Below are 45,753 nucleotides of genomic sequence, written 5' to 3'. Positions count from 1 at the left end.
AATAGGTAGGGTCGGCTCAGGGGATGGGGTAGTTGGCAATCCCCTGAACTCCATGAATCCCTCACAGCTTCAAGCTGTGGGGAGCTAGAAGGGAGAATCCCCCGGTTTCTAACCGGGGGAGTGTCAACAGAACTATTTTCGGTTGGAAAGACTTAGCCATGAGTTTGATGTTTTGCGATTATGGGAGTGTTCTCTGACAGGAACTAACCTGCAAGGATTGCTCCCCTTCCAGGTTTTGAGCCAGGTCAACAACCCGGTTGAGACCCTACGAGAGGTGGTGGAAGAACTGGATGCTATTCCAAATCAGCGGGACAAGAGAGATTTAGCGGCAGCAATAGCGGTCTTGGCCGGACTAGCATTGGATCGAGGCTTGATTCAGCAAATGATGAGGTCTTTAGATATGAGGGAATCGGTCATTTACCAAGAATGGCGTGCTGAAGCTTTACGAGAAGGATTGGAAGAAGGGCGTAAAGAAGGTATTCAGCAGGGTATTCAACAGGGTATTCAACAGGGTATTCAACAGGGAGAAGCAACCTTGGTTTTGCGCATGTTGCAGAAGAAGTTGGGTGATGTACCTCCAGCATTCGAAGTACAAATTCGGACCCTGCCAGCAGAGCGACTGGAAGCCTTGGGGGAAGCGCTATTGGAGTTTAGGAGCCTAGAGGATCTGACCGCGTGGATGACCCGCTCGTAGGAGCCCCCAATAGCCCAATAGAAATTGATCTTCTCAAGGAGTCAAGATTGTGCAAGTAGAACTCTTGGCAGAACAAGCGCAAAGCTGTGCAAAACGGCTGGGGATCCGTCAATTTGATCTGTATGGGGCGCAGGTGGACGAAACCAGCGTACAGGTGGATCAAGGGGATCCCCGGCAGGTGAAAGCCTCCAACCGTTCCAGCGTGACGGTGCGGGCCTGGAATGACCAAGGACAGGTGGGAGTAACCTCCACAACCGATGTAGATGAAGCGGGTTTAGAACTGGCCTTGCAAACCGCCTTTGAAGCCAGCCATTTTGGTGTCCGGGAACATGCCCCGCAATTTAGCCCGGAAGCGACTCTACCCATCGCCCAATCCTCCAACAATAAAGCACCCCTGGCTCTGGCCAGCGACCTGCTGGAGCAATTGGTGGCCGCCGAAAAAGAATTGCTGGGATCCCATCCCGCCATTCAAGGGGTGCCCTACAACGGCTTGGCCCAGCGCCAGATTGACCGCTTCTACCTCAATAGCGAACAAGCCCTCCGGCAGGAAGGCCATACCCTGACTTCGATGTTTCTCTACAGCAAAGCGGAACAGGAGGGGCGCAAACCCCGCAGTGGAGGAGCTCTGCGGGTCAGCCGCAGCCTAGAAGAGCTGGATATTCAGGGTTGTGTCAAGGAAGCTGCCGAGAAATTGATCAGTCACCTAGACTATGAGCGGATCCCGTCCGGCAAGTACACCGTCGTCTTTTCTGGGGAAGCGTTTTTAAGTTTGTTGGGGGCATTCTCCAATGTGTTCAATGCCCAGAGCATTTTGGATAACCAAAGCCTGTCCACCCCTGAGTCCTTGGGGACCACCATTGCCTCACCCCTGTTGTCGGTGTGTGACGATGCATTGCATCCCACGAAGGTGGGGGCAATTAGTTTTGATGGGGAAGGCACCCCAACCCGCCGCGTCCCTCTGATTACCAATGGGGTGCTGACCCACTTTCTCCACAGTGCAGGTACAGCCAAACGTTTGGGAGCTAAGCCCACCGGACATGCCAATATCGGCGCTAAGGTCACGGTGGGATCCCATTACTACCATGTGTTCGCTGGATCTCCTCCGGAAAGCACCTATGACCTGGCTACTGCTGAGAATGTGGTCTGGATTGATGAACTGCAAGCCTTACACGCCGGAGTTAAACCCTTGCAAGGATCCTTTTCCTTGCCTTTCCAAGGCTGGTGGGTACGCCATGGGGAGCGCATCAGCATTGAGGCGGCCACGGTAGCCGGAGATTTTCTCCAGGTCTTGAAGTCCATTGTTTATGTGGAGCCAGAGCCACAACTGACACCGGGGGGGCTGTGCCCGCGCATTTGGGTTGATGATCTTTCCATAACCGGCCAATGAAGCTCACCCGCATCGACCTCAACAGTTGGCTCATCCAAACCCACCAGCAAACCCTCCTGCTGGATCCCTGGCTGGTGGATCCCTTGGTATTCCTGGGGCTACCCTGGTTTATCCGCATCGAGCACCGCAATCCGCCCCCGTTCACCCCGGAAACCTTACCCAAAATTGATGGCATTTTAATTAGCCAAGCCCAGCCGGATCATTGTCACCCTCCGACTCTGCAACGCTTGGATAAGACAATCCCGGTTTTGGCCTCCCCAAGTGCAGCCCCTGTGGTGCGGGGTTTGGGCTTTGCTTCCGTACAAGCTCTGGATCCCTGGCAATCGGTGCAGTGGCAAGATGTGCAGATCACGGCAGTTCCTGGTGCACCCCTAGGACCCATCCGCGAACTGGGCTACCTGCTCAAAGAAGAGAAATCCCAAACTCAGCTTTACTACGAACCGCATCTGTCCGAGCCGGATATCCGCCAACGGTTGCAGCAAGCCTTCTCTCCCATTCAAACGCTGTTAATTCCGGTCGTGGGGCAGGTTTTCCCCCTCCTAGGGGAGGTGATCATGGGGCCAGAACGGGCCTTGCAGGTGGTAGAAGCTCTGCAACCCCGGCAGGTGATCCCAACGGCAATGGGAGAGGTGGATTACTCCGGCTGGTTCGCCTCCCAAATTCGCACCCGCGGCAGCCTGGAGGAGTTCCGGCAAAGGCTGGGATCCCTGAATGCTGGGGCAGGTATCTCCATCCAATTGTGCTGCCCTGCCCCTGGGGAAACGGTGTCCTTGTCGGCGGGGGTGGAAGCATGAGTTCAGGTTCTCAAGTCCCATCCCATCCCAACCGGGATCCCGGCCCCGACCTGCTGGCGATTTTGCGGGAGGACTATGCCCGCTTTCCCGAAAATCAAACATATTCTATTTACGATCCGGAGGTGTATTTCAAGGATCCCGTAAATGAATTTCGCGGTCTGAGTCGGTATCAACAGATGATCGGCTGGATGGGGCGCTGGTTCCAAGACATTCGCCTCGACTTGCACGAGATTCAACAAACCGGCGCTCAAATCCGCACCGAATGGACCCTAAGCTGGTCGCTGCCCTTACCTTGGCATCCCCGTCTGCGGATCCCCGGCTGGACAGAATTGCACCTCAATGAAGCTGGGCTGATTGGATCCCATATTGACCATTGGCGCTGCTCCCGTTGGCAGGTTTTGGCTCAAGTGTTCCAGCCCAGGAATCCCGGCTAATCCGGTCAGGGACCCAATCCGTCTAGAACCCCAAAGCTGACAGGCGGATCCCCCTCAGTCTTCTCCTATCTTGCTGCTCAAAAGCGAAGCGAAAAGTACGGGTATTCTCGAATGTAAGCGCGCGGGATCCCTCGGCACCCTCAAGTGACCTCTCTACAATAAGAAACATCCCGCAACCCATAGCAAAGGGTGAGTGGTAGGGGGCTGGCGCTTTTGTTATCCTGTCGCATAAGTTCCCCTTTTTGCCCGATTCGGGATCCACAGGGGTAATTTGGCAGATTCTGCTCGGCACTCGACGCTGGCGAAACCCGCATCTTTCCGTGCAAGTGTTCGCGTCAACGTGGTGTGGCTGTTATTGGCAGGCTTGGAGAGAGGATATCACCCGATGTTTACTTGGCTCTGGACGAAACAGTTTTCTCGGATGAACCAGAGGCTACAGACTTTGGAAGTAGCCCGTGAGGAAAACCTTTTATCGCCTGATCTGAGTGCCCAAACTCTGCAAGTGGCCCCTGACTTCTGGGAACGGCAACATCAAGCCTTTGTCTATGTGGATAAGCAAATTCAGAAAATAAGCCGTCGCACTAAGATTTGGGGAGCAATGGCGGTGCTGGCCATTCTGGCGGATGCGGCATTGGTGGTAGCAGGTCTGACAGCGATTCAGTCTTTGCAGCAGGTACGAGCCGATCAAACCCTAACCCGCATTGCTCAACAGGCAACTGCCCCAGATCCCGTCCAGAAAGCATTTGACGATCTGGTGGCCCAACTGCCTCAGATGAGCGTAGCGGAGCGGTATCGTGCCCTAGAAGCTCTAAATGCCCTCTCGGCTCTCTCGATGGCTCACAGTGGCAGTGGGTACTACTACGGCAGTTCCGGCATGCCCTTGTATGGCGCTGCTCCCACAGCGGCAGCTACCCCTCTGGAGGCTCAACTGCAAACCATCTATCAACTGGGTCAAATGCGCTCAGTGGAGGCTGTGCCAGCTTTAGTAACCAAGCTTTCGGATAGTGAGGCCGTGGTGCGGGAAGCAGCAGCCCGTGCTCTGGGGCAAATCGGGGATCCCCGTGCCCTTGATCCGTTGCATCATCTGCTGGCCCAAGAGCCTAATGAATTGGTTCAAGATGCAGCGATTGGTTCGATCGCACAAATGCTCCGTTGAAGAGTGTTTTTGGGGAATAGCCCGTTGGTCGTGTAGGTTGTGTGTGGTTTGGGTTGAGGCATTGGGGATGAACATGGATATGACAGGCAGGCTGGGTAGGCTGCTAGGGGCAGCTTTTTTGCTTTGGGGATCCGCACAGCCCGTTTGGGCGCAGGATCCCTTTCGTAGTGGGCCGAATGCGCGGCAGATCAGCCCAGAGGTGGCGGCAGCCTTTGAAGAGTTCTTTTGCGCGGGTCGCTATAGCCAAAGCCGAGAAAAACTGGAGACTGCAAAAAAAGCCTCACCGGAAGAGCCGATGGTTTATGCCCTGTTGGCAGCACTGGCCTACCAAGAAGGGGATATGCAGGAGTTTGCCCAGTTGGCCACCCAAACTCGGCAGGTGGCAGCAGAGTTAAAGAAAACGGATCCCTTGCGTGGCAATCTCTATGAGGGCGTGGGCTATGGGTTAGAGGCAGCCAATACGGTAGTGCGGGATGGCGTGGTGATTGGCCTACCCAAGGCTCTGCCTACCCTGAATCAACTGTTTGCTTCCATTCGAGCGGCGCAGGCGGTGGATGGCAGCGATCCGGAACTGAACCTTTTGAATGGCTATATGGATCTGCTGCTCACCTACCGGGAAAAGGCTCTCAACCAATTCCAGTTGGCGGCTCCTGAGTATCTATCTTACCGTGGACAAGCCTTGGCCTACCGGGATATGCAGCGCTACGCAGAGGCCCTTGAGGCGGTGGATCGGGCGATTGCCACCTCCTGTGACAACCCGGAGCTGTACTATTTGAAGGCCCAAATTTTGGTCTCGCAAGGGGCGGATCGGGAGGCGGTACCTTTGTTTGATCAAGCCCTACAAGCCTCTGCCCAATTACCGGAGCCACTGGTGGATCAAATTCAGATGGAACGGGATCGAGCCGCCCAACGGGGGGGATTGACCGGTCAGTTGCCCGCTACGGCTACCCCATGAGCTTACGAATTAGCGGCAAACGAGAATTGCAAACCCCAGAGGGTTTGGCGACCCGGCCCACGCCTTCTCGGGTACGGCAGGCGTTGTTCAACATCTTGCAAGGGCGGGTGGAAGGCTGCCGCTGGCTGGATCTCTGCTGTGGAGCTGGAACAATAGGAGCAGAAGCCCTCTGTCAGGGGGCTGCTTTCGTGGCAGGGATCGAAATTGCTGCCCCTGCCTGCCGGATTATTCGGGCCAACTGGGCGAAAGTGGCACAGCCGGAGCAATCGTTTCAGGTGATTCAGGGGGATGCCCGTAAACTGCTCAATCGCGGATTGACATGGGATCCCTTCGACTACGTTTATTTTGCTCCCCCCTATGAGGCGGGGCTGTATGCTCCCCTGCTGCCTCTCATTCCACCCCTGCTCAAGCCGGAACAAGGGATCCTAATCGTCGAGCATCGCACTGGTTACGACCTCCCCGAACAGGTGGGATCCCTGCTGCGGTCTGACCAGCGCACCTACGGGCAAACCACTCTGGCTTTTTACCGTGACCTGACAGACTGGCTCTAGTTGGGGAAGGGGGTGCTGACGAAGCCAATTTCCAGCAACTGCTGATAGGCTTGGGTACCCAGTTCGCGGGTTGGGCCTTGGCTGCTGATCACCTGTATCAGCCGTCCCACTGCTTCTTCTGGGCGGCCCGAGGCGCGGTAGACAACGGCCAAATCGTAGGCGGCTTGATCCCGTTCTTGAGCGGCAATACGGGCGAGTTCCCGCTGTTCTTCCGAAATGCGGTTTTGGATCCCGGCGAAGGCCCGCGACAGATCCTGGTGATAGTTGGAGCGTTGGTTATAAGCATCGAACACCTGTTGTAGGAGTTCGGCAGCCCGGTCGTAGTTTTGCGCTTGCAAAGCAGCATCGGCTTCTGCAGCCAGTTGTTCGGCTCGTAAAACGCTGAGGGTGCTGCCAGGTTGCTCTAAAGCCCGGAACTGTTGTGGATTGGGAATGAGTTGTTGCCCAGAGGGAGCAGACAATTGCTGGGCGGTGGCCCAAAAGCTGGAACCGACCCCAAGCGCAAGGCCCAAAAACAGTCCAAAAAACAGACGTGTCCAGGAACGGCGCAGGAAGTCAAACCCATATCGAATCATGTGCAGGTAGTCCTCATAACCTTTTTTGACCCGTTCTAATCTACCTCACTCTCATCACCGCCATCGGGATCCCACTAGTCAGCGGAACCTAGCCCAAAACTTAACGTTTAGGGAAAGTAGAGCGGGGCTTCGCGGGGCTAGGAGGATTTGAGTCGTGGGTGATTTTACTGTGGGAGTTGCCCTGAACGGGTTCGGATCCCTTGGAGGGGGTTGCTTCCGGTAGCAATGGCAGGTTGAGGATAAGCTCGTACATACGCAGGTATTCCAGAGCGGATCGCTGCCAACTAAAATCGGTGGCCATGCCCCGCTTTTGCAGAGCTTGCCAGGTTTCCTTGTGCTGGAAAGCCTCCCAGGCCCGCGCCAGACAAGTATAAAAGTCTAGGGCTTCGTAGCGGTCAAAACAGTAACCCGTACCTATCCCTTTGCTGGGCACATGATGGCTCACGGTATCCACCAGCCCACCGGTTCGCCGCACGATCGGCACACAACCGTAGCGCATGGCGATCATCTGGCTAATGCCACAAGGCTCAAAGCGGCTGGGCATCAGAAAAGCATCCGCTCCCCCGTAGATCAATTGCGCTAACTTCGGTTGGTAACCCTGCTGATAGGACATCTTGCCAGGATGCCGCTCGGCCATTTCCCGTATCCGACCCTCATAGTAGGCTTCACCGCTACCCAGCACCACACATTGGGCATCGCTGTAGGCCAAAAAGCGATCCAGAGCTTGGATTAACAGATCAATGCCCTTTTGCTCCACCAAACGGGCTACCATCCCCAGTGTGAAGACCTCGGGATTAACCGCTAAACCCGTTTGAGTCTGTAGGGCTGCTTTGTTGACTGCCCTTCCCCGCAAATCTGAGAGGCTAAAGGTGGCTTCCAGAGCCGGATCCGTACTGGGATCCACCTTGTCCAGATCAATGCCATTCAGGATCCCCCGCAGGCGTTCCCCTTTCCAGGCCAGCAGATCCTGTAAGCCTTCACCGTGTAAAGGGGTGCGGATCTCCATCGCATAAGTGGGAGAAACGGTATTTACCTGATCAGCATAAAGGATTCCAGCGGCCATGGCGTTGTGGGCGGAAAAGTACCAAGGTATCCAGGTCATGCGTTCCAGTTGCCAGCGCCAAGGCCCTTGGTAGGCCAAGTTGTGAATGGTGAAGACCGTACCAATATCAGAGGCTTGGTGCATCCAGGCCGGGATCATGGCCGTGTGCCAATCGTGGCAGTGGATGATGTTGGGCTTCCAAGGGTAATAGGTCCAGGCGAATTCAGCGACAGCATTGGCAAAAAAGGTGAAGCGCCAAAACTCATCCTCCCCGTAATAAATACGATGGGGAGCAAAGCAATAGTGGCTCACCAGGTATAAGGGTACATCCGTGCCAGGCAGAACACTTTCATAGATCTCTGCCACCTGACCCATCACTTGTTTAGCCCAAATCGGCTCCTTGGAGCGCCGGTATTGTCCTGGTTCTTCACCAAATTGTTCCCATAGAAATCCGTAGAAGGGCATGATAATACGTACATCCTGGCCGAACCCCCGCAAAACCGAGGGCAGGGATCCCACCACATCTGCCATTCCTCCCACCTTGGCCAGTGGTGCTGCCTCAGCCGACGCGAACAAAATCCTGGCTTGAACCACAGTGACCTCCGTGTCGTTCCGGATCCCGGCCCAGCCGCTCTTAGCCGAAACCCTCCCCATCCTAAAACAGAAGGGATCCCTGCACTGGGTGAGCGGCTACCGAGCATTATTCTGAGATTGTGTTGCGATTTCTTGATATTTCGTAAGATAGAAAAACGGTGCTGCTCAGAAATCCTGGGTACTGCCGAATTGCACTTCATGCTTCATGCGTTGTTATTCCGGAGAAACTCATCTTATGACCATAGCGGTAGGACGCGTGCGTCAGGAGCGAGGATGGTTCGACATCGTCGACGACTGGCTCAAGCGCGACAGATTTGTGTTTATCGGCTGGTCCGGCCTGTTGCTGTTTCCCTGCGCCTACTTGGCCTTGGGGGGCTGGCTGACCGGCACCACCTTTGTGACCTCCTGGTACACCCACGGGTTGGCCAGTTCCTACTTGGAGGGGGCCAACTTTCTGACGGTGGCAGTTTCCACGCCTGCCGACAGCATGGGCCACAGCCTGTTGCTGTTGTGGGGCCCGGAAGCGCAAGGGGACTTCACCCGTTGGTGCCAAATCGGGGGTCTGTGGACCTTTGTGGCTTTGCACGGAGCCTTTGGCCTGATTGGCTTCATGCTGCGGCAATTTGAGATTGCCCGCTTGGTGGGGGTACGCCCCTACAACGCCATCGCCTTCAGTGCCCCGATTGCGGTGTTTGTGAGCGTGTTTTTGATGTACCCCTTGGGGCAGAGCAGCTGGTTTTTTGCCCCCAGCTTTGGGGTAGCAGGGATTTTCCGGTTTCTGCTGTTTTTCCAAGGGTTCCACAACTGGACCTTGAACCCGTTCCACATGATGGGAGTAGCGGGTGTGTTGGGAGGAGCGCTGCTGTGTGCCATTCATGGGGCGACGGTGGAGAACACCCTGTTCCGGGATGGGGAAGGAGCGAGCACCTTCCGGGCGTTTGAACCAACCCAGTCGGAAGAGACCTATTCGATGGTGACGGCGAACCGGTTTTGGAGCCAGATATTTGGGATTGCGTTTTCCAACAAGCGGTGGCTGCACTTTTTCATGTTGTTTGTGCCGGTGACGGGTCTGTGGATGGCCAGCATTGGGGTTGTGGGGTTGGCGTTGAACCTGCGGGCGTATGACTTTATCAGTCAGGAGACGCGGGCGGCGGAGGACCCTGAGTTTGAGACGTTCTACACGAAGAACATCTTGTTGAACGAGGGGATCCGGGCCTGGATGGCGCCGCAGGATCAGCCGCATGAGCGCTTTGAGTTCCCTGAAGAGGTGCTCCCCCGCGGCAATGCTCTGTAAGCTGAACCATGGTGTAAATCGTCAGTTTATTTGGGCCAAGGGGCCGCTATGCCTACGGTACTCTAACGGGAGGAGGTGCGAACGGAGCGTTCCACGAACGCCAACGCCTCTTGTCCTACGGACAAACCGTAGGGTCATAGCGGCCCTAACACTCGTCACCCAGCAGGGGGGTAATCCTCCTCGCGACAGCGGTGCGGAGCACTCTAGCCCTTTTGAAATTGAAATTTGAAATCGGTTAGGGACACCACCGTTGTTGAAGTAAACCCGCGTTCACTTTGGGGTTGGCGCAGCCTGCTGTAGGCATTGTTGCTACGCAACACTAATGCTACGCGACACGGGATTGCGGAGCATGAAAGGGCTGTAAGCACTGGATTTTTCGACGTGCCCTGTAGTTTCTGTTACCCAATTTAGGAGGTGCCGCCCTTGTCTTCTGGCAACTGAGCTGCCTCTTTGAGGGCCGACTGGATGGAATCGGCATCAGGCATGGCATGGGAGCCGCCATTTTTGCTGAGGGGAGTAAACCCTTCTAAGCTGCGGATGTAGACGTCCTGTTGTGGGAAAGGGATGCGAATACCGCGCCGTCGAAACTCCGCCTCGATCAGAAAGTTGAGCTCGCTGATCAACACAAACTGGTCTTGGGGTCGGTTGATCCACACCAGCAGTTCAAAATTCAGAGAAGAGGGGCCAAAAGACTTGAGCCACACCTGGGGTGCCGGACTACTGAGCACCCGCGAGTTTTCCTTGGCTGCGCTGAGCAGGGCTTCGGTCACCAACGCTGTATCCGACCCATAAGCCACCCCCACCGGCACATGAATGCGGCAGCGGGGATCCCGGTAACTCCAGTTCACCACCTTCGATTCGGTAAAGCGGGAGTTGGGCACGACCACAAAAATGCGATCTAACGTGCGCAACACTGTTGCTCGAGGACCAATTCGCTCCACTGTACCCAGCAAGTCATCCACCTGCACCAAATCCCCAATTTGAATCGGGCGCTCCAACAAAATGGCCAGATAACTGATGTAGTTGTTGGAGAGGTTCTGCAAGCCGAAGCCGATACCCAAACCGACTGCCCCGGCAATCACCGTGAGAGAGCTCAGGTTCAGGCCGCTGAAGGGCAAGACCAACAGGATCCCGAGCAAGGTAAGGGCGTATTTGAAGATGGCGGCTGAGGATTCTTGGGTACCCAAATCCAGCCCCAGGCGGGTGAGAAATCGCTCCTTAAGACCGACGCTGAGGTAGTGGGCACCTGTGAATACCAGGATAGAAAGGGCCATGAACACCAGCAAACTGGCGATGGAAAGGCTAGAGTTGGGCAAAGGCTGGGTCAAGACGCCAAGGGCGGTGCCGATCACGCGGCTTAGCCCCAGGTAGAAGGAGCGCTGAAAGGGTCGCAGCGCAGGCACAAGGCTGATGCCTCGATCCAAAGAAATCCCGATGATCAGCAGTGCCCCAGCAGCCCGCAAAAGCACCCCGCCAATATCAATCCAGGTATGCCAGGCTTCCCCGGCTTTGGTTTCCAATAAACTCTGCAAGCGTCCCAAGCTGCGATTGAATAGTCGCCAAAGAAAGAACCCCACCAACAGGGTGGCAATTCCCGCTAGGATCGACAGAATCAGCACCCGTGGATCCTGAGCCCGTTGCAAAGCCAGCAGATCTTCGCGGTAGTCACTAATGGCTTGTTCCAGTCGCCGCGCCCAGCTGTTGGCCACCAAACGCACTTCATTCAGGCCCACCTGGCTTAGAGATGTCCGTCGTTCGGCAGCAGCATCAGCATAGGTGACCGTGAACAGATACCGTTGCGTGGGTTCAAAGCGGCCTCTCTCCCCTAGACGCAAAACGTATTGCCCATTGGGGTCTTGGGCCACCCGTACTTCTGGCTCCGGCAGCTGACCTTCATCTAAAAAACGTTCGATCACCGCTCGAATGTTGTCGGCCCGCACATCGCTGGGATATTCTGCCGTCTGCAAGCGAAACACCGGGATGCTCCCCACCAGCAGTTCTGTGCCCTCTTGTCCGGTAAACGGGATCCCAGTTGGGCTGGGGCTAGGGGTTGGAGCAGGGGATCCCTCGGGAGTGGGAGATCCAGCCGGTGTAGGGCTGGGGTTGGTCAGAAAGAAGTTGGGATCCCGAAAATCAAGAGCTTGGGCCAAAGGGATCCCAGAGGGTGAAGCAGCGGCAACAGCAGGAATAAGCCAGAGGCAAATCCCAACCATCAACCCGACCACAAGAGCTGAAATGGCTTGTTTGATGCGAACACCCATCATGATTGGGGATCCCTGGGATGCTAGGCTGCTCTGTAAGCTCATGGTGGCATAAGCCACTCCCCATGTTTGCCAGTCTGGAAGGTATTTTAGGTGCCCTGATGGTTGCCTAACAGGCGTCGGCGCAGTTTTTTGATCTTGTCCCGCAGTTCAGCGGCTTCTTCGAATTCCAGGTTTTTGGCGGCTGTTTTCATTTTCAGTTCCAGTTGGCTAATCAGCTCCGGAATTTCCGAGAGAGGGATCTCTTCCGAGGCTTGGAAGGCTTTCTCCAAATCTTGATCGCTAAGTTTGCGGGAGATGGCCAAAAAGGACAAGATGGCATTGCTGGATTTTTTGATAATCGGCTTGGGGGTAATGTTGTTTTGGATGTTGTATTGTAATTGAATTTCCCGGCGGCGCTCGGTTTCTGCGATGGCTCGGGCCATACTACCGGTCATATTGTCGGCATACATCACCACAGTTCCCCGTACATTTCGGGCTGCTCGCCCGATCATCTGGATCAGAGATCGTTCTGCCCGCAAAAAACCTTCCTTATCCGCATCCAAAATCGCCACCAAAGACACTTCCGGCAAATCCAACCCTTCCCGCAGTAGGTTGACCCCCACCAGTACGTCAAAAGCGCCTTCCCGAAAATCTTGTAAAATCTCGATCCGCTCAATTGAGGTAATTTCAGAATGCAAATAACGGACACGGATCCCGCGCTCCTGTAGGTATTCCGTCAGATCTTCCGCCATACGTTTGGTAAGAGTGGTTACAATCACCCGTTCAGCGGGGCCACGTTGGGAGCGTTCTAAGCGTTCGTAAATTTCCCCCATCAAGTCATCCACCTGCCCGGCAGTAGGGCGTACATGCACCTCTGGATCCACTACGCCTGTGGGCCGAATCACCTGCTCTACGACTCGACCAGTACCAGGGCGGTAAAGCATCAATGGCTTGCCATTCTCAATCAGGGTTTCAAACTCAGCTTCACTTTGTTCCAGTTCCCAGTTGCCAGGAGTAGCAGAAACAAAGACACACTGATGGACTTTCGCCCAAAATTCTTCTGCCTTGAGAGGGCGATTATCCAAGGCGCTGGGCAAGCGAAACCCGTGATCCACCAGCACCTGTTTGCGGGCACGGTCGCCATTGTACATGCCGCGAATTTGGGGCACTGTCACATGTGATTCATCGAGCACCAATAGCCAATCATTCGCCTTGAAATAATCCACCAAACAGGCAGGGGGATCCCCTTCCTTACGTCCGGTCAGGTGTCGAGAATAATTTTCGATACCACTGCAATAGCCCACTTCCCGCAGCATTTCCAAGTCGTAGCGAGTACGTTGTTCCAAGCGTTGGGCTTCGAGCAGCTTGCCTTCCTTTCGGAAGCGGGCCAATTGATCTTCTAGTTCTTGCTCAATATCGATCAAAGCTTGCTCCAGTTGTTCTTCCGGTGTCACAAAGTGTCGAGCCGGATAAACCCTGAGGGCACTGAGACTGTTCAAAATTTCGCCCGTGACCGGATCAATTAAACGAATGGCATCGATCTCATCTCCAAAAAATTCGATGCGAATGACCCGATCTTCGTAGGCTGGAACAATTTCTAGCACATCTCCCTTTAGACGGAAGCGTCCTCGGGTCAACTCCAAATCATTGCGCTCGTACTGCACACTGGCCAAATCCCGCAACAGATCTCGCTGGTTGAGTTCTTGCCCTACCTTGAATGGGATGGAAGCATTGAGGTACTCTTCCGGCATTCCCAAGCCGTAGATACAACTCACAGATGCAACAACAATTACATCCCGTCGTTCAAATAAAGAGCGGGTGGCAGAGTGTCGCAACATATCAATTTCATCATTAATGGAAGAAGACTTGGCAATATAAGTATCGGTACTGGGAACGTAGGCTTCCGGTTGATAGTAGTCGTAATAGCTGATAAAGTATTCAACGGCATTATGGGGGAATAGCTCTCGCAGTTCATTACACAGTTGTGCAGCCAAGGTCTTGTTGTGGGCCATCACTAAGGTCGGTTTACCAACTTGTTGAATGGTATGGGCAATGGTGAAGGTTTTGCCGGTGCCCGTTGCCCCGAGCAGGGTTTGAAAGCGATGACCTGCACGAATAGAATCCACCAATTCGGCAATAGCCTTGGGTTGATCTCCGGTGGGTTGGTAGGGGGAAATCAGTTGAAACTCAGACATGGTTGTGTGAGGATCCCAGAGCGAATAATCAAATCTAAGCCAAGATGCTATTTTCCAAGTTTGCAGATTCTAAGGCCGCTACACATGTAGTCGTTCCACTTTGGGCCAGCTGATCTTTCGTTGGATAAAGGTATAGCCAAATTCTGCCAGCACCTCCTCCGGCTCAAAGGGGAGATCAAAGTAGCTCCTGAAGGGATAAGCCTGATCCGGCTTCAGCAAAGGAACTTTCGGCATAGGGATCCGGGCAAACCCCATCTCTCAACTGGGCTTACTCTAGCACCGGGCCTACGGAATGGGGCTGAAAGGGTCAACTTGGATCCCCCAACGCTGAAGGGATCCCGTTACGCTAGAGACATGTTCACTTCCCCGAGCGATGCAGGTACAAGACAAGCCCCTTTCTCTGCCCACCCCCATCACCGCTGAGCAGTTGGCAGAACAGATGCCCTCTGCAAAGGGTTTATTGAGCGATGAACCGGAAATGGAAAGTTCACTTCATGCTGCCCAAATGCTGTTGTTGGTGAGCATTCTAGAATGGCTTTGGCTGGGTCGAGAGGATTACTTCATCGGTTACAACCTGACGATTTATTTCAACCGAGAACAATTAAAAACCAAAGACTTCCGTGGCCCTGATTTCTTCTTGGTTAAAAATGTTGTGCAATGGCCGCGCCCTTCCTGGGTAGTGTGGGAGGAGGGCGGTCGATATCCGGATTTGATCATCGAGTTGCTGTCAGATTCCACCGCACAGACAGATAGAACAACCAAGAAAGAAATCTACCAAAATATCTTTCGGACACCCGAATATTTCTGGTTTTCCCCTGAATCGCTGGAGTTTGCCGGCTGGCGCTTACAGGGATCCCACTATCAGGAGATTCCGGCCAATGAGCAGGGTTGGCGCTGGAGCGAAGCATTGGGACTTTATCTTGGCATCCACGACCGTAAGCTCCGCTACTTTGGCCCCGAGGGCGAGTTGATCCCCACACCTGCCGAGGCAGCCCTGCAGGAGCGACAAAAATTTGTTCAGGCTCAACAACAAGCAGTACAGGCTCAACAACAAGCAGCACAGGCTCAACAACAAGCAGCACAGGCTCAACAACAAGCAGCACAGGCTCAACAACAAGCAGCACAGGCTCAACAACAAGCGGAATTGGAACGACAAAAAGCCGAACGGCTCGCTGCTCATCTGCGTTCCTTGGGAGTGGATCCTGAGACTCTGTGGTCATGAGCCCAATGCCCCACAGCTGGGATCCCGGATCCCTGACGGAAAGTCGTAACCCCGCCACCCTTGAGATTGATAACCTCAGCACCTTGGAATTGGTGCAGCGGATTAATGCCGAAGATCGCCGTGTGCCGGAAGCAGTGGCCAACCAAGCTGAGCCGATTGCCGCAGCCATTGATGCCATTGCCCAACGAATGCGGCAGGGAGGACGACTGATCTATCTCGGGGCAGGGACATCCGGTCGTTTGGGGGTTTTGGATGCTGCCGAGTGTCCCCCCACCTTTGGTACTTCACCTGGACAAGTCATTGGCCTGATCGCTGGGGGCGAAAAAGCCCTGACCCAAGCGGTGGAAGGAGCGGAGGATGACCCAGAAGCGGGTGCCCTTGCCCTACAAAATCTCGAGCTTCAAACCTGCGATAGTGTGGTAGGGATCGCCGCCAGTGGCCGTACCCCCTTTGTGTTGGGTGGGATCCAGGCGGCCAGAAAATCCGGTGCTCTGACGATTGGCTTGGCCTGTAACCATCCCTCTCCCCTCACGGAGCAAGTGGATATTGCCATCGCACCTTTGGTAGGGCCAGAGGTGATCCTGGGTTCCACGCGCATGAAGGCGGGCACAGCCCAAAAGTTGGTCTTGAACACCCTCTCCACCGGGGTGATGATTCGTCTGGGCAAAACCTACGGCAACCTGATGGTGGATCTGCAAGCCAGCAATGCCAAGCTGAAACGGCGGGCGGAACGGATGGTGGCTTTGGCCTGTGATCTCGATGCTGCTACGGCTACCCAACTGTTGCAAGCTTGTGATGGAGAGGTAAAAACGGCGATCCTGGTGGCTCTCATGGGGTGCTCTCCCCAAGAAGCGCGTCAGCATTTGCAACAAGCTCACGGCAGGATTCGTCAAGTGCTAAATTCAGCTCTACCGCAGCAACAGTGATCGGTTTGGATGACTTGTCCATGAGTGTTTGTGGCTACCTCTATACCCCCTCCCATGCTGTCTTGGAGGATCAAGGGCTGGTGTGGCTCAAAGCACAAGGGGCCGACCCGGTTCTACACGATTGGGGATCCCGAGCTTACCTGGAAGACCTGTTTCAGCGCATTAGGGCTGGGTCGGTGCAGGAGCTGCTGCTCTTGCGGTTATCGGATCTGGGGGATCGAGCGGATGAGATTCATGAGCGGCTACTCCAGATTCAACAGGCTGGGATCCAACTCAGTCTGGTCACAGAATCCGGGGTACAAACCCCCGCCGATGCCGAAACCTGGATCCCGCTGTTGGCAGAAATTCCCCATCAGTTGCAAAGCCGCCGTCTCTGCCGTAGCCAAGCCAAGAATCGATTGGCGGGTAAGCCGCCCCCTGGCCCTGCCCCCTTTGGGTACCGCCGTGAAGGGGATCGCTACGTACCGGATCGCAAGCAAGCGGGGATCGTTGAGGATTTTTTCCAGCACTTTTTGCTCTACGGATCCCTGCGACAGGCGGTGCGCTTCATCGAGGAGAAACACCACAAACGCATTTCGGTAGCCACCGGACGCAACTGGCTGCTCAACCCCGTCTACCGAGGGGATTTGGCCTACACCGACGGCACCACCCTGCGAGATACTCATCCGGCAATGCTCAGCCGTACAGAAGCCGCCCAGATCGATCGTTGGCTGAAACGCAACCAAGGGATCCCGCGCCGCAGTGCCAGCGCTCCTCGCTCTTTGGCTGGTTTGGTCAAGTGCTGTTCTTGTGGCAGTCTGCTGCGAATTGTGCAAACCACGCCTCGCCAAGGCAAGAAAAACAGCCCCTCCTACCTCTATCTGCGTTGTCAAACCTGCCGCTACAGCCTCAACTATTCAGAGGTTTTGCAAGATGTGATCCAGCAAGTGTGTGAGCAACTGCCCCAACGCACTCGCCAACTGGATAAGGATCCTTTTGCCCTCGCCCGGCAAAGGATCCAATCTCAACTGCAGGCCAATACCGACATTCTCGGCCAGCTAGAAGCCTTGCAGTGCTCCGGGTTGATGGATGAGCACTCGTTGGCCCAACGGCGCTACCAACTGCGGGCGGAAAATGCCCTTCTGGCCCAAAAGCTGGAGCAACTGCCGCCACCCAACCTACCCCAGATCGCACAAACCCTCTCTATTCAGCCCTTCTGGCAAGATCTCACGGAAACCGAACGACGCGCCTATCTACGGGAGTTCCTGCGTAGTATTGAGGTGGATTCCAGCGGGGATGTACGGGTGGTTTTTGTATTTGATCCCTAGGGCATGTTAGCGAGTAGATGTGTTAGCAATTGACCAAGTCTTGCTCAAGAGTCAAATCCACTTTAGGTTGGAATTCTCTATCGGTATCTGGGATCCAGCAGCAGCGGTAGCCTTGTTTTTGGCTTCTGATGCAGATGTACCCTGAGGCTATACTCAAGTCATCTCCCCTAGAAACTGCGGCAGATGTCGGATCCGAATCAAGAGCTCAAGGATTTAATCCTGGCTTTGGACAAAAAGCTGGATGGTTTCGATCGCAAATTCGAGACTCAAATTACCGAACTCAAAAACGAGGTTCGGCTGGTGAGGATCGAGCTGGAAGCGAAGATTGACCTCAGCCGCAGTGAGTTAGAAGCCAAGATCGACCTCAGCCGCAGTGAGCTAGAAGCCAAGATCGACCTCAGCCGTAGTGAACTAGAGGTCAAGATCGCCGAACTCAGTGGCAAAATGGACGGCTATAGCAAACGCTTAGACCAACAGGAGTTTGTCAGTCGGGGGGCTATTCTTGCCCTGGTGGTCGGAGTTGCCTCAGGATTTATCAAGTACCTCTTTTTCACAAGCTAAGCCGGAAGCGGCAGCCGGATCCCTAGCTTCGCTACAGTCTCCGTCATCTAGCTCGTTTGATGATCTTCCCAAGGGATCCCTTGCAGAATCGGTTTTCTCTGGCTCTTTCTGGCAACTGAGATAATTCTTGATAATCTCTGTCCTCAAGGCTGCTGAGGTGGGGTTGGGATCCTAGCCTTGGGGCGGAGTGCTCCCCGTTGAGCGTAATTGAGTCGCCTGGATCCCTTTCCTGTCAAGGAAAGTTGAAGGTCTTGAAATTTTGCTTTTGATCACACCTAGATTTAAATAGCAGGATAAATCGTTTTAGATTCCCAAAATAAACCCTAGCGCCTCTTAGAAAGCGATTTCATTCTATAGAAACTTTTATGGGCCTTTCTGCCCCTTCGTATGACCAGCTTTATCCTTCGCAACAGTTCTCAAGGGGTGGATTCCCTGCTGATAATGGCCTTTGGAAGCCCCGATTGAGGAACGCGCTGTGAAACTGGCAGTTTATGGAAAAGGTGGCATTGGCAAATCCACCACGAGTTGCAATATTTCGGTGGCCTTGGCCAAGCGGGGCAAAAAAGTCCTGCAGATTGGCTGTGATCCCAAACACGACAGCACCTTCACCCTGACTGGCTTTCTGATTCCGACGATCATCGACACCCTGGAATCCAAGGGTTACCACTACGAAGATGTCTATCCCGAGGACGTAATCTACCGAGGTTACGGTGGCGTGGACTGTGTGGAGGCCGGTGGCCCGCCAGCAGGTGCAGGCTGTGGTGGCTATGTGGTCGGAGAAACCGTGAAGCTCCTCAAAGAACTGAATGCTTTCGACGAATACGATGTCATCCTCTTCGATGTGTTGGGAGATGTGGTGTGTGGGGGGTTTGCGGCCCCGCTCAACTATGCTGATTACTGCTTGATTGTCACGGACAATGGCTTCGATGCTCTGTTTGCCGCCAATCGTATTGCTGCTTCTGTCCGAGAAAAGGCCAAAACCCGCAAGCTGCGGCTGGCAGGCTTAATCGGCAATCGCACCAGTAAGCGGGATCTGATCGACAAGTATGTTTCCGCCGTACCGATGCCGGTGATCGAGGTGCTTCCTCTCATTGAAGATATCCGAGTCTCGCGGGTGAAGGGCAAAACCATCTTCGAGATGGCAGAATCTGACCCTGATCTGGAACCTGTCTGTCAGTACTACCTGAACATTGCCGATGAGCTGCTGGCTCGTCCAGAGGGGATCGTGCCCAAGGATGCGCAAGATCGGGAGTTGTTCACCTTGCTTTCGGACTTCTACAACACCCCGGCTCGTGAACCCGCTTTTGCCTAAGGGATCCTGATCTTCATCTTTCCAAAGTTTAAGAAATTCTTCGGAAAAGCATCTCAAACCTTATCAATTTGTGGTCATGTCTGCTTTCCGCTCCAAGATGGATTCTGCCTGGATCCCGGTTCTGGGGTCTGGATCCCTTCGGACACTATCTCGAAATGGCACGGGAGTTTGATATGGAAGGACAAGAGCAACCCACGGTCGTGATTACCGGAGCTTCCTCCGGCGTTGGCCTGTATTCAGCGTTGGCTTTGGCGAAGCGGGGCTGGCATGTGGTCATGGCCTGTCGAGATCTGGATAAAGCCTACCGGGTGGCTCAACAGGTCGGGATCCCGCAGGGCAGCTACACCCTGATGAAGATCGACCTGGGCAACCTGAGTAGTGTGCGGCAGTTTGTCGAGCAATTCCGCAACTGGGGTCGTTCCTTGGATGCTTTGGTTTGTAATGCCGCCATCTACATGCCCTTGCTCAAGCAGCCCTTGCGCAGCCCGGAGGGGTATGAGCTGACCATGGCCACCAATCACTTGGGGCATTTTCTCCTTTGTCATTTGATGTTGGAGGATATGAAACGCTCCACCTATGGGGATCGGCGCATGGTGATCTTGGGTACGGTCACCCACAACCCGAAAGAACTGGGGGGTAAAATTCCACCTCAACCCCACTTGGGAGATTTGCGGGGCTTTGCTCAGGGCTTTAAAGATCCGATCACGATGGCGGATGGGGGCAAATTCGAGCCCGTGAAAGCCTACAAAGACAGCAAAGTCTGCAACATCCTCACCATGCGGGAACTGCATCGCCGCTTCCACGAGAGCACCGGCATCACCTTCCTGTCTCTCTATCCCGGTTGTGTGGCGACTACAGCCCTATTTCGCAACCATTACCCGCTCTTTCAAAAGCTCTTTCCCTGGTTCCAAAAGAACATTACAGGGGGGTTTGTTTCGGAAGAACTGGCGGGGGAGCGAGTCGCCCAGGTGGTGGCGGATCCAGAGTTTCGGCAGTCGGGGGCCTACTGGAGTTGGGGCAACCGCCAGAGGAAAAATGCCAAGCCGTTCAACCAGGAAGTCTCTGACGAGGCGGGGGATGATGCTAAGGCCAAACTGCTCTGGGAGTTGAGCGAAAAGTTGGTGGGTGTGCCTCAACTGGTAGCTCGTTAGAAGAGGGTTAGACCTGAGGGAGAAGGAGAAAATACATCACGCAATTAAATCACGAATTTCTTGTTTCTCCCTCGAATCGATCAAACTATCGTCATAAAAAGTATTGTCATAATTGTCATAAAAGTTTCCGGGAGTCACTCATGACCGCCACATTAGACACCAACAACGCTCTCAATTTCCAATGCGAAACCGGCAACTATCACACTTTTTGTCCCATTAGTTGTGTGGCCTGGCTCTATCAAAAAATTGAGGATAGCTTCTTCTTGGTGGTGGGCACCAAAACCTGTGGCTACTTTTTGCAAAATGCGATGGGAGTGATGATCTTTGCTGAGCCGCGCTATGCGATGGCGGAGCTTGAGGAAGGGGATATCAGCGCCAAACTGAACGATTACGAAGAATTAAAGCGGCTTTGTCTCCAGATCAAGCGAGATCGCAACCCCAGCGTGATTGTTTGGATCGGCACCTGCACCACCGAAATCATCAAAATGGATCTGGAGGGTTTGGCGCCAAAATTGGAAGCGGAGATCGGGATCCCGATTGTGGTGGCCCGGGCCAACGGCCTTGACTACGCCTTTACCCAGGGGGAAGACACGGTTTTGGCGGCTATGGCGCAACGCTGCCCAGAACAACTCAAGCCCGAAGAACAACAGACCCGAGGTGGGTTGCAGGCGATCTTTAACTTCTCGAAGAAGAAAGAAGGTGTTCCTGAGGATGAAGGCTTCCAGAAACATCCGCCTCTGGTGATCTTTGGTTCTGTGCCTGATCCGGTGGTAACCCAACTCACCCTAGAGCTGAAAAAGCAAGGGATCCGCGTGTCGGGGTGGTTACCAGCCAAACGCTACGGTGAACTGCCGGTGGTGGAACCGGGCACTTTTGTGGTGGGGGTGAATCCCTTCCTGAGCCGAACCGCAACAACGTTGGTACGCCGCAAAAAAGCAAAATTGATCACGGCTCCGTTTCCCATTGGACCAGATGGCACCCGCGCTTGGATAGAAGCTATTGCTCAAGAGCTAGGGATCCAACCCCAAGGCTTGGCAGAACGGGAGGCAGAAGTCTGGAATCATCCCCAGATTCAGGAATATATCGGTCTGCTACGGGGTAAGCGGGTGTTTTTGATGGGGGATAATCTGCTGGAGATCTCGCTGGCCCGCTTGTTGGTGCGCTGCGGCATGACCGTGCAAGAGATTGGGATCCCTTATCTGGACAAACGTTATCAAGCGGCTGAGTTGGCCCTCTTGGAGCGCACCTGTGAGGAAATGGGGGTGCCCAAACCCACGATTGTGGAAAAGCCCGACAACTACAATCAAATTCAGCGCATCAAAACCCTACAGCCGGATCTGGTGATTACCGGCATGGCCCATGCCAACCCCCTGGAGGCACGCGGAGTAACCACCAAGTGGTCGGTGGAGTTTACCTTTGCCCAGATCCACGGCTTTGGCAATACCCAGGATGTGCTGGAATTGGCCACTCGTCCCCTGCGTCGCAATGCTGCCCTGAAGGGGTTGGGCTGGGATAAGTTGGTGCGGGAAGAAGCCCAGGTTTAGCCTTCGGTTTCCTCATTGTCGTAGAGGATCCCGTCCATGTGATCCGGTAGGTGTTGTTGGTCGATCCAGACCATCCCCGCCAAAATCGCTTCGGCCTCGCTCTGGAAGTAGCCGTAGGCTTTGGTGGTGGTTTCCTGCTTCTGGCAGCGAAAGATAAATCCTTTGTCGGTGGCTTGGGTGCTGATGCTCCAGTCGCGGTGAGGGTGCTCTGCCATGACAGGGATCCTGGGGGTCATCGTCTACAGGGTATCAGGTCGTCTCTAGTCTGGGGAGCAGGGTTACCGCTCTAGCGGGAGTTTTCAAGGACAGGGCTTGTGTCTTTTCGGTTGATAGACCCTGTCTCTGTGCAACGGGACTAGCGTTGCCGTATGGATCGCTACAGGCAAACGCGCTCGCGTGCCCTGGGTGCAAAGGGCTGGAGCTGGAATTCTGTTTGATTTAATTAGGATCCAAAATGAGGTTTCTTGTATTATCGATAACCAGTCACTCCCGGTATACGATGACGGATCCCAGCGATACCCTTTGGGTTTTGGTCTGTGCTGCGCTGGTATTTATCATGCAGCCCGGCTTTATGTGTCTGGAGTCGGGGCTAACCCGCAGTAAAAACAGCATCAATGTGGCCGCCAAGAACTTTGCCGATTTTGCTCTTGCTTCCGGGCTGTTTTGGTTGGTGGGGTTTGGGTTGATGTTTGGCCCCAGTTGGCTAGGAATTTTCGGGTACAGACAGTTTGCTCTCGACTTGAATGGGCCGGGATCCCTGGCCACCTTTTTCCTCTTTCAAGCCATGTTTTGCGGGACGGCCACCACGATTGTGTCTGGGGCGGTTGCAGAGCGGGTTCGCTTTGGGGCCTACGGCCTGATGAGCTGCCTGATCTCGGGGTTGATCTATCCGATCTACGGTCACTGGGTCTGGCATGGGTTGGATCAGGGACAGGCGACGGGATGGCTGGGGCAGTTGGGATTTATCGATTTTGCCGGTTCTACGGTAGTCCACAGCATTGGCGGTTGGGTAGCCTTGGCAGGGCTGATGGTGATTGGGCCGCGGGCCGGTCGGTTTGATGCCCAAGGTCGTCCGAAAAAGCTGCTCGGTTCTAGCTTGCCCCTGTCGGTATTGGGGGGGATGTTGCTCTGGTTCGGTTGGTTTGGCTTTAACGGCGGCAGTGCTCTAGGGCTGGGGTCAGAGGTGCCGCGCATTCTCACCAATACCCTCATGGGCGGGGTGGGCGGGTTGATCGCTGGGCTGGGGATTGCTTTGGTCTATTTGCGACGGGCAGAAGTGGATTGGATGATCAACGGGTGCTTGGCCGGGTTGGTGGCGATTACGGCGGGCTGTCATTTGGTGTCTACGGCTGAAGCCGTCTGGATTGGGGCGATCGGGGCTTCGGTGGCGATTTGGGTGAGCCTGGGGATGGAGCGCTGGCAGCTGGATGATGCGGTGGGGGCGGTGCCAGTACATCTGGGGGCAGGAGCCTGGGGAACGCTGGCGGTGGCCTTTTTCGGCGATCCCGAACAACTGCCCTTGCCGGTGTTGCCACAACTGGGGATCCAACTGCTGGGGGTGGTGACGGCTGGGATCTGGGCCTTTGGGCTGGCCTACGGCATTTTTCGCGGTCTTGATCCTTTCTGGCCCTTGCGGGTTACACCTGAAGCAGAGGAGCTAGGGCTGAATATCGTCGAACATGGGGCGAAAACAGAAGCCTATGACCTAATTCAGGTGATGAGTGCCCATTCCCATCGTCAAAACTTAAGTCAGCGGGTGACGGTGGAGCCGTTCTCGGAGCTGGGGTATGTGGGATCCCGTTACAACCAGGTGATGGATGCCCTTGCGGAAGCCCAACAGGAAATTCAGCAACTGAACCTGAAGCTCAAAGCAGAAAACCAACGCATGGGATCCGAATTGGAGCTGACCCGCCGCTTGCAACAGTTAATCCTGCCCAAGGATCGGGAATTGCAGCGGATCCCGGGGTTGGATATTGCTGGGTTTATGGAACCGGCGACCGAGGTGGGAGGCGACTACTACGATGTGCTGGAACACAACGGTCTGGTGCGCATTGGCATTGGCGATGTTACCGGCCATGGCCTAGAGAGCGGCATGTTGATGTTGATGGCGCAAACGGCGATCCGCACCCTAGCCATTCAACAGGAACGGGATCCGGGGCGGGTACTGGAGATTCTCAACCAGGTGATTTACGAAAATGCCCAGCGCATGAACTCCGACAAGAACATGACCCTGATGTTGCTGGACTACCACGACGGCACCCTCCGCTTCAGCGGCCAGCACGAGCAGATGATTGTCGTGCGCACAGATGGCTCGGTTGAGAAGGTGGATACTCTGGATCTGGGTTTCCCGATTGGACTGGAAGCGGATATCCGCGACTTTATTGCCCAAGCTGAGGTTCATCTTGCTTCTGGGGATGTGGTAGTGCTCTACACCGACGGCATTACGGAAGCCGAGAACCGATCCCGAGAGCTGTTTGGGTTGGAACGGTTATGTCAGGTGGTGCAAAGTCATTGGCAAGCCACCGCTGGTGAAATCTGCAAGGCGATCATCACGGAAGTGCGGCAGTTTATTCAGGAGCAGCAGATTTTTGATGACCTCACCCTAGTGGTGATTAAGCAACTATAAAACCAGCTCCTCTCCCTAACTCAGATATCCAGACCTGGCCCTTGATCTCAAACAGGCGCTTGCTTGAGGAGGATCCCTGGGCATCAACTGACGGACGGGATCCCAAGAAAAACATCCCCGTCACCCCATTTTCATGGCAAGTTGAGAACAAATGCCGCAACAGAGGCCGTCATGGAGAGCAAGATCCTGTCCCGCGATGTCCAGGTCGCCTCAATTGGCCCCGCAACCCTGGCTCTGCGCTCCCGCACTTGGGATCGCCTGAAGTTTGAAATCGAATATGCCCGCCAACGGGGCACCACTGCCAACAGCTACTTGATTCAGGCGGATCAAGCGATTTTGATCGATCCGCCGGGAGAATCATTCACCGATATCTTTCTAGAAGAACTGGCGCAGCACCACTATCTACAACGGCTGCAATTTATTCTGCTCAGCCATGTTAATTTCAACCGCATTGCCACCCTAAAAGCGCTGTTGCCCCTTGCCCCTTATGCAGTAGTGCTCTGTTCTAAGCCAGGGGCGATTACGCTGCGGGCTGCCTTCGAGACGGATCCCTTGCCCAGTCTACCGGCCCGCGACGAAGAAGAGGCCGCCGATTTGGGGATTACCTACAACGGGGACCAGTCCTTTCGCCTGCGGGTGGTGCGAGATGGGGAATGTCTGGATTTGGGGGAAGGCCATGAGCTGCACTTTCGCACCGTACCGACCCCTCGTCATCCCGATGCCCTCTGCACCTACGACCCCGCCAGCGGGATCCTCTACAGCGACAAACTCTTTGGTGCCCATGTTTGTGACGAGCACCTCTTCGATGAGCACTGGCGGCAACTGAGTGAGGATCGCCGCTACTATTTTGACTGTCTGCATCGCCTTCAAGCCCCACAAGTGAAGGCAGCCCTAGCAAAATTAGCGGATTTTCCTGCCAGCACCTACGCTCCTGCCCACGGGCCCCTAGTCCGCCACAGTCTACGCCGGTTGCAACTGGATTATCAAACCTGGTGCGAAGAAAACCCCGCCGAACAACGGGTTGCCCTCCTGTTCACGTCCGCCTACGGCAATACCGGATTGATGGCAGCCGCCCTAGGACAGGGGCTGGAACGGGCAGGGGTGATTGTGGAAAGGGTGAACTGCGAGTGGGCCACCCCAGAGGAAATTGGACAAACTCTAGAGCGGTGCCAAGGATTTATCATCGGGTCCCCAACCTTAGCGGGTCATGCGCCGGTACAAATCCAGACCGCTCTAGGCATCATCCTTTCCTCTACTCCCAATACCAAGGTGGCGGGCGTGTTTGGTTCCTATGGCTGGAGTGGGGAAGCGGTGGACTTTATTGAGAGCAAGTTGCTCAATGCCGGTTTTCCGCTGGGCTTCGAGACGATCCGGGCTAAGTTCAAACCCACCACCGAAGTGTTGCAAGCCTGTGAACAGGCGGGATCCCAATTTGCCCAAGCGCTGCGCAAAGCAATGCGAGCCCGTTCTCCCCGCCAAACCAGTGGCGAAACTCAGGCGGCTCGGGTTGAACAAGCCCTGAGTCGGGTGGTGGGATCCCTGTGTGTGGTTACGGCCCAACAGGGGGGGATCCGGCGCGGGTTTCTCACCTCTTCCGTTGCTCAGGCCAGTTTCAATCCGCCCGGATTAACGGTTTCTGTGAGCAAAGATGAGGCAGAACTGCTGACTCAACCGCAAGTCCCCTTTGTGCTGAATATTTTGCGGGAGGGCAAAAGCAGCCTGCAACGACATTTTCAGCGACCGCAACGGCCAGGGGAAGATCGCTTTGCCGGAATCGAGACCATTGCTGCGGAGAACGGTTGTCCTATTTTGCAGGAGGCGCTAGCCTACCTCGAGTGTCGGGTGAAAAACTGGATGGGCTGCGGGGATCGCTATGTCGTTTATGCCCAGGTGGAACGGGGCAAGGTACTGGATCCGACAGGGGTGACCGCTATGCACCATCGGCGCACCTGAGATGAGCCGAGTCTTGAAGCTATTGGGTGGAACAGGGATCCAAGCGCAAACCGGCGGCCCTTTCAACCTAGGGTAGTCTCTTCCTGCACCTGCGGGATCCAGAGGGTAAAGGTTGTCCATCCGGCGCTGCTGCTGACCTCTAGGGATCCCTGCAAGCGGTCGATGATTTGTTTGACCAACGCCAAGCCCAAACCGGTACCGCCTTCTTTCCAGGGATTACGGTTGCCAATGCGATAAAAGCGCTCAAAAATACGGGGCAACTCTTCTGGAGGGATCTCCTGGCTGTTGCTCACCTGTAGGCAGGTTTGTTGCACGTCCGGCTCTACCTTCAAGGAGATGGATCCCTGGGCAGGCGTATATTTGACCGCGTTGTGGAGGAGTTCCCGTAAAATACGGCCCAACAGGGTTGGATCGGTGCTGATCTGACCGTCTAGAGGAACACTGGCTTCAAACTGTTGTCCACGGGACTGGGTTTGTTCAGTGGTAATGGACAGCAAATCTCCCAGGAGTGCCTCCCACGTCAGGGTGCGAATATCCAGGGTATAGGCCCCCGCCTCCAGCCGTTGCAGATCCAGCAAGTCGTTGATCAGTTCAATTTCGCGGCGACATTCCCGTTGAGCAATGGCTAGGTATTGAGCGTGTTTCTTGCCAGGGGGTGTGACCTGGAGCATTTGCAAGGCAACCCTCAGACTGGTTAGCGGCGTGCGCAACTCGTGACTGACGGTGCTGATGAAGTCATCTTTCAATTGGTTCAGCCGTTCTAGGGCGAGCACCTGCTCCTGAGTCGCTCGAAACAAACGGGCCTGACGCAAACCAATGGCACATTGATTGGCCACCTGACGAATGAGCCGCAGTTCCTGCTCATCAAAGCCATCCCCAGAGCGGCGAAACACCCACAAGTCTCCCAAGGTGTGATCTTTGTCAGTGAGGGGACAAGCAAACACCACACTGTGATCTTTTTCGGGGCGAACCAGAGTTGGGGAAATAAAGCAAAACAAGCAGGATTGCCCGCGCGTCAGTTGATGGTAAAGATCATCATAAATACCTCCCACCATCGGTATAGAAACGTTCAGGGCAGATTTCACCCGTGGACAATACTCATAGGTGATCGTTGAACGGGTGAGATCAGCATTGTAGAGGCCAATATCACAGCCATCTACCTGTAAGTTTTTCCCCAGCTCTTGGACAGCACTGCTGAGGATTTCAGCTTCATCCAGCGAGTCCCGCACACGATCGGTGATGCGCTTAAGAAGCGCCTCAAATTGCAGAGATCGTTCCAACTCAAGGGTGCGCTGCTGAATTTTTTCTTCTAAGTTTTGATTCAAAACTTGCACCTGTTTATACAGTTGTGCTTGCTGCAAAGCAATCGCCAGTTGATCCGCCAGTTGCTGTAGCAACCGGATTTCCCAGCCCTCCCAAAACCGTGGGGCTTGGCAATGTTGGGCCACCAGTAACCCCCACAGCTTTTCTGAGGCATTCTCTCGAATCGGCACCACCAAATTGGCCTGGGCTTGGAAAGAATCCAGCAACTCCTGATAACAGGGATCCAGATGGGCCGCCCGAACATCCCCCAACGCCTGGACAAAGCCCTGACAATACTTGCGATAGCAGGGATCCGCTTGGAAATAGGCATCCCAAACGGAGCGCCCCAGCTGGCTAGGCCAGGGCTCCTGAACGGACTCGGCGATGACCACTCCCCCTAACAGTTCTTGGAGTTGGTAGATCATGACCCGATCCACCTGTAAGCATTGCCGGACTTCTGCTACAGTCGTTTGCAAAATTTGATCCAAATCCAGGGTTTGGCGGCTGCGCTGCAACAAAGACCCTAATAACCGTTCTCGTTCTGCCTCCTGAAGGAGGACATCCTGGGCAGTTTTAAGAGGTGTAATATCAACACAAATACCACAGAGGGCATAGGGATCCCCATTCCCATCCCGCAGAGCAAACTTGGTCACCAGACTGGTAATCTCTTGTTCGGGATAAGGAACCACTTGTTCGTAGCTAATCGGCTGATGGGATTGCAAGGCAGTTTGATCTTCTCGCTGGTAGCGCAGGGCATTGTCTGGTAAAAAAAGTTCAGCATCCGTCTTGCCTAAGATTTCGTCAGGGCTAAGTTTCTCCAGGCGTAAATAGGTGGCATTCACTTGGGTATAGCGACCCTGTAAATCCTTGAGAAAAATAGGAAATGGGATCCCGTCTAAGATGGCCTTGAGGCGTCTTTCACTCTCTTGCAAATCCAATTCCACCTGTTTTTGGCGGCTAATATCGCGGGTATTGGAGACAATGCCCTGAATGACAGGATCCGCTAGCCAATTGGTAGCCAAACTCTCCAGCCACACCCAATGACCATCAGCATGTTGCATGCGATAGACAAAGCTCAGGGGCTGACCTGGATGGGCCAATAACTGCTCAAAAGCAGCAGCTATCTTGTCCTGATCCTGCGGATGAACCCAATCGAGGGGGCGAAACTCCCCCGGTACAGGGACATAGCCCAAAATGGACTCAGCGGCTTTCGGATTCAGACAATACAGACGCCCTTCAGCATCCATGTGGTGAAGGATGTCATGGCTGTTTTCGATCAGGGCATGGAATCGTGCTTCTTGCTCTTTGAGTTCTTGTTCTAGGCGTTTTTGCTCGGTCATATCCAGGGTGATGCCCAACACCCCCAACCCTTCCGACTGATCTCGAATCGGTACCGTCAGACGATAGGTATAGCGTTCTTCCCCCAGAATGAGTTCTTTACTCTCCCGTTGATAAACGCCCTGCTGGTTAATTTGGGCAAGAATTTTGTCGTGACTGTCTTGCCAGTTATTTTGCTCATACGCTTGTTCGATTGAGGTGCCGAGCAGATCCCCAAACCAGGCGCGATCTGTGGCATTTTGTAGGATTAACACCCCTCGTGAATCTCTGGCCCAAACTGCCAATGGCAAGGCATCCAATAGAGTTCGCAGTTGAGCTTCGCGCATCCGTAAGGTTTCTTCCAGCTGCTTTTGTTGGGTGATCTCCCGGCCTACCCCGCGAATGAACTGCAACCGGCCCCGTCGGTCGAATAAACCCTGGTTAATCCACTCGAACCAACGGGTCTCCCCATTGGCATCCGGCAAGGAGTTGACACACACAACCGTCGGCTGGTCTGGAGTCAGTTGGGCTAGCTTTTCCCGCACCAGGGCTTGTTCTGAGGCGGGCACTGAGTCGATCCAGCGTTTGCCCCGCCAATCTCCCAATAGCTTTTGATAGGCACTGTTGTACTCCAGCACCGTGGTATCAGCCCGCGACAGGGTGATTAGGTCAGGAAAGCCCTCCTGGGTGCGCTTCAGGGTTTGCTTGTGCCAATAGCTCACTGCCGCCAGTGAGAGTCCCCAGAGAAGGATGAAAACCCAATCGGGTAAAACATCGAAATCGATCATCCAGTCGGCTCACACAGGCTGTCCATTCATGATGAATCCATTCTCAACACACCTTCAAGTATTCCAGAGAACTTTCGCGATCATTCTCAGCGCGACCTCAATTCAGTTCAGTAGATAACATAACAAGCAATCTACAGGAGTTGGGGATCCCAAGAAAGTTAGATTTGTTACGGGCTTGAGGAAGATAGATAAGGTTGTATCCAACGCACCAGGCGCTCCGACAACAGAAAGGCTTCCGGCTCCGCCCCTTTCAGGCCCGATTGGCTGCTGAAGTGGGCAATCACCTCTTCTCGTTCAAAATCTTCCCCCTGAAACCGCAATCGCACTTGGCTTTGCACTTGAAAACTCTCTTGAGCTTGGTTATCCAAAACCTCCCGGCCAAGGCGATGCATCCGCACCGTTTGCAACTGAGCCCAGGGATAGGAAAAAACCCGCTGTCGCCACAATCCCCAGGGGCCACGATGCTGTGTCAGGGAAACCGTTTGGGTTTCCCGATCCAAGCACAAGGTATGGCCCAAGCCCCAAGGGATCCCAATGCCCACGCCAACCCCCCAACAAATTAGGCCAAACAAAAGGGAACGACCCCAAAGCTGGGATCCCAGCCCCAATAACAGGATCCCTACCCCTGCCCGCAAAAGAACCTGCTTAGCCGAGATTGGTCGCAAGCCAATCCGCAGCCGCTTCAGGTTTCGTTCCAGGAGTTGCAGATGAAGCTGTGCCATTGAGCCACTCCAGAGTTTCGTCGCACCAAGCCACCCAGTCAGCTTCGTAGCGGATGCCGCGACGCAGGGTTCGGTACATAAATTGCTTTGGGAGTGGAGCCGCCGTCAAGTTCTGAAAATACGCCTCCTCCACTTGGTGATAATGCTCCAAACGCGCCTGATGGTATTCCCGTCGCCGTTGCACTTCCGCCCGAATCACCAAGGGATCCACCAGATACCCCGCCAGCACCTTCACCAACAGTTCTTCTCGAATTGCCGCTGGGTCAGAGGGCTGCGCCACCCATTCTTTGAGGGCCTGCAATCCTGCGGGAGTAATGCGGTAAAGCTTTTTATTGGGCCGGTCGGTTTGGATCACCCGTTCTCCTGCGATCCACCCCTGTTCTTCCAGGCGGTTGAGTTCCCGATAAATCTGTTGTTGGCTGGCTTGCCAGTAGCAGGCAATACGCTCGTTAAAGTCTTTCACCAGTTCGTAGCCGCTGGTGGCCTCTTCCACAAGGCTGGCCAGGATGGCATGGGCAAGGGACATGCGCCGTTAAGATAAAGGGCTATTTCTAGGATATCCCAGCAGGAATATTCTACAAGTTGAATATTAAGTTGAGTAACAAGCCGAATCAGAGTGGCCCGCACTACCCTTCTACCAACCCAGCCAATCCAGCAAAGTAGCTCCTCCTAGCCATAGCCCCACCAAAATCGAAGTGGTCAGGAATCCACCCGCCACACAAATCAGGGATCCCAAACTACACAGGATCCCGTCTTCTTCCATCAGACCAAAGGCAGTCACAAAAACCCCTATCGCCGGTAGGGTATTGGTGCCCGGGATCGGAATGATCATGGAAATCCCCATGAGAGTAATCAAGGTGCCCAAAACCCCTCGGCTCAGACGCGATGTACACAGATAAGTCCAACGGGGGCGAGAAATTTTTTCAATGCGTTGCAACCAAGGGATCCCGGCCTGCACCAGCCTTTGAAATTGATTCAGTTGAATTGATTTTTGCAACACCCATTCCGGTAACCAGGGGGTGGTTCGCCCCATTGCCAACTGAGCCGCCAGCAGGACAATCAACAGGCCAAAGGGTGTCGAGTAGCCCGGGGCAGGCAGGGGTAAAGCCGAAGGTAGGGACAGGACAACCAAAAACAACCCAAAGCTGCGTTCGCCCGCCAGTTTCAAGATTTGCTCGACTCGGATCCTTTCTTCAAGGGATCCCGCCTCGGAGGCAGGGGAGCTGAGGGGATCCACCAGGCTCTGGATTTGGGAAAACAGGGCTAGCTCCTGAGATAGACGAGCCATAAAGGGAATGACTTGTGGGAAAAGCGATGGGTACCAGTGCTCGAACTTTGTGCAGATCCAGGGTCAGATCTAGAAGACCAACGCTAGCCTACTGCAAAACCTGTTGGATATTCTGAACGCATGGGTGGTTCTGGAGAGGTGGCATGAGTCATGGGGCTGTGGACATGAGCGGGCCTGAGCGATGGAAGCGATGCAAGAATCCATCTCGGCCTTGCCAAGGGATGCACGGGATGGGATGGGGATTGCTACTGGGATCCCTGTTGATATTGGGGGGCGGTGTAGCCTTTGCCCAATTGCAGTTGGATGTGGGTACTTCCACCACAATGCCACCCGAAGAGCCGGATCCCGTCTTGCCGCCGCCGCCGCTGGGGGTGCGACAGATTTCCGTGAATACGGATCCCGAGCAAACCGCCGATATGCCCCTTTCCTTAATGGGGGAACAGGTGTTGGAAGCGGTGTGTGAGGCGCAGATCGATGCCCAGCGGGCCTTGGCTCTCATGCCCGATCTGAGTGAATCCCACATCCGGGCCGCCTGTCCGAAACGACTGATCCCGAAAGGCTGAAGGCCGGAAAAGTGTAGTCGAGAATACGTTTGCTGCTGAGGGCGGGTGGTACTCAATGAGTGTACCGATTTCTTCAGGGATCCCTCTGCATGTCTAGGCTGGCTTGCTTTCGGTCGGGTTGTATTCAGGAATGGATTTCACGGTTAGCGCTGGCGGCGGCTCTGCTCAGCCTTTTTGCGTTGGGACGGACAGCCCAGGCGCAATCGAGTAGCGATATCAGCGGCATGAAGCTGGCAATCATCCTGGGAGGAACTGCCAACGACGGCTCCTGGAACCAGGTGGCTGCCGATGCAGGTAAAGCGCTGCAGGCCAAAGGGGTAGAGGTGGCGATTGTGGAGCAGATCCCGGATCCCGATGTGGAGCGGGTGTTGCGCCAGTACGCTGAGCAGGATTTTGACCTGATCATCGGCCATTCCTTTAACCATCAGGATGCTGTGTTTGCGGTGGCAGAAGACTTTCCAGAGGTGAACTTCTCTTGGGGTGGGGCGATTGGTCGGGTCAGCGAGAATGTCTCCGACTATGACCAGCCCTTTCATGAGGGGGCCTATCTGGTGGGGATCCTGGCAGGAGAACTGAGCCAAACCGGTAAGCTGGGAGCCCTCTACGGGTTTGAGATTCCGGTGTGTAAAGCGATGGGCAATGCCCTCTTGGCGGGGGCGCAGTTGGTCAACCCAGAGGCAACGCTCACGGATGTGGCGGTGGGGGATTGGTACGATGTCGGGCGGGCCAAGGAAGCCGCTTTAGCCCAAGCGGAAACCGGCGTGGATTTTTGGATTGGCTGCGGTCAAGGCCCCACCTGGGGATCCATCGAGGCAGCCAAGGAGATAGAAGGCTTTAGCACCGGCTATGTGGGCAACATGACGGAGCTGGGCCCGGAGGTGGTGGTGACCAATATCGTCTGGAACCTGGAGCCCACCTTTGAACAGATGTTGAAAGACACCCAAGCCGGTACCTACGCCGAGCAGTACTACTCGCTGGGGGTCGCAGACGATGCCGTGCGGCTAGAGTTTAACCCGGCCTTTGAAGACCGCATCAGCCCGGAAACCCTCGCCCTCTACGAAGCAACCCTGGCCAAGATCCAAAGTGGCGAATTGGAAGTGCCCTTCCAGCCCAATTAACTCCATTCCCCCTCGCCGGGGATCCCCAAGCAACTCAAAGGTGCGGGTCATGAGCGAACGATCTTCGGATTCCATCTCCCAAGCGCCAACCGCAACGGTGGATCCGATGCAGGATCCGCTGATCCGAGGGGATTGGCATGCGGTAGCACGGCGGCAGGATCTGGAAACCACCCCTCAGCCGGTGCCAATACGGCTGCTAGAAGAAGATCTGCTGCTCTGGAACGCGGAAGGGGAGTGGTGCTGTTGGGCGGATCGCTGCGTCCACCGCGGCACGGCCCTCTCCTTGGGCACCGTCAAAGAATCCACCCTGATCTGCCCTTACCACGGCTGGGTGTTCGATGCGCAGGGGCGGTGTATTCATATTCCCGCCCACCCGGAGCAAACGCCCCCCCGACGCGCCTGCATCCCCACCTATGCAGTACAGGAGCGCTATGGGTTGATCTGGGTCTGTTTGACCGAGCCGCAACAACAAATTCCCCCCTTCCCAGAGTGGGGGGATCCCAGCTTTCGCCCTTTGTCGTCCCGGGGGTATCGTGTTCGTGCCTGTGGAACCCGCGCCATTGAAAACTTCCTGGATGTCAGCCATTTTCCCTTTGTGCACGAGGGGATTTTGGGGGATCCGGCCCATGCCGGGATCCCGGACTATCCGGTGCAAATCACCCCAGAGGGGGTGCTGGCGGAAAACGTGCAGGTGTATCAGCCGGATCCCTATGGTACGGGGGTGGGGGAGAGGGTGTCTTATACCTATCGTGCTCTGCGCCCCCTAACCGCCTATTTGCGCAAAGATTCTGCCGAGCAGTGTGTGGCCATTTTGCTGACGGTCACTCCCCACTCGGAGCAGGAAAGCACCCTGTGGATGTTGATGGCCATGAACTACGCCCACGACACCCCAGCGCAGGAATTGCTGGACTGGCAGGAGGCGATTGTGTTGCAGGATATCCCGATTTTGGAGTCGCAACGGCCTGTGCAACTGCCCTTGGATCCGCAACAGGAGCTACACCTGGCCTCGGATCAATCCGCCATTGTGTATCGGCGCTGGCTGAAGGCATTGGGCTTACGGTTTGGAGTGCTTCCCTGACGTAGGGTTTCCCGGTTTTCCTAGTTTTTGAATGGTTGTTCATTGACCCCTTCACCCATGCAGCTTTCCCACCTGAGCGCCGCCGACCGCACTGGGATCCCCGCCGATACGCCACTGGTGCAGATGCAGGGGATCCGCAAAGCCTTCCCGGGGGTACTGGCCAACGATGGAGTCGATTTTGAGCTGCGCCCAGGAGAGATCCACGCCCTGCTCGGGGAAAACGGAGCCGGGAAAACCACCCTGATGAACATCCTGGCGGGCCTTTACCAACCGGATAGCGGCCAGATCCGTTTGCGCGGCCAATCGGTGCGGATCGGATCCCCACGCCAGGCCATCCAGCGGGGGATTGGCATGGTGCATCAGCATTTTATGTTGGTGCAAAGCTTTACGGTGGCAGACAACATTGTTTTAGGGCAGGGATCCGGCTGGCTCCAGGAGAACACCAAACAACTACACGAACAGCTGCGGCAACTGGCAGAGCGCTACGGGTTGCAGGTGGATCCGGCGGCCCAGGTGGCCCAGCTTTCGGTGGGAGAGCAACAGCGGGTAGAGATCCTCAAGGCCATCTATCGCGGCGCCGATATTCTGATCCTGGATGAGCCGACGGCGGTACTGACGCCCCAGGAGGTGGAAGAACTGTTGCAGACGCTGCGGGCTTTGGCTGCCCAGGGCACGGGGATTGTCTTTATTTCCCACAAGTTGAAGGAGGTGCTGGCCCTCTGTCATCGGGTGACGGTGCTGCGGGATGGCAAAACGGTCGGTACGGTGGCGGTAGCCGAACAGCTACAAAGTCTGGGATCCGCCGGTTGTGAACGGCTGCTGGCCCAGATGATGGTGGGGCGGGAGATCAAACCGGCCTCCTGGGGGAAGGCCGGGGAACCAGGCTCACTAGGGGATCCCCTCTTGCGACTGGAGGGGGTAGTGGCCCTAAGCGACCGGGGTTTGCCCGCTTTGCAAGGGATCCACCTCCAGGTACGGGCCGGAGAAATTGTCGGCGTGGCGGGGGTGGATGGCAATGGCCAACGGGAATTGGAGGAGGTGATCGCTGGCCTGCGGCCCATCCAAGCGGGGACATTACGCTTTGCCGAATCGGGGCCGGTGAACTTAGCCCACATTCCCTCGGATCGCTACAGCATGGGCCTGCTCTCCGACTTTAGTGTTGCGGAAAACACGATTTTACGGGATGTGGAGCGGGATCCCTATTGTCGGCGGGGCTGGCTGGATTGGCGGGCGATTGCCCGGTTTGCCCAGCAGTTGGTGTTGCAATTTACGGTGAAAACCCCTTCCATCCAAACACGGGCTGGGAAACTGTCCGGGGGCAATGCCCAAAAATTGGTGCTGGGACGGGAATTGGCGCGGCAACCGCAACTGATTTTGGCGGCACAACCGACGCGGGGGCTGGATATCAGCGCTATTGAATACGTGCATCATCAACTGTTGCAACAACGGCAGATGGGAGCAGGTATCCTGCTCATTTCGACGGAGCTGGAGGAGATCCTGCAATTGAGCGACCGTATCGTGGTGCTCTACGAGGGGAAAATTCGCGGCGAAACCGCAGCAGAACGGGTGGATATTCATCAATTGGGCCTGTGGATGGCGGGGAGAGAGTAGGTGCAGGGGTGGCTTTCGCGGTCGACTCCGTTGCGGCTGGGCAAGGGATCCCTGGTGGCGATGCCGCTGCTGGGGGCAGGAGTAGCACTGTTGTTGGGGGCACTGTTGATTGCCCTGGCGGGACATAACCCGCTGACGGCTTATGGGGTGATGCTGCAGGGGGCTTTGGGTAGCCAACGATCCCTAACAGAAACGGCGTTGCGGGCGACGCCGCTGTTGATCATGGGGTTGGGGTTGACGATAGCCTTTCGCTGCAAGGTGTGGAATATCGGCGCGGAAGGGCAGTACCACTTGGGGGCTTTGGCGGGGGCAGCCGTCGCTCTGAATATGGCGGATCAACCGGCTTGGCTGGTGCTGCCGCTGATGGTGTTGGCGGGAGTGGCGGGAGGGGTGCTGTGGAGTGGGTTGGCGGGTTGGCTGCATCTGAAACGGGGTATGAATTTGATCATCGTTACCCTGATGCTGAACTACATCGGCATTTTGTGGGTGCGCTACATGGCCCGTAGCCCCCTGCGGGATCCCAAGGGGTTTTTACCGGAATCGGCTCAGTTTGCAGCGGTGGCACGATTGCCTCGGCTGCTGGATACCCGCTTGCACTTGGGTGTGGTGATGGCGGTGTTGTTGGTCGGGATTGTCTATGTGCTGTTGTGGCGAACATCGTTGGGGTTTCAGTTGCGAGCGGTGGGATCCCGTGCCAGTGTGGCCCGCACGATGGGGATCCCGGTGGGACGAAATATTTTAATGGCTTTGTTGATCAGTGGGGGACTGGCGGGGTTGGCGGGCATTATCGAAGTCAGTACCACCATCACCCGTTTGAAGGGCACGATTTCTGATAATTACGGCTTCAGTGCCATTTTGGTGGCTTTGTTGGGGCAGTTGCAGCCCGTGGGGGTCTTGGTGGCGGCCTATTTGTTCTCCGCCTTAAATATTGGGGCAGAGGCATTGCAGGTACGGATGCAGATCCCAGCGGCAGTGGCGCAGGTGATCCAAGCGTTGGTGGTGCTGTTGGTGTTGGCAGGGGATGCCTTGGGCAGAAATCGCGGGCGCGAGTAAGGGCAGGGATCCCTTGTTGTGCAAGTTCAGGGTGAGGTTTTAGGCAGATAGAAGTATTCGGTGGTACAGCCCTCTCTCTAACGGAGCTTGTAGGGGCTGTCTGAATCGTCGTACAGTGCGCTTTGACCTTGCCGGATCCCTTACCCATGTCTGATCTTACCTGGTTGGATCCCCTCACTCAGCACTTTCAACTGGGGGATCCCGAACCCCCTCAACCGATCCAAATCGGCCTCATCCACCAAACCTGGAAACTCAGTACCCCTCAGGGATCCTTTATTGCCCAGCGTCTTCACCCGATCTTTGATCCCACTGTCACCGAAGATGGCCAAACCATCAGCCAATGGCTACGACAACAGGGCTTTCCTACCCCACAATTCTGCCGTGCCCGTGATGGATCCCTGCATTTGAGCTGGGCAGAAGGACTGTGGCGAGTGATGGAGTGTTTACCGGGATTTTGTCATCAAACCCCTCCCGATTGGGGGTACCTGGAACAGGCGGGGGCGGCGATTGGGCGACTGCATCAGCTCTTGGCTCGGTTTGAGTATCGTTTCCGGTTTCGGATCCCGCACTTTCACGATACGGTTTACATTTGGCGGCAGCTACAGCGCCACTCCCCAACCGCCGAGGTGCAAGCGGAATGGGACTTTCTTATCAATACCGTGCCAACCCTATTTTTGCCCTCCGGGATCCCGACCCAAATCATCCATGCTGACCTTAAATTCAACAACTTTTTGTTTGATGAGCAGGGGCAATTTGTTGGCCTGTTGGATCTCGATACCTTTATGCACCACAACCTCTACATTGAACTGGGAGATGCTCTACGCTCTTGGGGTAAACGAGGGGAAACCCTCCAGGCTGAAGCGATCTTGGCGGGGTTACGCGGCTATGCCCAAACCGGGAACCTCCGCGCCCTGCAACCAGAGTTGATCCTCCAGGGGATCCAATTGATCACCCTAGAACTGGCAATGCGCTTTCTCCAGGATTGGTTTGAAGACTGCTACTGGAATTGGGATCCTGAGCGATACCCCAGTCGCAAAGCCCACAACCTCGCCCGTTGCCGACAGCAAATCCGCCTTTATCAAGCCCTAAAAGCTGTAGCACCCCAGTTACTGGAGTCGATCCGCGGCCTTTGAAGGAGAGGTTCATGTTTCAGAAGGGGTGAGGGCATAGCAACTGGCCAAGAGCCTGGCGGAGCGGATTTCCCGTTCGGCATGATGTTCCAAGATGCGCCGCAGCAGGCGTTCTGTTCCCAACCAGGCTGCCAAAGGCAGGGAATCTTCAGACAGGCTGGGCAAGGTCGGATTCGGCAGGGATCCCAAGGCTTGCAAAACGGAACCTGAGACCAGCGAAATGGGGTTGGGCCGCTGCGCCACTCGACAGGGCTCACAAACCATCCCCCCCGACTGAGGGCTGAAAAACACACTGCCAGCTAACCGACCGCGAAACTCACTGTGGCAATAATGGCAAGCCTGTACCTGAGGGGCAAACCCCGCCAAAGCCAGCAGGTGATACAACCCATGGGTAAGCAAAGGCAGGACAGCCTCAGGGTCAGGGGCCTGTTCCAAACGCTCCAGATGTTCCACCAGCAGCACGAACAGATCCTCTTGGGTTTGATCCGACAGGGCCAACATTAAAGTCACCTCCGCCAGGTACTGGGCTGCTGTCAGATGAGCCAGGCTGCGGCTGAGGCGAGGGAAGCTCTGTAGGGTTTCAGCTTGGGCAATGCGTTGTAGCCGTTGGGAAGCATCGGTTTGAGCAGGCCAACGTCCGTGGGCAATAAGCAAGTCATTAACGACAAATTGCTCCATGCGCCCCCCCAGCTTGGAAGGCTGTTTACGGGATCCCTTGGCCACGGCCCGAATCAACCCCTGTTCGCGGGTGAGGATAGTGATAATCCGATCCGACTCCCCCAGAGGGATCCCTTTTAAGTTGATGCCGGTAACCCGATAGGTGCGCCCACTCATACGCTGGCCGATCCTTTGGCATTCAACTCCTGCATCAGCTCCAGGCCCCAAGAAGTGCCAATGCGGCTGGCCCCTGCCTCGATCATCGCCTCTGCCTGAGCCACTGTCCGGATCCCTCCCGAGGCCTTAACTGCGACTTTTCCCCGGCTCAGTTGCCACAGCAATTGCACATCCGCTACTGTTGCTCCCCCCATCCAACCGGTGGAGGTCATCAAAAAGGCCACTCCGGCATCAATGCACACTTCCCCGGCTAATTTTTTTTCATCTTCTGTGAGCTGGGCCGTTTCCAAAATCGCTTTCACACAGACTCCCGTTTCTTCCACCAGTTGGGCGATCTCGGCATGGAGACGATCCAGTTCTCCTGCTTTCAGCCAGGCTAAGTTGATGCGCACATCCAGTTCTCGGCAGCCCTGTTCCACTGCCAGTTGGGCCTCGTAGAGCTTGACCTCTGCCATCGATGTGCCCATCGGAAACCCAACCACCGTGCTGACCTGAACCGGGGATCCATGCAATCGCTCCACAGCCCGAGGCACATAACAGGGCGGGATGCAGAGGCTGGGAAAACGATAGCGCAGGGCCACTTCACAGCCCTGATCGATCTGCTCTGGGGTGAGCATCGGTAACAGCAGAGTGTGGTCAATATAGTCCGCCAAGTTGATCGAGCCATCCACAGCGCCCTTCGGCTGCCATGAGAGCATCTGCTTACTCCCCAGTTTTGACGATCTCCACTCTAGCGCCCGCCTTCAGCCACAGGGATCCGAAACTGAATCAGCAGCCTTTATCCCTTTTTAGATGCAACAGTAGCAAGCACAACCACTGCCGTTGAAAGAATCGACTATTGTTCTCTATGGCCTTGACGGGTTCTGTGCAATGCTGGTTACTCAACAACCTGTCCTGAAGCGATTTTGGTACCCTGTGATTCCCGTTAACCATCTGCAGAGGGGGCCGAAACCTTTTGAGTTGCTGGGGCAGCGCATTGTTCTCTGGCTGGATCAGGCGGGAAACCCTGCGGCAGTGGAGGATCGCTGTTGCCATCGCACAGCGCAGCTGTCGAAGGGCTGTGTGGTGGAAGGGACAATTCAATGTCCTTACCATGGCTGGCAATTTGATGGCTCTGGGGCCTGTGTGAAAGTGCCTCAGTTACCAGCAGATGAGCGGATCCCGGGCAGCTATAGGGTGAAGGCCTTTCAAGCCCAAATTCGCTACGACTACGTTTGGGTGTGCCTGCATGATCACCCTTTGCAGCCGATTCCGGATTTTCCTGAGGCCGAGGATCCCGGGTTTCGCGTCATTCACCACTTCTATCAGCGCTTTCCCTGCAGTGGCCTGCGCATGATGGAAAATCTCTTGGATAATGCTCACTTCAGCATCGTTCACACCAAAACCTTTGGGGATACCAGTAACCCCATCCCACCCCAGATGGAGCTAGAAGAGTTGGAATGGGGTTTGCGGGCCCGCACCGCCATACCCGCCACCAACCCACCCCTACAACAGAAAAACCTGGGCATTTTCGAGGAGAAAACCGTTCGTTATACGGATGCCACCTGGTTTATGCCGTTTGTGCATCGAGGCCGCATTACCTATCCGAATGGGTTGATCGCCGTCTTGTTTATGGCTGCCACCCCCATTAACGACCGCGAGTCTCAGTTGGTGCATTTCTGGATTCGCAGTGACCGCGAAGAAGACATCCCTGCAGCAGGGATCATCGAGTTCAATCGCATGGTGGTTCAAGAAGACGAGGCTATCCTACAAACCACCGATTGGGATACCCCCCTGAGCATGGATGGCGAACAACACCTGGCTGCTGATAAGCCCGGGATCCTAATGCGGCGCAAACTGGCAGCGCTGCTCAAAGCTTACGGAGAAACCGAGCAACGGCGCCAAGCCTAAGGGTAGTTCTTGAACCCCAGTTCAATCGTGGAACGTTCCGTAATTCCGTAATCTTTTATTTTATTTGTATCTATTTGTATTTGTATCTATTTGTAGGCAGCTAGACTGGCAGCGATGATCGCCTGGGTTTCTTCTAGTCCCTTCCAACCTAAGATCTGGGTTTCTTTTTTCTCTAGGCGTTTGTAGGTGCCGAAAAATTCCGCGATCTCATCCAGACGGTGCTGAGCCACATCTTCAAGTGTGTTCACCGAGGCATAACGGGGATCCTTTGCCGGGACACAGAGCAACTTTTCGTCGGGATCCCCGCCATCGATCATCTGCAGCATCCCCAGCGGGCGCACGGTAATGACACAACCGGGGAATGTGGGCTGATCCATCATCACCATGCCATCCAGGGGATCCCCGTCTCCTGCCAGGGTATTGGGCACAAAGCCGTAATCATAGGGATATTGCACCGAGGAATAAAGCACCCGATCCAGTGCCATCGCTCCCATGTCTTTATCGAATTCATATTTGTTTTTGCTGCCCCCGGGAATTTCAATGAGCACGTTGAGGAGGCCAGGCTTAGGTTGAGCAGGGATCCGCGACAGGTCGATCACAGCAAGTATCCTCAGGGGATGAATGAACAGCCAGAGGGCATTATAAATCGAAGCGCTCCCCCGCAAAAGGGAAAGCCAGCTAGACACTGAGCAGGCAAGCTACGGATGAGACTCCCCGGGCAAGATTCGAACTTGCGACCAATCGGTTAACAGCCGACCGCTCTACCGCTGAGCTACCGAGGATTGAAGCGTTTCCCATCATAGGAGATGAAAGTGTCCCAAGGCAACTATCCTGATCTCTTTCATTCAAAACCGGGATCCCTGGGCTGCTGGTCTACAACAGTTGCTTGGGTGATCTTGGCAGTGGGGACAGCCAGCGACAGCTGAGGAAGAGCCCAATAGGCTGGGTTTGGCCTCACAAACGGGTGCATCCTAAGGCCGCCATGGGGATCCGGGCGGACAAACCCTGAAAACGTCCTCGTCAACTGGACGGAAGCCATTACAATAGGTTACGGACATTCGCCAGCACCCCTCATGGATTTCGGAGTCGGATTTCTCTCCAACAACGTCATGTTGCCGATCCTGGATTTTTTCTACGGGATCGTACCTAGCTACGGGCTGGCCATCATCTTCCTGACGTTGGTGATCCGCTTTGCCCTTTATCCTCTCAACGTGGGCTCCATCCGCAACATGCGGCGCATGAAGGTGATCAACCCGGTGATGCAACGGCGGATGCGGGAAATTCAGGAGAAATACCGCGATGATCCCCAGAAGCTGCGGGAAGCCCAGTCCAAGCTCTACAGCGAATTGGGAGCCAATCCCCTCGGGGGCTGTTTGCCGCTGCTGGTGCAGATGCCGGTGCTGTTTGCTTTGTTTGCAACACTGCGGGGATCCCCATTTGCGGCGGTGACTTACGATGTGAACCTGCAAATCTTGCCCACAGAGGTAGCGGCTGAGGTGGTGCCTGCTCCTTATGTCAGCCCCAGTAAAAATATTTTTGTGACCGATTCCCTGCACAAGCCGGTGGTGCTGGTGGAGCCAAAGGGCACGAAGATTGGCGTTGGGGAAGAAGTGGAGTTTCTGTTGCAGGGGGCGGGAGGTAAACCCTTTGAACAGTTAGTGGTGGAAGCAGGTGGGGATCCGAGCAAACTGCAGCCCACCTGGAAAATTACCAAAGGGGAAGATCGCGCCCAAATTAAGCCGGATGGCACCCTGCTGGCTCTGGAGCCAGGGGATGTAACGGTACAGGTGTCGATTCCGGGCTTAGCATCGGATACGGGATTCCTGTTTATCGACAAACTGGGTCGCGTTGGTGCCTTTGACGAAGATGGCACCATTCACTGGGACATCGTCGCCATGATTGTTATCTTTGGGGTGTCTATTTACTTAAACCAATCTTTGACGACTGCCGGACAGGATTCAGGTAAGGAGGATCCCAGCCAAAGTTCGATGGCGCGTATCACCCCTGTGTTGTTTTCAGCGATGTTTTTGTTTTTCCCCTTGCCTGCAGGTGTCTTGCTTTACATTCTGGTTTCCAACATTTTCCAAACCGTGCAAACAGCCTTGCTCTCCCGCGAGCCCTTGCCAGAGAACCTGCAACAGTTGGTGGAAGAAGAACGGCGGCGGGCGGCTGAAGTGATAACTGTGGAAGCGGAAGAGGTGGGAAAGTCTGCTAAGCCCAAAACAGAAGGCCGCGAATCATTACCTTTTGAACCTTAAGGGATCCCCTGCTGCTAAGTTGAGTCCTTGAGTAAGCGTGTGAGCCCCTTTGGAACTGGAGTTGCCCAGGATGAGTCCCCCTCAGTCTTCTATGGGAGCAACAGCATCCACCCTGAGCGAATCAGCTTTGGCTGAAAATCAAGAACGTGCTAGACAGTGGCTGCAACAGGTGCTCTCCGCCATGGGCATCCCGGCTGCGGTACAGGTGGTGGGAGAAACGCTGGAGATCGAGGCTGCTTCGCTAACAACGGCACAAAAGCAACTTTTACTGAGCAAAGCCCCCCCTTCGCCACGGGAGTTGGGCCAGGAAGAGGATCGCTCCCCGGTGGTGCTGGATGCGCTGCAATACTTGGCCAATACCCTTCTGAACCTGAATCAACCGGAAGACCAACAGCAAGCCTATACCTTAGAGCTGGATGGCTACCGTCAGCGCCGTCTACAAGAACTGCAGGATATGGCAACTTTAGCCGTGAACCAGGTTCGAGCCAGTGGCCAAGAATATGAGTTTCAAGCCCTTTCGGCGGCGGAACGTCGTCAAATTCATACCCTGTTAAGCGACCCCGCCTATGCGGATCTGGAAACCGTTAGCCGGGGGAAAGAGCCAGATCGTCGCCTGGTGATTCGTCCGGTGCGTGAAGGAGCTAAGTGAGCATTGTCTGTATCGCGGGATCCGCGAGAGCCCTGCTAGCGACAAAAGAGAGTAGGAATGTTGAAGCCCATTCGTCTATCCGATCTACGCCAGCTGCCCCAACACACGCAGGAGTTGGAGTTTAAGCAGTTTTTCCAGGGCTTCGAAAGTCTGACCCCTGTAGAGGGATCCCTGCAGGTGAGTCATCGGGGCCATTTTCTGGAGGCCAGTGCCCAAGCCCAAACGATTGTTACCCTGACCTGTCACCGGTGTTTGCAACAGTTTAATCACCGGCTGAATGTGGAGTTTGAGGAGATCATTCTGATTCGGGATCCCAGCCCGGAACCCCTGCCCCTGGAGCTGGAATTGAAAGATGAGGAACTGTTGGAGAGTTTGCCCCCCAGTGGTGAGTTGGATGTGGAGGATTGGATTTATCAACATCTGCATTTGGAAATGCCTCGCCAGTTACCCTGCCGCCCCGACTGTGAGGGGATTGTGGTAGAAACCCCCCAGGAGCAGGTGGATCCCCGCTGGGCTGCTCTTGGAGCTTTAGCAGCTAGGCTTCAGCAAGCTCCGCTTAAGGATTCCCCTTAGGTTTGTTCTTTCTCTTCCTTTTTTGATGTTGAACTTGCCGGTACTCTGGCGTTTTGCCCGACCTCACACCCTTTACGGCACCAGTGCCAGCGTGCTGGGCCTTTACCTGTTGGCGGGGTTTGTAACTGAGGGATCCTGGGAACAACTGCTATCCCCTCTGCCTTCGTTGCTCCTGGCCTGGGTGGCTTGCTTGGCAGCCAACGTCTACATCGTCGGCCTGAATCAGCTCACCGATATCGAGATCGACCGCATCAACAAACCCCATTTGCCCTTAGCGGCGGGATCCCTGACCTGGGCAGAGGGAATGGGAATCGTCTCGGTGTGTGGGGTGGGATCCGTGCTGTTGGCGGCGACGGGGATCCCTTATTTGCTGCTGACGGTGCTCCTGAGCAATGGGATTGGTACGGCCTATTCATTGCCCCCCTTGCGGTTGAAGCGCTTTCCACTGGCGGCCTCGGCTTGTATTTACTGTGTGCGGGGGGTAATCGTCAATTTGGGCCTTTACAGCCATTTTCAGCAGCTACTCCAGGCCAGGGTAGAGCTGTCGGCACCGATTGTGTTGCTGACGGGGTTTATGTCCATTTTTGGCTTGGTGATCGCCCTCTACAAAGATATTCCCGACATGGAAGGGGATCGTAAGTTTGCCATCGCCACCTTTTCTTTACGGTTTGGGCAAGAGCGTATTTCCACCTTTTGTATTGGGATTTTGGCCTGTTGCTATCTGGGGTTGATTGGCTTGGGGAGTGGGTTTTTGCCGGTGCAAAACAGTCGTTGGCTGTTGATAGGACATGTGTTGGGGTTGGGAATCCTCTTGGGCTACGGGATCCGTCTGGATGTAACGCGGCGGGAAGCAATCGTGAATTACTATCAACTGATCTGGAAGCTATTTTACCTGGAATATTTGTTGTATCCCTGGGCTTTTCTATAACTGGGTAGGCTGATTGACTGACAAAAGCTGCTTACAGATAGCTGGGTGCCTTGCTGTGCGGTAGTTTTGGAGATTGAAGAGATGAAGGGGGAGCCAGCGTTCTAAGCTTAGATACCACTCAAAACCGTGAACGCT

At 55.1% G+C, this 45,753-nt stretch carries 41 protein-coding genes and 1 tRNA gene; 28 read left to right on the top strand and 14 right to left on the bottom strand.

Annotation, left to right across the window (positions count from 1 at the left end; all coding sequences use genetic code 11):
• The first annotated feature begins 235 nt into the window (after positions 1-235).
• From JX360_RS12005 to rsmD, 7 genes are all read left to right on the top strand, one after another.
• Positions 236-694 carry a DUF4351 domain-containing protein gene (locus JX360_RS12005; protein WP_244351221.1) on the top strand — a complete coding sequence of 153 codons (459 nt, stop codon included), beginning with the start codon at positions 236-238 and terminating at the stop codon, positions 692-694.
• A gap of 46 nt (positions 695-740) precedes the next feature.
• Entirely contained in the window at positions 741-2,081 is a 1,341-nt protein-coding gene (locus JX360_RS12000) for a TldD/PmbA family protein (RefSeq protein WP_244351251.1), read from the top strand.
• Positions 2,078-2,875, top strand: coding sequence for an MBL fold metallo-hydrolase (locus JX360_RS11995; RefSeq protein WP_244351219.1), 798 nt, complete (start codon positions 2,078-2,080; stop codon positions 2,873-2,875). Before JX360_RS12000 ends, JX360_RS11995 begins: the two co-directional genes overlap by 4 nt.
• Positions 2,872-3,309: a C6orf136 family protein gene (locus tag JX360_RS11990; protein WP_244351217.1), complete on the top strand. Its 438-nt coding sequence runs from the start codon at positions 2,872-2,874 to the stop codon at positions 3,307-3,309. Before JX360_RS11995 ends, JX360_RS11990 begins: the two co-directional genes overlap by 4 nt.
• Before the next feature lie 385 nt (positions 3,310-3,694).
• On the top strand, positions 3,695-4,465 hold the full coding sequence (locus JX360_RS11985) for a HEAT repeat domain-containing protein (protein ID WP_244351215.1): 771 nt from the start codon (positions 3,695-3,697) through the stop codon (positions 4,463-4,465).
• A 79-nt stretch (positions 4,466-4,544) separates the two neighbouring features.
• Positions 4,545-5,420 (top strand): Sll0314/Alr1548 family TPR repeat-containing protein, encoded by an 876-nt coding sequence (locus JX360_RS11980; RefSeq protein ID WP_244351213.1) that lies wholly within the window; start codon positions 4,545-4,547, stop codon positions 5,418-5,420.
• Positions 5,417-5,971: a 16S rRNA (guanine(966)-N(2))-methyltransferase RsmD gene (gene rsmD, locus JX360_RS11975; RefSeq protein WP_244351211.1), complete on the top strand. Its 555-nt coding sequence runs from the start codon at positions 5,417-5,419 to the stop codon at positions 5,969-5,971. Before JX360_RS11980 ends, rsmD begins: the two co-directional genes overlap by 4 nt.
• Here the strand turns inward: rsmD and JX360_RS11970 are convergent.
• Both JX360_RS11970 and glgA read right to left on the bottom strand, forming a co-directional pair.
• Positions 5,968-6,546: a hypothetical protein gene (locus tag JX360_RS11970; RefSeq protein ID WP_244351205.1), complete on the bottom strand. Its 579-nt coding sequence runs from the start codon at positions 6,544-6,546 to the stop codon at positions 5,968-5,970. The two genes, rsmD and JX360_RS11970, sit on opposite strands and share 4 nt — an antisense overlap.
• A gap of 100 nt (positions 6,547-6,646) precedes the next feature.
• Complete coding sequence (glgA, locus tag JX360_RS11965) at positions 6,647-8,182, bottom strand: glycogen synthase GlgA (protein ID WP_341830551.1); 1,536 nt, start codon at positions 8,180-8,182, stop codon at positions 6,647-6,649.
• 235 nt (positions 8,183-8,417) lie between these two features.
• Here glgA and psbD point away from each other — a divergent pair, with 235 nt between their 5' ends.
• The gene (gene psbD, locus JX360_RS11960; RefSeq protein WP_244351202.1) at positions 8,418-9,476 is read left to right on the top strand and encodes a photosystem II D2 protein (photosystem q(a) protein); all 1,059 of its coding nucleotides are present in this window, start codon (positions 8,418-8,420) and stop codon (positions 9,474-9,476) included.
• Between the two features lie 407 nt (positions 9,477-9,883).
• Here the strand turns inward: psbD and JX360_RS11955 are convergent, their stop codons facing one another.
• From JX360_RS11955 to JX360_RS11945, 3 genes are all read right to left on the bottom strand, one after another.
• Positions 9,884-11,782 carry a mechanosensitive ion channel family protein gene (locus JX360_RS11955; protein WP_244351199.1) on the bottom strand — a complete coding sequence of 633 codons (1,899 nt, stop codon included), beginning with the start codon at positions 11,780-11,782 and terminating at the stop codon, positions 9,884-9,886.
• 44 nt (positions 11,783-11,826) lie between these two features.
• The gene (uvrB, locus tag JX360_RS11950; protein WP_244351180.1) at positions 11,827-13,914 is read right to left on the bottom strand and encodes an excinuclease ABC subunit UvrB; all 2,088 of its coding nucleotides are present in this window, start codon (positions 13,912-13,914) and stop codon (positions 11,827-11,829) included.
• A gap of 78 nt (positions 13,915-13,992) precedes the next feature.
• Positions 13,993-14,148, bottom strand: coding sequence for a hypothetical protein (locus JX360_RS11945; RefSeq protein WP_244351178.1), 156 nt, complete (start codon positions 14,146-14,148; stop codon positions 13,993-13,995).
• A 139-nt stretch (positions 14,149-14,287) separates the two neighbouring features.
• Between JX360_RS11945 and JX360_RS11940 the strand changes: the two genes are divergently transcribed.
• From JX360_RS11940 to JX360_RS11910, 7 genes are all read left to right on the top strand, one after another.
• The gene (locus JX360_RS11940; protein WP_279611462.1) at positions 14,288-15,136 is read left to right on the top strand and encodes a Uma2 family endonuclease; all 849 of its coding nucleotides are present in this window, start codon (positions 14,288-14,290) and stop codon (positions 15,134-15,136) included.
• The gene (murQ, locus tag JX360_RS11935) at positions 15,133-16,062 is read left to right on the top strand and encodes an N-acetylmuramic acid 6-phosphate etherase (protein WP_244351243.1); all 930 of its coding nucleotides are present in this window, start codon (positions 15,133-15,135) and stop codon (positions 16,060-16,062) included. Before JX360_RS11940 ends, murQ begins: the two co-directional genes overlap by 4 nt.
• A 20-nt stretch (positions 16,063-16,082) precedes the next feature.
• Positions 16,083-17,369, top strand: a complete 1,287-nt coding sequence (locus tag JX360_RS11930; protein WP_244351176.1) for a recombinase family protein — start codon at positions 16,083-16,085, stop codon at positions 17,367-17,369.
• A gap of 183 nt (positions 17,370-17,552) precedes the next feature.
• Positions 17,553-17,930: a hypothetical protein gene (locus JX360_RS11925; protein ID WP_244351173.1), complete on the top strand. Its 378-nt coding sequence runs from the start codon at positions 17,553-17,555 to the stop codon at positions 17,928-17,930.
• Positions 17,931-18,405: 475 nt separating this feature from the next.
• Positions 18,406-19,242, top strand: a complete 837-nt coding sequence (bchL, locus tag JX360_RS11920; RefSeq protein WP_244351171.1) for a ferredoxin:protochlorophyllide reductase (ATP-dependent) iron-sulfur ATP-binding protein — start codon at positions 18,406-18,408, stop codon at positions 19,240-19,242.
• 173 nt (positions 19,243-19,415) lie between these two features.
• Positions 19,416-20,393, top strand: a complete 978-nt coding sequence (locus tag JX360_RS11915) for a protochlorophyllide reductase (protein WP_244351169.1) — start codon at positions 19,416-19,418, stop codon at positions 20,391-20,393.
• A 140-nt stretch (positions 20,394-20,533) separates the two neighbouring features.
• Positions 20,534-21,937 carry a ferredoxin:protochlorophyllide reductase (ATP-dependent) subunit N gene (locus tag JX360_RS11910; protein ID WP_244351167.1) on the top strand — a complete coding sequence of 468 codons (1,404 nt, stop codon included), beginning with the start codon at positions 20,534-20,536 and terminating at the stop codon, positions 21,935-21,937.
• Here JX360_RS11910 and JX360_RS11905 read toward each other — a convergent pair.
• The gene (locus JX360_RS11905) at positions 21,934-22,152 is read right to left on the bottom strand and encodes a hypothetical protein (protein WP_244351165.1); all 219 of its coding nucleotides are present in this window, start codon (positions 22,150-22,152) and stop codon (positions 21,934-21,936) included. The two genes, JX360_RS11910 and JX360_RS11905, sit on opposite strands and share 4 nt — an antisense overlap.
• A 239-nt stretch (positions 22,153-22,391) precedes the next feature.
• On the opposite strand from JX360_RS11905, the gene amt reads away from it, so the two are divergent.
• Positions 22,392-24,563 (top strand): ammonium transporter, encoded by a 2,172-nt coding sequence (amt, locus tag JX360_RS11900; RefSeq protein WP_244351163.1) that lies wholly within the window; start codon positions 22,392-22,394, stop codon positions 24,561-24,563.
• Positions 24,564-24,734: 171 nt separating this feature from the next.
• A complete protein-coding gene (locus tag JX360_RS11895; RefSeq protein WP_244351161.1) occupies positions 24,735-26,516 on the top strand; it encodes a diflavin flavoprotein in 1,782 nt (593 codons plus the stop codon).
• 62 nt (positions 26,517-26,578) lie between these two features.
• On the opposite strand, the gene JX360_RS11890 is transcribed toward JX360_RS11895, so the two are convergent.
• The 4 genes from JX360_RS11890 to JX360_RS11875 form a co-directional block, all read right to left on the bottom strand.
• Positions 26,579-29,923: a sensor histidine kinase gene (locus tag JX360_RS11890; protein WP_244351159.1), complete on the bottom strand. Its 3,345-nt coding sequence runs from the start codon at positions 29,921-29,923 to the stop codon at positions 26,579-26,581.
• A 167-nt stretch (positions 29,924-30,090) separates the two neighbouring features.
• Positions 30,091-30,645 carry a hypothetical protein gene (locus tag JX360_RS11885; protein WP_244351153.1) on the bottom strand — a complete coding sequence of 185 codons (555 nt, stop codon included), beginning with the start codon at positions 30,643-30,645 and terminating at the stop codon, positions 30,091-30,093.
• A complete protein-coding gene (locus JX360_RS11880; RefSeq protein ID WP_244351150.1) occupies positions 30,569-31,171 on the bottom strand; it encodes a PadR family transcriptional regulator in 603 nt (200 codons plus the stop codon). The genes JX360_RS11885 and JX360_RS11880 overlap by 77 nt, the downstream gene beginning before the upstream one ends.
• A 108-nt stretch (positions 31,172-31,279) precedes the next feature.
• On the bottom strand, positions 31,280-31,933 hold the full coding sequence (locus JX360_RS11875; RefSeq protein WP_244351147.1) for an exopolysaccharide biosynthesis protein: 654 nt from the start codon (positions 31,931-31,933) through the stop codon (positions 31,280-31,282).
• A 230-nt stretch (positions 31,934-32,163) separates the two neighbouring features.
• Between JX360_RS11875 and JX360_RS11870 the strand changes: the two genes are divergently transcribed.
• The 6 genes from JX360_RS11870 to JX360_RS11845 all read left to right on the top strand — a co-directional run bounded on the left by JX360_RS11870 (position 32,164) and on the right by JX360_RS11845 (position 38,489).
• Positions 32,164-32,496: a hypothetical protein gene (locus tag JX360_RS11870; protein ID WP_244351144.1), complete on the top strand. Its 333-nt coding sequence runs from the start codon at positions 32,164-32,166 to the stop codon at positions 32,494-32,496.
• 89 nt (positions 32,497-32,585) lie between these two features.
• Positions 32,586-33,614, top strand: a complete 1,029-nt coding sequence (locus JX360_RS11865; RefSeq protein WP_244351141.1) for a BMP family protein — start codon at positions 32,586-32,588, stop codon at positions 33,612-33,614.
• Positions 33,615-33,663: 49 nt separating this feature from the next.
• On the top strand, positions 33,664-34,692 hold the full coding sequence (locus JX360_RS11860; RefSeq protein WP_244351139.1) for an aromatic ring-hydroxylating dioxygenase subunit alpha: 1,029 nt from the start codon (positions 33,664-33,666) through the stop codon (positions 34,690-34,692).
• A gap of 123 nt (positions 34,693-34,815) precedes the next feature.
• On the top strand, positions 34,816-36,303 hold the full coding sequence (locus JX360_RS11855) for an ABC transporter ATP-binding protein (protein WP_425244396.1): 1,488 nt from the start codon (positions 34,816-34,818) through the stop codon (positions 36,301-36,303).
• Positions 36,304-37,356, top strand: coding sequence for an ABC transporter permease (locus JX360_RS11850; RefSeq protein WP_244351135.1), 1,053 nt, complete (start codon positions 36,304-36,306; stop codon positions 37,354-37,356).
• 146 nt (positions 37,357-37,502) lie between these two features.
• Positions 37,503-38,489: a phosphotransferase enzyme family protein gene (locus JX360_RS11845; protein WP_244351133.1), complete on the top strand. Its 987-nt coding sequence runs from the start codon at positions 37,503-37,505 to the stop codon at positions 38,487-38,489.
• A 9-nt stretch (positions 38,490-38,498) separates the two neighbouring features.
• On the opposite strand, the gene recO is transcribed toward JX360_RS11845, so the two are convergent.
• Together recO and deoC are read right to left on the bottom strand one after the other, a co-directional pair.
• Positions 38,499-39,320, bottom strand: coding sequence for a DNA repair protein RecO (gene recO / locus JX360_RS11840; protein ID WP_244351131.1), 822 nt, complete (start codon positions 39,318-39,320; stop codon positions 38,499-38,501).
• Positions 39,317-40,018 carry a deoxyribose-phosphate aldolase gene (deoC, locus tag JX360_RS11835; protein WP_244351129.1) on the bottom strand — a complete coding sequence of 234 codons (702 nt, stop codon included), beginning with the start codon at positions 40,016-40,018 and terminating at the stop codon, positions 39,317-39,319. Before deoC ends, recO begins: the two co-directional genes overlap by 4 nt.
• A 172-nt stretch (positions 40,019-40,190) precedes the next feature.
• Between deoC and JX360_RS11830 the strand changes: the two genes are divergently transcribed.
• Complete coding sequence (locus JX360_RS11830) at positions 40,191-41,210, top strand: aromatic ring-hydroxylating dioxygenase subunit alpha (protein ID WP_244351126.1); 1,020 nt, start codon at positions 40,191-40,193, stop codon at positions 41,208-41,210.
• A gap of 86 nt (positions 41,211-41,296) precedes the next feature.
• Here JX360_RS11830 and JX360_RS11825 read toward each other — a convergent pair whose 3' ends face one another.
• Complete coding sequence (locus JX360_RS11825; protein WP_244351232.1) at positions 41,297-41,806, bottom strand: inorganic diphosphatase; 510 nt, start codon at positions 41,804-41,806, stop codon at positions 41,297-41,299.
• A gap of 114 nt (positions 41,807-41,920) precedes the next feature.
• Positions 41,921-41,992 (bottom strand) — tRNA-Asn (locus tag JX360_RS11820).
• A 291-nt stretch (positions 41,993-42,283) separates the two neighbouring features.
• Between JX360_RS11820 and yidC the strand changes: the two genes are divergently transcribed.
• From yidC to JX360_RS11800, 4 genes are all read left to right on the top strand, one after another.
• A complete protein-coding gene (gene yidC, locus JX360_RS11815; RefSeq protein WP_244351123.1) occupies positions 42,284-43,468 on the top strand; it encodes a membrane protein insertase YidC in 1,185 nt (394 codons plus the stop codon).
• A 70-nt stretch (positions 43,469-43,538) separates the two neighbouring features.
• Entirely contained in the window at positions 43,539-44,117 is a 579-nt protein-coding gene (locus tag JX360_RS11810; protein ID WP_244351120.1) for a Jag family protein, read from the top strand.
• A 57-nt stretch (positions 44,118-44,174) separates the two neighbouring features.
• Positions 44,175-44,690, top strand: a complete 516-nt coding sequence (locus JX360_RS11805) for a YceD family protein (RefSeq protein ID WP_244351117.1) — start codon at positions 44,175-44,177, stop codon at positions 44,688-44,690.
• A gap of 25 nt (positions 44,691-44,715) precedes the next feature.
• Positions 44,716-45,618 carry a homogentisate phytyltransferase gene (locus tag JX360_RS11800; RefSeq protein WP_244351115.1) on the top strand — a complete coding sequence of 301 codons (903 nt, stop codon included), beginning with the start codon at positions 44,716-44,718 and terminating at the stop codon, positions 45,616-45,618.
• Positions 45,619-45,753: the final 135 nt, after the last annotated feature.

The sequence above is a fragment of the Thermostichus vulcanus str. 'Rupite' genome, assembly GCF_022848905.1.
In the GTDB taxonomy this organism is placed as follows: domain Bacteria; phylum Cyanobacteriota; class Cyanobacteriia; order Thermostichales; family Thermostichaceae; genus Thermostichus; species Thermostichus vulcanus_A.
Note: the sequence above shows the minus strand (reverse complement) of the source record. Positions and strands in the feature narration are given on the sequence as shown.

Bases quoted from the DNA above. Each gene is read 5' to 3' on its own strand.
- JX360_RS11805 (WP_244351117.1), top strand. From the start codon at position 44,175: ATGTTGAAGCCCATTCGTCTATCCGATCTACGCCAGCTGCCCCAACAC.
- JX360_RS11905 (WP_244351165.1), bottom strand. From the start codon at position 22,152: ATGGCAGAGCACCCTCACCGCGACTGGAGCATCAGCACCCAAGCCACC.
- JX360_RS11925 (WP_244351173.1), top strand. From the start codon at position 17,553: ATGTCGGATCCGAATCAAGAGCTCAAGGATTTAATCCTGGCTTTGGAC.
- JX360_RS11910 (WP_244351167.1), top strand. From the start codon at position 20,534: ATGACCGCCACATTAGACACCAACAACGCTCTCAATTTCCAATGCGAA.
- JX360_RS11930 (WP_244351176.1), top strand. From the start codon at position 16,083: ATGAGTGTTTGTGGCTACCTCTATACCCCCTCCCATGCTGTCTTGGAG.
- JX360_RS11855 (WP_425244396.1), top strand. From the start codon at position 34,816: ATGCAGGGGATCCGCAAAGCCTTCCCGGGGGTACTGGCCAACGATGGA.
- JX360_RS11990 (WP_244351217.1), top strand. From the start codon at position 2,872: ATGAGTTCAGGTTCTCAAGTCCCATCCCATCCCAACCGGGATCCCGGC.
- JX360_RS11995 (WP_244351219.1), top strand. From the start codon at position 2,078: ATGAAGCTCACCCGCATCGACCTCAACAGTTGGCTCATCCAAACCCAC.
- JX360_RS11845 (WP_244351133.1), top strand. From the start codon at position 37,503: ATGTCTGATCTTACCTGGTTGGATCCCCTCACTCAGCACTTTCAACTG.
- JX360_RS11880 (WP_244351150.1), bottom strand. From the start codon at position 31,171: ATGTCCCTTGCCCATGCCATCCTGGCCAGCCTTGTGGAAGAGGCCACC.
- JX360_RS11860 (WP_244351139.1), top strand. From the start codon at position 33,664: ATGAGCGAACGATCTTCGGATTCCATCTCCCAAGCGCCAACCGCAACG.
- JX360_RS11800 (WP_244351115.1), top strand. From the start codon at position 44,716: ATGTTGAACTTGCCGGTACTCTGGCGTTTTGCCCGACCTCACACCCTT.
- JX360_RS11940 (WP_279611462.1), top strand. From the start codon at position 14,288: ATGCAGGTACAAGACAAGCCCCTTTCTCTGCCCACCCCCATCACCGCT.
- JX360_RS11870 (WP_244351144.1), top strand. From the start codon at position 32,164: ATGGGATGGGGATTGCTACTGGGATCCCTGTTGATATTGGGGGGCGGT.
- uvrB (WP_244351180.1), bottom strand. From the start codon at position 13,914: ATGTCTGAGTTTCAACTGATTTCCCCCTACCAACCCACCGGAGATCAA.
- deoC (WP_244351129.1), bottom strand. From the start codon at position 40,018: ATGCTCTCATGGCAGCCGAAGGGCGCTGTGGATGGCTCGATCAACTTG.
- JX360_RS11945 (WP_244351178.1), bottom strand. From the start codon at position 14,148: ATGCCGAAAGTTCCTTTGCTGAAGCCGGATCAGGCTTATCCCTTCAGG.
- JX360_RS11955 (WP_244351199.1), bottom strand. From the start codon at position 11,782: ATGAGCTTACAGAGCAGCCTAGCATCCCAGGGATCCCCAATCATGATG.
- JX360_RS11895 (WP_244351161.1), top strand. From the start codon at position 24,735: ATGGAGAGCAAGATCCTGTCCCGCGATGTCCAGGTCGCCTCAATTGGC.
- JX360_RS11915 (WP_244351169.1), top strand. From the start codon at position 19,416: ATGGAAGGACAAGAGCAACCCACGGTCGTGATTACCGGAGCTTCCTCC.
- JX360_RS11810 (WP_244351120.1), top strand. From the start codon at position 43,539: ATGAGTCCCCCTCAGTCTTCTATGGGAGCAACAGCATCCACCCTGAGC.
- amt (WP_244351163.1), top strand. From the start codon at position 22,392: ATGAGGTTTCTTGTATTATCGATAACCAGTCACTCCCGGTATACGATG.
- JX360_RS11865 (WP_244351141.1), top strand. From the start codon at position 32,586: ATGTCTAGGCTGGCTTGCTTTCGGTCGGGTTGTATTCAGGAATGGATT.
- JX360_RS11970 (WP_244351205.1), bottom strand. From the start codon at position 6,546: ATGATTCGATATGGGTTTGACTTCCTGCGCCGTTCCTGGACACGTCTG.
- JX360_RS11980 (WP_244351213.1), top strand. From the start codon at position 4,545: ATGACAGGCAGGCTGGGTAGGCTGCTAGGGGCAGCTTTTTTGCTTTGG.
- JX360_RS11830 (WP_244351126.1), top strand. From the start codon at position 40,191: ATGCTGGTTACTCAACAACCTGTCCTGAAGCGATTTTGGTACCCTGTG.
- JX360_RS11875 (WP_244351147.1), bottom strand. From the start codon at position 31,933: ATGGCTCGTCTATCTCAGGAGCTAGCCCTGTTTTCCCAAATCCAGAGC.
- yidC (WP_244351123.1), top strand. From the start codon at position 42,284: ATGGATTTCGGAGTCGGATTTCTCTCCAACAACGTCATGTTGCCGATC.
- JX360_RS11885 (WP_244351153.1), bottom strand. From the start codon at position 30,645: ATGGCACAGCTTCATCTGCAACTCCTGGAACGAAACCTGAAGCGGCTG.
- rsmD (WP_244351211.1), top strand. From the start codon at position 5,417: ATGAGCTTACGAATTAGCGGCAAACGAGAATTGCAAACCCCAGAGGGT.
- JX360_RS11890 (WP_244351159.1), bottom strand. From the start codon at position 29,923: ATGATCGATTTCGATGTTTTACCCGATTGGGTTTTCATCCTTCTCTGG.
- murQ (WP_244351243.1), top strand. From the start codon at position 15,133: ATGAGCCCAATGCCCCACAGCTGGGATCCCGGATCCCTGACGGAAAGT.
- JX360_RS11985 (WP_244351215.1), top strand. From the start codon at position 3,695: ATGTTTACTTGGCTCTGGACGAAACAGTTTTCTCGGATGAACCAGAGG.
- recO (WP_244351131.1), bottom strand. From the start codon at position 39,320: ATGAGTGGGCGCACCTATCGGGTTACCGGCATCAACTTAAAAGGGATC.
- psbD (WP_244351202.1), top strand. From the start codon at position 8,418: ATGACCATAGCGGTAGGACGCGTGCGTCAGGAGCGAGGATGGTTCGAC.